Annotated in this window: 40 protein-coding genes and 10 pseudogenes (2 of these 50 cut by a window edge); 41 read left to right on the forward strand and 9 right to left on the reverse strand. The window is 59.7% G+C overall.

Going from position 1 to position 57671, the window contains the following annotated elements; all coding sequences use genetic code 11:
• Both NKI69_RS06225 and NKI69_RS06230 read left to right on the forward strand, forming a co-directional pair.
• Positions 1-1307, forward strand: partial view of an AAA family ATPase gene (locus NKI69_RS06225; RefSeq protein WP_352720475.1) — the 3' portion only. The gene continues 97 nt to the left of window position 1, outside the view; 1307 of the gene's 1404 nt are visible here — the last part of the coding sequence; the start codon falls outside the window, past its left edge; the stop codon is at positions 1305-1307.
• A 2-nt stretch (positions 1308-1309) separates the two neighbouring features.
• Complete coding sequence (locus NKI69_RS06230; RefSeq protein WP_352720477.1) at positions 1310-2197, forward strand: DUF4435 domain-containing protein; 888 nt, start codon at positions 1310-1312, stop codon at positions 2195-2197.
• Between the two features lie 898 nt (positions 2198-3095).
• On the opposite strand, the gene NKI69_RS06235 is transcribed toward NKI69_RS06230, so the two are convergent.
• The 3 genes from NKI69_RS06235 to NKI69_RS06245 form a co-directional block, all read right to left on the reverse strand.
• Positions 3096-4313, reverse strand: a complete 1218-nt coding sequence (locus tag NKI69_RS06235; protein WP_352720727.1) for an MFS transporter — start codon at positions 4311-4313, stop codon at positions 3096-3098.
• Positions 4314-4370: 57 nt separating this feature from the next.
• Positions 4371-5807, reverse strand: a complete 1437-nt coding sequence (gene rpoN / locus NKI69_RS06240) for an RNA polymerase factor sigma-54 (RefSeq protein WP_352720479.1) — start codon at positions 5805-5807, stop codon at positions 4371-4373.
• 68 nt (positions 5808-5875) lie between these two features.
• Positions 5876-6409 (reverse strand): peroxiredoxin, encoded by a 534-nt coding sequence (locus NKI69_RS06245; RefSeq protein ID WP_352720481.1) that lies wholly within the window; start codon positions 6407-6409, stop codon positions 5876-5878.
• A gap of 1617 nt (positions 6410-8026) precedes the next feature.
• On the opposite strand from NKI69_RS06245, the gene NKI69_RS06250 reads away from it, so the two are divergent.
• The 33 genes and pseudogenes from NKI69_RS06250 (at position 8027) to NKI69_RS06410 (ending at position 43096) form a co-directional block, all read left to right on the forward strand.
• The gene (locus tag NKI69_RS06250) at positions 8027-9229 is read left to right on the forward strand and encodes a cytochrome P450 (protein ID WP_352720483.1); all 1203 of its coding nucleotides are present in this window, start codon (positions 8027-8029) and stop codon (positions 9227-9229) included.
• Between the two features lie 91 nt (positions 9230-9320).
• Positions 9321-10610, forward strand: a complete 1290-nt coding sequence (locus NKI69_RS06255) for a cytochrome P450 (protein ID WP_352720729.1) — start codon at positions 9321-9323, stop codon at positions 10608-10610.
• Position 10611: 1 nt separating this feature from the next.
• Positions 10612-10737, forward strand: a pseudogene (locus tag NKI69_RS06260) (ferredoxin); the annotation flags it as partial.
• Between the two features lie 168 nt (positions 10738-10905).
• Positions 10906-11748 carry an SDR family oxidoreductase gene (locus tag NKI69_RS06265; protein ID WP_352720732.1) on the forward strand — a complete coding sequence of 281 codons (843 nt, stop codon included), beginning with the start codon at positions 10906-10908 and terminating at the stop codon, positions 11746-11748.
• On the forward strand, positions 11748-13091 hold the full coding sequence (locus tag NKI69_RS06270) for a cytochrome P450 (RefSeq protein ID WP_352720485.1): 1344 nt from the start codon (positions 11748-11750) through the stop codon (positions 13089-13091). The genes NKI69_RS06265 and NKI69_RS06270 overlap by 1 nt, the downstream gene beginning before the upstream one ends.
• A gap of 143 nt (positions 13092-13234) precedes the next feature.
• Positions 13235-14224, forward strand: a complete 990-nt coding sequence (locus NKI69_RS06275) for a polyprenyl synthetase family protein (protein ID WP_352720487.1) — start codon at positions 13235-13237, stop codon at positions 14222-14224.
• Between the two features lie 176 nt (positions 14225-14400).
• Positions 14401-15918: a hypothetical protein gene (locus NKI69_RS06280; RefSeq protein ID WP_502900154.1), complete on the forward strand. Its 1518-nt coding sequence runs from the start codon at positions 14401-14403 to the stop codon at positions 15916-15918.
• A complete protein-coding gene (locus NKI69_RS06285; RefSeq protein ID WP_352720491.1) occupies positions 15915-16817 on the forward strand; it encodes a terpene synthase family protein in 903 nt (300 codons plus the stop codon). Before NKI69_RS06280 ends, NKI69_RS06285 begins: the two co-directional genes overlap by 4 nt.
• Positions 16818-16845: 28 nt before the next feature.
• A complete protein-coding gene (fni, locus tag NKI69_RS06290) occupies positions 16846-17949 on the forward strand; it encodes a type 2 isopentenyl-diphosphate Delta-isomerase (protein WP_502900155.1) in 1104 nt (367 codons plus the stop codon).
• Between the two features lie 254 nt (positions 17950-18203).
• Positions 18204-18463 (forward strand): annotated as a pseudogene (locus NKI69_RS06295) (transposase); the annotation flags it as partial.
• A 189-nt stretch (positions 18464-18652) separates the two neighbouring features.
• Positions 18653-18835, forward strand: a complete 183-nt coding sequence (locus tag NKI69_RS06300) for a hypothetical protein (RefSeq protein WP_352575244.1) — start codon at positions 18653-18655, stop codon at positions 18833-18835.
• An 86-nt stretch (positions 18836-18921) separates the two neighbouring features.
• A complete protein-coding gene (locus NKI69_RS06305) occupies positions 18922-19509 on the forward strand; it encodes a hypothetical protein (protein ID WP_352446515.1) in 588 nt (195 codons plus the stop codon).
• A 355-nt stretch (positions 19510-19864) separates the two neighbouring features.
• The gene (locus NKI69_RS06310) at positions 19865-20191 is read left to right on the forward strand and encodes a helix-turn-helix domain-containing protein (RefSeq protein WP_352720493.1); all 327 of its coding nucleotides are present in this window, start codon (positions 19865-19867) and stop codon (positions 20189-20191) included.
• Positions 20166-21419 (forward strand): annotated as a pseudogene (locus NKI69_RS06315) (type II toxin-antitoxin system HipA family toxin). The gene NKI69_RS06310 and the pseudogene NKI69_RS06315 overlap by 26 nt, the downstream one beginning before the upstream one ends.
• A gap of 479 nt (positions 21420-21898) precedes the next feature.
• Entirely contained in the window at positions 21899-22792 is an 894-nt protein-coding gene (nifH, locus tag NKI69_RS06320) for a nitrogenase iron protein (RefSeq protein WP_023763052.1), read from the forward strand.
• A gap of 98 nt (positions 22793-22890) precedes the next feature.
• Positions 22891-24393, forward strand: coding sequence for a nitrogenase molybdenum-iron protein alpha chain (nifD, locus tag NKI69_RS06325; RefSeq protein ID WP_352720496.1), 1503 nt, complete (start codon positions 22891-22893; stop codon positions 24391-24393).
• A gap of 126 nt (positions 24394-24519) precedes the next feature.
• The gene (gene nifK / locus NKI69_RS06330) at positions 24520-26061 is read left to right on the forward strand and encodes a nitrogenase molybdenum-iron protein subunit beta (protein ID WP_352720498.1); all 1542 of its coding nucleotides are present in this window, start codon (positions 24520-24522) and stop codon (positions 26059-26061) included.
• 63 nt (positions 26062-26124) lie between these two features.
• On the forward strand, positions 26125-27615 hold the full coding sequence (gene nifE, locus NKI69_RS06335; protein WP_352720500.1) for a nitrogenase iron-molybdenum cofactor biosynthesis protein NifE: 1491 nt from the start codon (positions 26125-26127) through the stop codon (positions 27613-27615).
• 9 nt (positions 27616-27624) lie between these two features.
• Entirely contained in the window at positions 27625-29007 is a 1383-nt protein-coding gene (gene nifN, locus NKI69_RS06340; protein WP_352720502.1) for a nitrogenase iron-molybdenum cofactor biosynthesis protein NifN, read from the forward strand.
• Entirely contained in the window at positions 28973-29425 is a 453-nt protein-coding gene (gene nifX / locus NKI69_RS06345) for a nitrogen fixation protein NifX (protein WP_352720504.1), read from the forward strand. The genes nifN and nifX overlap by 35 nt, the downstream gene beginning before the upstream one ends.
• Positions 29426-29487: 62 nt before the next feature.
• Positions 29488-29967, forward strand: a complete 480-nt coding sequence (locus NKI69_RS06350) for a NifX-associated nitrogen fixation protein (protein ID WP_352607311.1) — start codon at positions 29488-29490, stop codon at positions 29965-29967.
• A 27-nt stretch (positions 29968-29994) separates the two neighbouring features.
• Positions 29995-30780: a response regulator transcription factor gene (locus NKI69_RS06355; protein WP_352545596.1), complete on the forward strand. Its 786-nt coding sequence runs from the start codon at positions 29995-29997 to the stop codon at positions 30778-30780.
• Between the two features lie 378 nt (positions 30781-31158).
• Positions 31159-31761, forward strand: coding sequence for a universal stress protein (locus NKI69_RS06360; protein ID WP_352720506.1), 603 nt, complete (start codon positions 31159-31161; stop codon positions 31759-31761).
• A 1323-nt stretch (positions 31762-33084) separates the two neighbouring features.
• Positions 33085-34251: a TlpA disulfide reductase family protein gene (locus NKI69_RS06365; protein ID WP_502900156.1), complete on the forward strand. Its 1167-nt coding sequence runs from the start codon at positions 33085-33087 to the stop codon at positions 34249-34251.
• Between the two features lie 332 nt (positions 34252-34583).
• Positions 34584-35052: pseudogene (locus tag NKI69_RS06370) on the forward strand (DUF269 domain-containing protein).
• Positions 35053-35077: 25 nt separating this feature from the next.
• Entirely contained in the window at positions 35078-35278 is a 201-nt protein-coding gene (locus NKI69_RS06375) for a CCE_0567 family metalloprotein (RefSeq protein ID WP_352720510.1), read from the forward strand.
• Entirely contained in the window at positions 35275-35589 is a 315-nt protein-coding gene (fdxB, locus tag NKI69_RS06380; RefSeq protein WP_352720512.1) for a ferredoxin III, nif-specific, read from the forward strand. Before NKI69_RS06375 ends, fdxB begins: the two co-directional genes overlap by 4 nt.
• 41 nt (positions 35590-35630) lie before the next feature.
• Positions 35631-35939 carry an exopolysaccharide production repressor protein gene (locus tag NKI69_RS06385; RefSeq protein WP_352720736.1) on the forward strand — a complete coding sequence of 103 codons (309 nt, stop codon included), beginning with the start codon at positions 35631-35633 and terminating at the stop codon, positions 35937-35939.
• Between the two features lie 339 nt (positions 35940-36278).
• Positions 36279-37206, forward strand: a pseudogene (locus tag NKI69_RS06390) (1-aminocyclopropane-1-carboxylate deaminase).
• A 340-nt stretch (positions 37207-37546) separates the two neighbouring features.
• Positions 37547-38392: a radical SAM/SPASM domain-containing protein gene (locus NKI69_RS06395; protein ID WP_352720514.1), complete on the forward strand. Its 846-nt coding sequence runs from the start codon at positions 37547-37549 to the stop codon at positions 38390-38392.
• 917 nt (positions 38393-39309) lie between these two features.
• Positions 39310-40569, forward strand: coding sequence for a diaminobutyrate--2-oxoglutarate transaminase (gene ectB, locus NKI69_RS06400; RefSeq protein ID WP_352720516.1), 1260 nt, complete (start codon positions 39310-39312; stop codon positions 40567-40569).
• Complete coding sequence (locus tag NKI69_RS06405; protein WP_352720518.1) at positions 40559-41401, forward strand: 2OG-Fe(II)-dependent halogenase WelO5 family protein; 843 nt, start codon at positions 40559-40561, stop codon at positions 41399-41401. Before ectB ends, NKI69_RS06405 begins: the two co-directional genes overlap by 11 nt.
• A 960-nt stretch (positions 41402-42361) precedes the next feature.
• Positions 42362-43096, forward strand: a complete 735-nt coding sequence (locus NKI69_RS06410) for a helix-turn-helix transcriptional regulator (RefSeq protein WP_352720520.1) — start codon at positions 42362-42364, stop codon at positions 43094-43096.
• Between the two features lie 73 nt (positions 43097-43169).
• On the opposite strand, the pseudogene NKI69_RS06415 reads toward NKI69_RS06410, so the two are convergent.
• Positions 43170-43598 (reverse strand): annotated as a pseudogene (locus tag NKI69_RS06415) (IS21 family transposase); the annotation flags it as partial.
• Positions 43593-44330 (reverse strand): annotated as a pseudogene (locus NKI69_RS06420) (IS5 family transposase); the annotation flags it as partial. The pseudogenes NKI69_RS06415 and NKI69_RS06420, both read right to left, overlap by 6 nt.
• Before the next feature lie 537 nt (positions 44331-44867).
• Here NKI69_RS06420 and NKI69_RS06425 point away from each other — a divergent pair.
• Together NKI69_RS06425 and NKI69_RS06430 are read left to right on the forward strand one after the other, a co-directional pair.
• Entirely contained in the window at positions 44868-45710 is an 843-nt protein-coding gene (locus tag NKI69_RS06425; RefSeq protein ID WP_352720522.1) for a hypothetical protein, read from the forward strand.
• A 505-nt stretch (positions 45711-46215) separates the two neighbouring features.
• Complete coding sequence (locus NKI69_RS06430) at positions 46216-46944, forward strand: glutamine amidotransferase-related protein (RefSeq protein WP_352720524.1); 729 nt, start codon at positions 46216-46218, stop codon at positions 46942-46944.
• Between the two features lie 234 nt (positions 46945-47178).
• Here NKI69_RS06430 and NKI69_RS06435 read toward each other — a convergent pair.
• Both NKI69_RS06435 and NKI69_RS06440 read right to left on the reverse strand, forming a co-directional pair.
• Positions 47179-47572, reverse strand: a pseudogene (locus NKI69_RS06435) (transposase); the annotation flags it as partial.
• Positions 47573-47977: 405 nt separating this feature from the next.
• Positions 47978-48177, reverse strand: a pseudogene (locus NKI69_RS06440) (IS3 family transposase); the annotation flags it as partial.
• 165 nt (positions 48178-48342) lie between these two features.
• On the opposite strand from NKI69_RS06440, the gene NKI69_RS06445 reads away from it, so the two are divergent.
• The 4 genes and pseudogenes from NKI69_RS06445 (at position 48343) to NKI69_RS06460 (ending at position 56529) form a co-directional block, all read left to right on the forward strand.
• Positions 48343-49581, forward strand: a complete 1239-nt coding sequence (locus NKI69_RS06445; RefSeq protein WP_352720526.1) for an ATP-binding protein — start codon at positions 48343-48345, stop codon at positions 49579-49581.
• Between the two features lie 254 nt (positions 49582-49835).
• Positions 49836-49976 (forward strand): annotated as a pseudogene (locus NKI69_RS06450) (IS4/Tn5 family transposase DNA-binding protein); the annotation flags it as partial.
• Positions 49977-50232: 256 nt separating this feature from the next.
• Positions 50233-50466 carry a hypothetical protein gene (locus tag NKI69_RS06455; RefSeq protein WP_352720760.1) on the forward strand — a complete coding sequence of 78 codons (234 nt, stop codon included), beginning with the start codon at positions 50233-50235 and terminating at the stop codon, positions 50464-50466.
• A 342-nt stretch (positions 50467-50808) separates the two neighbouring features.
• Positions 50809-56529: an alpha/beta fold hydrolase gene (locus NKI69_RS06460; RefSeq protein WP_352720528.1), complete on the forward strand. Its 5721-nt coding sequence runs from the start codon at positions 50809-50811 to the stop codon at positions 56527-56529.
• Between the two features lie 197 nt (positions 56530-56726).
• Here NKI69_RS06460 and NKI69_RS06465 read toward each other — a convergent pair whose 3' ends face one another.
• Both NKI69_RS06465 and NKI69_RS06470 read right to left on the reverse strand, forming a co-directional pair.
• A complete protein-coding gene (locus NKI69_RS06465) occupies positions 56727-57080 on the reverse strand; it encodes a hypothetical protein (protein WP_352720530.1) in 354 nt (117 codons plus the stop codon).
• A 582-nt stretch (positions 57081-57662) separates the two neighbouring features.
• A protein-coding gene (locus tag NKI69_RS06470) for a 3-hydroxyacyl-CoA dehydrogenase NAD-binding domain-containing protein (RefSeq protein WP_352720532.1) crosses the window boundary here: on the reverse strand, positions 57663-57671 show its final stretch. 906 nt of this gene lie beyond the right edge of the window; the window shows 9 of its 915 coding nt (coding positions 907-915); its start codon lies off the right edge, out of view — the gene reads right to left on this strand; its stop codon occupies positions 57663-57665.

The following is a 57671-nucleotide window of genomic DNA, read 5'->3' on the forward strand; positions in this document are numbered from 1 at the left end:
CACTACGATTAAATGAGCATGTCACAGCGATAATAGCCCCAAACGGGACTGGCAAGACGCTCTGTCTTCGAATGATTGCAGGTCTATTTGAGCACAGATGGTCTGTTTTCTATGACACCGATTTTGGCCGTGCTGGATATACATTTTCGGATGGAACGGTTGTAACCATCGAAAAGAGGCCGATACCTGCTGATAGAGACGAAGGGGACGTAGACGCTTCGGTCCATATACGAATCCTTCCTGCTAGGGGTGAGAAGGCCGATTGGTCACCTCGTTTCTCTGACCCCAAGAGGGCCATTCATTTGGACCGCTATCTCCCATTTCTTACGCGTGTAGCGGGAGACAAGTGGAGGCACGATCACTCCGGAGAAATACTTGGACTACCCGAGATCGTTGAAGCCTACGGGGAATCACTACCAGGGGGCATTCGAACAAAGATGTATGGGAAGGTACCCGAGGCACTGCTCGCGCTGACTCGAGAAATCGATTGCCGACTGATCGAAACGCAACGGCTCCTCATTCTGAAAGACGAGCAAAGAGAGGTTTACTATGGCCCGCCACGCAAGGCTCGTTCCACTCTGGCGATCACGCAAAAAGCACAGACGTTGAAAGAAATCATATCGAAGGAGATAAATGCGTACGCAGCTCTTTCGCAATCTCTAGATCGTTCATTTCCGAAGCGTGTCATTGCCAATACAACGCTCCTCTCCGCCGAGGGGCTCGGTGATCAGCTCGACGAGCTCGATACAAAGCGCCGCGAACTAATGGAAGCGGGTATACTCGATACCGAGACCGACGATCCAGTTGAGCTCCCCGAAGGGCCATTGGAAAACGCTATTGCTAGAGTTTTGCAAGTTTATGCAGATGATACCAAGCAAAAGCTTTCTTCTCTCTCGCCACTTTTGGCGAAAATTAAGCTGTTTAAAGAGCTCATTGATCAGAGATTCACGACAAAGGACGTCACTATAAGTAAGCAGAACGGAATTGATGTTTTCTTCAAAGGAAATATTGTTCCGCTAGATAAGCTGTCGTCAGGAGAACAACACCAACTTGTTTTATTCTTCGAGCTGCTTTTCGAGATTAAGAAGAACTCATTGATACTCATAGACGAGCCTGAGCTCTCTCTTCATGTTGCTTGGCAAAAGAAGTTTATTGGCGACCTCATTAACATTATTAAGCTAAATAAGTTTGATGTGGTGTTGGCCACACACTCTCCGCAGCTTATAGGGAGATGGAACGACTTAGTCGTTGAACTCGGCGATGTCTACGAGGGTGAGTACTCCGAAGAAGAAGACGGAGAGAAATAAGCATGCTGTCCATTTCGAAATACATGGATTCGCATGATATCGCGCAGGAAGTAAGAATGGAGAGAGGGGTTCATAAGGGATCATTCCTTATCGTCGAGGGTAATACAGATTTAAAACGTTTTTCGGCATATATTGATGACGCTGAATGTTCAATCGTAAATTCATACACAAGAAGGAAGGCGCTTGGTGCTATACGGCTACTGGACAAGTGGAGCTTGAAAGGAGTGGTGGCCGTAGTCGACGCGGATTTCGACCGGGTCAATCAATCGCTTAAAGAGATGCCGAACATTGCATACTCGGCCACTCACGATTTTGACTTGGATTGGGTCCAGCCGCATATTCTTGAGCGATACCTGCGTGAGGTTGGGGATCCTGCGAAGTGCGGGATGGTAGGAACGTCGACGGAGATAATCACAAGGATTATGGAAGGCTTGAAGCCCGTATCGGTCGCGCGATTGTGGAACATTCGAGGCCAGTTGAAGTTCAAGGTCTCCGGTATCAACGTGGATGATTGCTTTTCAGGGTTCCGTGTAAACATTGAAGGGTATGTAAACCTCTTAACACAACAAGAGCGCATCAGTGATCAGGAAAAGAATGATTTGGTTCAGATGCTCGAAGCGGCAGCCAAGCAGAAATTTGACCTCTTGCAACTCACCAACGGGCATGATTTTCATTGCGCGTTGGGCGCTTGTTTACGGGCCGACCTTGGCGAGAGACGCTCACCACAAGCCTGGGGAAGTGAGGTCGAGTCCCACCTGCGTCTCGCCTTCAGCGACGCGGATTTTCAATGCAGTGAAATCTTCGAAAAGCTTCGTGCTTGGGAGAAGGCGAATGTTCCGTTTCGGGTGATCGACGGACGCTTTCGACCGGCAGAAGTCGCTGGCTTCTAAGAAACGGTAACGGTTCCTCCAGAGAGGTGGCGGCTGCGCTGCCACCTCTTGGGTCGATTGGGATAAGTGAAAGCGAAGCCGGAGCGTTCCTAGCTGTTTCCCCGAATCTTCCGGGTCGTCGATGGGATTCGCGCCCTCGAGGGCCTCGATCCCGCAACAGGCGGAGCGTCACAATGTGGCAGAGAGGTCTCCCGGTAAGCCTGCTGCATTTCTGGCGGTGCTCCTCGACCTGGCGCGCGCAGTATACGCGTCGGCGAGAGCTTCTGTTGGATGAAGAGGCTCGCCGCCGCATGACGCGGCGCATGAAAATTGCACTTGGCGAGTTTCATTGGAGCACCGTCAGCACCGCGCCTGGCGGGGTGGAAAGTAACCGGCCCAGCACGAAAGAAGGGGCGTCCAGACGCGCGCAAGAATATTGTAGTGGTCGAGCGGCGCTCCTTTGTCGGACGGAAAGACATTCACTGCTAGTCTATGTCGCGCGAATTAGTGATGCCATCTGCCTGGTTGGTGCCCGTTTAACAAGCATCGGCCTAGGGCTTCGCGCGGTCGACGATAATCCTGCCGCCGTTGGCACCACTGGCATTTCGCGACCTGTCTGCGCTGTCGTGCGGCATCTTCACCGTGTTCTGGAGGGCATGGCCGGCGCGTAGCTGTCGCTCGCCCAGAATGCCGGGTTGTCGTGAAGGATATACCGCCAGCAAGGGTTCCATCGCGCTGGCAGCGCTCCTCGTCGTCAAATGGAAACCGATGCCGGCGAGGGTTCGCGTGTCTGGGCGGCGAGGGTCGACATGACCCGAAGGTGAAGCCGGCGAGGCGCTTGCCCTTGTCCATGCGTAATCGCGCATTGCGATTGCATCTCTCGCCGCGCTGCACTTCTGAGGCTGTTCTGTCAGGCGGTCTAGGTTTCGCGCTTCGGGCCGAGCAGGAACACTATGAGGGCAGCGACGAACGTGGCAACAGCACTGTAGGCAATGGCACTGGTAACCCCGGCATTGTCCACCAATAGTCCGCCGACGATCGCGCCGGCAGCGATTGCCACTTGGAATACTGTGACCAGCAGCACACCGGCGCTTTGGGCCTGCTCGGGAACGGCCCTCCGTACCATCCACGTCTGCAATCCCACTGGCACCGCGCCGAAGGCAAACCCCCACGCGGCAACAGCAATCGCCGAGGCCAAGGCCGATGCTCCCGCCGTCAGCAGCGAAACAGCGGCTATCGCTATGAGCAGCGGTGCAAGGGCCGCGACTGCCTTGAGACTGTACTCGGCCAGAAGCCCGCCGGCCAAATTGCCGAAGAATCCGCCGATGCCAAAAGCCAGCAATACAAGCGAGATCGTCTCGACATCCAGCGCGGGAATCTTCTCGAGGAAGGCGCGGATATAGGTGATTCCGGCGAAGTGGCCGGAAGCGACCAGCAGGACGACCAAAAGCGCAACCTTGACCATCGGAATCTTAGCCACATCCAGCAGGCTGCGGAAGCTAGCGACTCCAATCGGAGGCAGTCTCGGAATGGTTATGAGTTGCACCAGCAGTGTAGCTGCGCCGCCGACTGCGGCGAGTATGAAGGCGCTTCGCCATCCCCAGATATCGCCGACATAAGCGCCGATTGGAGCTGCGCAAACGGTAGCCACCGAAACGCCGGTGAGGATGATCGACATAGCGCGCGCCAGGAGGTGGCTTGGAACGAGCCGCATCGCCAGTGCTGCCGACATCGACCAGAAGCCTCCGAGCGCTATGCCGAGCACGACGCGTGCAGTCAGGAGAACCGCCAGCGACCACGCGCCGGCCGCCAGAAGGTCGGACAGGATCAGCAGCAGCGTCATCGTCCACATGACGGTCCTGCGGTCCAGGCGCTTTGTGATGATGGCCACCGTCGGCGCCGAGATCGCCCCGACGATAGCGGTCGCCGTCATCGCCTGTCCAGCCGCTCCCTCGGTTATACCGAGATCATGCGCGAGGGGCGTGAGCAGGCTGACAGGCAGAAACTCTGCCGTGACCAGCCCGAAGGTGCCCAAGGAAAGCGAAATCACCGCACCCCATGCGGGACCAGACGGAGGGACGGGTTTTTCTGGGTCGTGCAGAACAGCGTCCATGACGCATGCCGCGGATTGGGTCATGAACGAAGTCTCCACTTTGATGCAATGCAACGTGATGTTGGCTGCCCTGACCCAAATTCAAAAACACAAGCGCATTTCCCGGCGGCGTTGCACGGAGGAGGGGATGTTCATTGCTTCGCGATATTTTGTGACGGTGCGGCGCGCAACATCGATGCCGGTTTCCTTCAGCCGGACAGCGATGTCCTCATCGGAAAGCACGTCGCCGGGAGATTCTGCGGCAATGATCGCTTTGATCCGATGCCGGACTGCTTCGGCGGAGTGCGCATCGCCGCCTTGGCAGGATGGGATCGCGACGGTGAAAAAATACTTCAGTTCAAAGACTCCGCGCGGGGTAAGCATGTACTTGTTCGAGGTCACCCGGCTTACCGTCGACTCGTGCACGCCGATCGCGTCAGCGACGGTTCTAAGATTGAGAGGCCGCAGGTGGGCGACGCCATGTTCCAAAAAGGCATCCTGCTGACGCACGATTTCAGCCGCAACCTTAACAATCGTCTTGGCGCGCTGATCGAGGCTGCGGATTAGCCAGTTCGCGTTTTGCAAGCATTCGTCGAGAAATGCTTGATCTTTCGAATTTTGGGCAGTTTGACGCGTGACTTCGGCATAGTAGGTTTGGTTGATCAGCAGCTTCGGCAGCGTGGCGGGATCAAGTTCGATCTGCCACCCGCCTTGCGGCGAGGGCGTGACCCAGACGTCGGGTATGATTGATTCAGACGCACCGGATTGGAATCTGTTCCCAGGCTTGGGATCGAGCGCCCGAATCTCATGCATCATGTCGAGAAGGTCTTCTTCATCGACGCCGCAATGCTGCTTCAGTGCCTCAAAATCCCGTCGCGCAAGCTTTTCAAGATGGGCAACCAAAGCTGCCATTGCCGGGTCGAGCCGATTTCGCTGGCGCAACTGAATCTCGAGGCATTCTCTGAGACTTCGCGCAAAAACTCCCGGTGGATCAAATTGCTGCAAGGTTCCGAGAACCCGTTCCACAACAGCCTCATTGACATTCAGGCTCTCGGCCAGCTCCAAAAGATTTGCCCGAAGATAGCCAGTGTCTTCCAGATCGGCGGCAAGCTGGCCAGCGATCAGCCGCTCCTGTGGTGTGAACGCAGTGAGGGCGATCTGACGAGCGACATGGTCGTGCAATGTTTCGGCGAGGGTGGCAAACTCGTCGAGGGAAGGGCCATTGCCGGGCGGGTTGTTGGTCGTGTTGCGAAGGGATTTCCATTGCCCGAGCCGTTCAGGCGAACCTGCCCCGGTCGATCCTTCAACGGCGTCTGCCTCAGGGCCGACAGGCTGATCCGCTCCCGAAATCGAAACGTCGTTAAAAGACCCGCCATCGCTTGATGCAGATTCCAAGAGCGGGTTTTTCTCAATTTCCCGCTCGACGAACTGATGCAGTTCAGTATGCGCCAGTTGCAGCAAGCGAATCGACTCAATGAGTTGAGGCGATGCCACCATGGATTGCTTCTGGCGTTGAAGCAGGCTTGCTGATGATTGCATGGTGAGCGCGATAATCCTGTCGAGGAGCCTCTTGGAGCTGCAATGGCACCAGTGAGACGTTTTCTAGGTCAAGCGGCGGCTTTCAGCGTTTCGAGAACGTTTTGCGGGGATGAGACCCCATACGGGTCGGCCTCGCAGTTGTCGGAGAAACCTTCCTCCTCGAACCAGTGCTCCACCACGCCATTGTTGATCAGGGCGGCGTAGCGCCAGGAGCGCATCCCGAAGCCGAGATTGTCCTTGGCGACCAGCATGCCCATTTTGCGTGTGAACTCGCCTGAGCCATCGGGAATGAGCTCGACCTGCTTCAGGCCCAAGGACTTCCCCCACGCATTCATGACGAAGGCGTCGTTGACTGAGACGCAGTAAATCGCGTCAATTCCCTCCTTCTCAAACTCATCATAGAGCTCTTCGAACTGGGGCAATTGGTAGGTCGAGCAGGTCGGCGTGAAGGCGCCAGGCAGCGAGAACAGGATGACCCGCTTGCCGGCAAAGTAATCGTCAGATGTCTTTTCTTGCCAGCGATATGGATTTGGCCCCTGGACTGACTTATCGTGAACTCGCGTGAGAAAGGTGACGAAGGGAACTTTCCTTTGAACTGTCATCAAGTTGCTCCTAAAGAAGACTGCGCTGAATTCTGGCAGAGCCTGGCGCAATACCGGGCAAAGGCTCGTATGCACGGCACGGAATGAGGGCCTCGCGGCTCGCAACCTCCTTTTCCCTCCCGACGTATGGGAACGCCTTAGCGGTGTCTTGGCCACCCGAACGCAATCGATCTGAGCGAGCTGGACACCGTCGAGCCGGTTGCTTTCCGCGGCTATGGCGCCGGAAGCGGGATCCGGTCACTAGCGATCGTGCGTTTGGAAAAAGGATAGCGGCCGGAAGGAGCCAATATCGCAAGCATGTGGGAGTCTGAAATGTCATTTCACGCAGACTCGGGTCACTGGACTGGTTCAGCGTGTTGCCGATATGTGGCAGTGACCCGCCGGCCTTGGCTTTGGTGACCCTTTGACGGGGCCCTTGGGCACCGGTAAACGGCATTTGCGCGACCGGCCCGTGTTGGCGTGCCGGCATCGGACCAGCCATGCGCAAAGCGGCCACCGAGAACGGCCTTCCGGAGGAGACGATGTCCCGATGTTCAGCGGGAACGGGCACCGTCTCCTCAGACCACTGTCTAGAGCTTAGCGCGTCGGGCATGGTGCAAGTCGCTTTCATCGTGATTTGATGGTGCTCTAACCAGGAGCAGCAAGCGGCGTGCCATTTCAAATAGAGGTGCTGTTGGACCGCCCCTTCTTCTCGGAGGCCGTGTCTTAGAAGATCGGGCGCGCGCTATAACCGCCTCGTCAGATAGGCAACAACGATGCTGTATGGTGCGGAATTCGGCGCTTCAGCCCCGGCTGGGCAAAGACGAACCGGAAGCTGACCCGATGCATTACCTGAGGCTGGAGGGCACCCCAGTCATCGCGTAGCGTGTGGCGCTAGCGTTCATGGGTCGCAGGCACGGCTATCCCGAACATGCGCGTGTCGCAGCAACCATGAGCGGCGCTCTTGGGCAAGCGCCTTGGCCCCGTGAGGATCGAATTCCCCAATCGTGTCTGTTTGCCGCCCTCTTATGTTCGAAACTGGACCAGAATGTCGCTAGCCCGACCGAAAGGTTGCCCAGCGCATACTATCCGACACGTCGCCTTTGTTGTCCGCGACACCGGCCTATTTCGCCGAGCTCTTCTCCGGCCTCAGGCTAAGCCGCTAAAAGCCACCACAAATTTTTTTCTTCGGTCGGCCAAATTGGCACGAGTTTTGAAGCGCCTTCTTTGCGGGCCGAGAGCCGCCGACCGACTTTCATTTCGTGGATGACACCGCGATTGATGGAGCGAAGAAAGAAAAGCAAAATGTCAAATCCGCGTCGGATAGCGTCTAACAGCAGGGGGCCTTCGGCGAAACCGCCCTACCAAACAGCGCGTTGGCCTTGTCGACCCTTGCGCAGGAAATCTTGGCTGGCGGCGAGGTTAAAGGCCCACCACACCGACTTTATCCTGACCTGGAAGGTGCAGGATAATGTTCTGCATCTCGCCGCGCGATGTGCCTAGACAGTTTCGCGTTAGCCGATCTTGATAATCGGTCTGCCTCCGGACGACGTCGTCTACATGCCGTCTTAGGTCTTCGCGCCGCAGCGTCCGCCGGTCACCTTCCGCCCTTCCATCTCTACCGAGTGAAGTGCCACCATGCCCGAACAACCTTTGCCGACGCTGCCGATGTGGCGCGTCGATCACATTGAGCCCTCGCCCGAGATGTTGGCGCTGCGGGCCAACGGTCCGATCCACCGAGTGCGCTTCCCGTCCGGGCACGAAGGATGGTGGGTGACAGGCTATGACGAGGCCAAAGCGGTGTTGTCCGACGCGGCGTTCCGGCCCGCGGGAATGCCACCGGCGGCATTCACCCCGGATTCGGTGATTCTCGGCTCGCCAGGATGGCTGGTCTCGCACGAGGGGGGCGAGCATACGCGGTTACGCACGATCGTGGCGCCGGCCTTCAGCAACGGCAGGGTGAAGCTGCTCGCGCAGCAGGTGGAGGCGATCGCCGCACAGTTGTTCGAGACGCTGGCGGCCCAGCCCCAGCCCGCCGATCTGCGGCGCCACCTCTCCTTTCCGCTTCCGGCCATGGTCATTGGCGCGCTAATGGGCGTGCCCTACGAGGATCACGCCTTTTTCGCCGGGCTGTCCGACGAGGTGATGACGCACCAGCATGAAAGCGGCCCGCGAAGCGCGTCGCGCTTGGCCTGGGAAGAACTCCGCGCCTACATTCGCGGCAAGATGCGGGACAAGCGCCAGGATCCGGGCGACAGCGTGCTGACGTATCTGGTCGCGGCGATCGACCAGGGCAAGGCGACCGAGGAAGAGGCGATCGGCCTGGCGGCTGGCATGCTGGTGGCGGGGCACGAGAGCACCGTCGCGCAGCTCGAATTCGGCCTGCTGGCCATGTTCCGCCATCCGCAACAGCGCGAACGCCTGGTCGGCGATCCATCCCTGGTGGACAAGGCGGTGGAGGAAATCCTGCGCATGTACCCGCCGGGCGCCGGCTGGGACGGCATCATGCGCTATCCGAGGACCGACGTGACCATCGCGGGCGTGCATGTTCGCGCGGAGAGCAAGGTGCTGGTCGGCCTGCCGGCGACGTCGTTCGATCCGCGCCATTTCGACGACCCGGAAATCTTCGATATCGGACGTGACGAAAACCCGCACCTGGCGTTCTCCTACGGGCCGCACAACTGCGTCGGCTTGGCGCTGGCCAGGCTGGAACTCAAGGCGGTGTTCGGTTCGATCTTCCAGCGCTTTCCCGCGCTGCGCCTGGCCGTGGCGCCCGAAGAACTGAAGTTGCGCAAGGAGATCATCACTGGTGGGTTCGAGGAGTTCCCGGTGCTCTGGTGATGCTCGGATGCCACCAGGAATCGCGATGTTCTCGAATTGCCGGCGCGCCTGCCGCGCGCCGATCAGATCAGCCAGCCAACAGGTGACCAAGATGGACGTGCAAGAAACCATGGCATCATGCCGGGACGCCTTCGCCGAACTGGCGTCGCCAGCGTGCATTCAGGATCCGTACCCATTCATGCGGTGGTTGCGCGAGCACGATCCGGTGCATCGCGCGGCGTCGGGCCTCTTTCTGTTGAGCCGCCACGTCGACATCTACTGGGCGCTCAAGGCAACGGGCGATGCTTTTCGGGGGCCGGCACCAGGCGAACTGGCGCGCTATTTCCCGCGGGCGGCGACCAGCCTGTCGCTAAGTTTGCTGGCGTCCACTTTAGCGATGAAGGAACCACCAACGCATACGCGTCTGCGCCGGCTGATCTCGCGCGATTTCACCATGGGCCAGATCGAAAACCTGAGGCCGACCATCGCTCGCATTGCCGCAGCGCGCCTGGACGGCATGGCGCCCGCACTGGAGCGCGGGGAGGCAGTGGACCTGCATCAGGAATTCGCGCTGGCCTTGCCCATGCTGGTTTTCGGCGAACTGTTCGGCATGCCCCCGGACGACATTCTCGGGCTCATCACCGGCATCAGCGCCATTCTGGAAGGCCTGAGCCCGCACGCCAGCGATCCCCAACTCGCTGCGGGCGACGCGGCCAGCGCCAGGGTGCAGGCCTACTTCGGCGACCTCATACAGCGCAAGCGCACCGATTCCAGCCACGACATCGTGTCAATGCTGGTCGGCGCACACGACGGCGATGCCGAGATGCTGTCGGATGCGGAATTGATCAGCATGCTGTGGGGCATGCTGCTGGGCGGCTTCGCCACCACTGCCGCGGCCATTGGCCATGCGATCCTGGCGATGCTGGCATATCCCGAACAGCGGCACTGGCTGAAGGGAGATGCCGTGGGGGTGAAGGCATTCGTCGAAGAAGCCCTGCGCTACGACGCGCCCGCCATGTTCAGCTCCATTCCGCGTATCGCCCAGCGCGACATCGAACTGGGCGGCGTGGTGATCCCGAAGAACGCGGACGTGCGCGTGCTGATCGCGGCCGGCAATCGCGACCCGGACGCCTTCGCCGATCCCGACCGCTTCGATCCCGTGCGGTTCTACGGCACCAGTCCTGGCATGTCGATCGACGGAAAGATCATGCTGACCTTCGGCCATGGCATCCACTTCTGCCTTGGTGCGCAACTGGCCCGGGTGCAGTTGGCCGAGAGCCTGCCGCGGATCCAGGCGCGCTTCCCCACCCTGGCATTGGCCGAGCAGCCGACCCGGGAGCCCTCCGCGTTCCTTAGGACGTTCCGCGCGCTGCCGGTGCGGCTGCATGGGCAGGAGGGCTGAGATGCGCGTCGTGGTCGATCAGGATCTGTGCGGAACGACCGGGCAGTGCGTGCTGACGCTGCCGGGCACCTTTCGCCAGCGCGAACCGGACGGCGTGGCCGAAGTGTGCGTGGCGACGGTCCCGCAGGCGCTGCACGCCGCCGTGCGGCTTGCGGCCAACCAGTGCCCGGTCGCCGCCATTCGTGTCATCGAAAGCGACGCTGGCCATGACGAGCGCGCCAGCGCCGACCCTGCGCCTTCTCCGGTGGAGGCCGAGCGGCATGCTGCGAAAGACCAATGCAATTCAGGAGACACGATGGGACGGTTTGATGGCAAGGTGGCCGTGGTGACCGGCGCCGGCGCCGGCATCGGCAAGGCATGCGCTCTCGCCATCGCGCGCGGGGGCGGCAGAGTGGTGGTGGCCGACATTGATGGCTCGGCGGCCATCGCCTGCACCGCGCAGATCGCGGCCGAAGCAGGCCACGCGCTGCCCATAGCCATGGATATCGCTGATGAGCAGGCGGTGGCAGCGCTGTTCGAGACGGCGGAGCGGCACTTCGGGGGGGTCGACCTGCTGGTGAACAATGCGGGCGCCATGCATCTGACCCCGCGCGACCGCGCCATCCTCGACTTGGACCTGGCAGTATGGGACCAGACCATGGCGACCAATCTGCGCGGCACGCTGCTCTGCTGCCGGCAGGCCATCCCACGGATGATCGCCCGCGGCGGTGGCGCGATCGTCAACATGTCGTCGTGCCAGGGGCTCAGCGGTGACAGGGCGCAGACGTCCTACGCCGCGTCGAAGGCGGCGATGAACATGCTGTCGGCCTCGCTCGCCACCCAGTACGGTCACTCTCAGATCCGCTGCAACGCGGTTGCGCCGGGTCTTATCATGACCGAGCGTCTCCTCGCCAAGCTGGACGAGTGCATGCAACGGCATCTGCGCCGCCACCAGCTCCTGCAGCGCGTCGGCCGCCCCGAGGACGTGGCCGCGCTCGTGGCGTTCCTGCTCTCCGACGATGCTGCGTTCATCACCGGCCAGGTCGTGTGCATCGATGGCGGCATGCTGGCGCATGTGCCGACATACGCCGACGGTGGCAACAGCTGCGCCGCGCGCCCTGCCGGCGACACCCAATCGGCGACGGCGGCGCGCTGCTGATGGACATGCTGCTCAACCCACTCAACCGCCGGCACCGGCTGCGATGCGACATCCCGGTCATGCCTGGCGCTTTCCCCCTGGTCGGGCATCTTCCCGCCATTGTCTGCGACCTGCCGCGCCTGCTGCAGCGCGCAGAACGGACGCTGGGCAGCCACTTCTGGCTGGATTTCGGCCCTGCCGGACATCTGATGACCTGTGTGGATCCGGACGCTTTCTCACTGCTCAAGCACAAGGACGTGTCCTCGGCGCTGATCGAAGAGATCGCGCCCGAATTGCTTGGCGGAACGTTGGTTGCGCTGGACGGCGGCGCGCACCGGCAGGCGCGCGATGCCATCAAGGCAGCGTTCTTGCCCAAGGGGCTGACCCAGGCCGGGATCGGCGACCTGTTCGCGCCCGTCATCCGGGCGCGGGTGCAGGCATGGCGCGCCCGCGGCGAGGTAACCATCCTGCGCGAAACCGGCGACCTGATGCTGAAGCTCATCTTCAGCCTCATGGGAATCCCCGCGCAGGACCTGCCGGGATGGCATCGCAAGTACCGGCAATTGCTGCAGTTGATCATCGCGCCACCGGTCGACCTGCCCGGATTGCCTTTGCGGCGTGGCCGCTCCGCCCGCGACTGGATCGACGCGCAGTTGCGCCGGTTCGTCCGCGATGCGCGCGCGCATGCCGCGCGCACCGGGTTGATCAACGACATGGTGAGCGCCTTCGACCGCAGCGACGGTCCGCTCTCCGATGACGTCCTGGTCGCGAATATTCGCTTGCTGCTGCTTGCCGGTCACGACACCACTGCCTCGACGATGGCCTGGATTGTAATCGAGCTGGCGCGGCAGCCTGTGCTGTGGGACGCCCTGGTTGAGGAGGCGCAACGCGTGGGCGCGGTGCCGACCCGGCACGCGGACCTGGCGCAGTGTCCGGTCGCCGAGGCGCTGTTCCGCGAGACACTGCGCCTGCATCCGGCGACCACGCTCCTACCGCGTCGCGCGCTGCAGGAATTGCAACTCGGCCAGCGGCGCATTCCCGCGGGCACCCATCTATGCATCCCGCTGCTGCATTTCTCGACCTCGGCGCTGCTGCACGACGCGCCTGATCAGTTCCGCCTGGCGCGGTGGCTGCAACGCACGGAGCCGATCCGGCCGGTTGACATGCTGCAGTTCGGTACCGGACCACACGTCTGCATCGGCTACCATCTGGTATGGCTGGAAATGGTGCAGTTCTGCATCGCCTTGGCGCTGACCATGCACAATGACGGGGTGCGGCCGCAGTTGCTCAGCGATGTCGAAAAAGGCCGGCGCTACTACCCGACCGCACATCCGTCCATGGCAATCCGCATAGGCTTCTCATGAGCTGGGCACGCCCTGTGTGGCAAGGCAGCGGCGCCGGCGGGGCGCGGCATTGCTGCACTCAGCGCACGCATTGGTGTGACGCCGGCAACACCGTGACGGCTTGCGCTCGCCGTGGCCGTCTCAGCTACAAGGACATCAACAACATGCAGACCGGTTCCACTCCACGCGACCGAATCGGCGTTTCCGCATCCGGCGGATTGGGCGCGCAGGCGCGCGCCGCCTCTGGCGGGCTGCTCCCCGAGATCTGGATGCAGGACGGCGCAAAGCGGGTCGAACAGGCTCTGGGGCGTCTGCTCTGCGCCAAAGACGACGGTAAGACAGAGCTGATGGCGGCCATGCGCTACGCCACCTTGCATGGCGGGAAGCGCACCCGCGCCTTGCTCTGTCTGGCTGCCGGCGCACTGGCGGGCACGCCGGCGCACATGCTCGACGACGTCGGCGCCGCCATCGAGATGATGCACGCCTGTACCCTGGTCCACGACGACCTGCCCGCGATGGATGACGACGTGCTTCGCCGCGGCCTTCCGACCGTGCACGTAAAGTTCGGCGAAGCCACTGCGATCCTGGTCGGCGATGCGCTGCAGGCCCACGCCTTCCTGACCCTGGCGAGCCTGGATGCGCCGGGCGACAACCGTATCGCGCTCGTGCGCGAACTGGCGCAGGCGGTGTCCGCCGAGGGTGCCGCAGGCGGGCAGGCCATGGATCTGTCGTTGGTCGGAAAGCACGCCGGGCTGGACAGGATCCTGGCGATGCACGGGATGAAAACCGGAGCGCTAGTGCGCGCGTCGGTTCGCATGGGCGCGCTATACTCCATCGCGGAGGATGCCGCGCACGCTGCGCTGTATGCTGCGCTCGATCGCTACACCGCCTGTTTTGGCCTGGCTTTGCAGGTGGCCGACGACATTCTCGACGCGACGGCGGATACCGCGACTCTTGGCAAGACCCCCGGCAAGGACGCGGCGGCGCAGAAGCCGACCTGCGCGTCGATCATGGGGCTGCAGGCTGCGCGCCAGTTCGCCCTGTACTTGTTGCACGACGCCGGGGAGGCCATCGCCCCTCTGGGGCCGCGTGCGGAAGGGTTGGCGCAGATGCTGCAGCGGGCCAACCTCTATCTGTCCGCGCCATACGCATGAGCGTGCGCATCCGTAAGGACTCGCCCCTGTGCTGCTGCGATCGGCCGGCGGGCGCTGCATGCTGCACTGTGTCCGTGTCGGCGGCGGCGTGCGCGGCGTCTGCCCGTTTCTGTTCTCGTTAGCCTTCTGCAGAAGGAACATCCCGCGTGAACTTGTCCGAACAGATCCTTTCCGAAATGCGCCACCTGCTGAGCGATATGAGCGACGGCGGCAGTGTCGGTCCGTCCGTCTACGACACGGCGCGAGCTCTGCAGTTCCACGGCAACGTCACCGGTCGGCAGGACGCATACGCGTGGCTCATCGCGCAGCAACAGGCCGATGGCGGATGGGGAAGTGCGGACTTCCCGCTGTTTCGCCATGGGCCCACCTGGGCGGCGTTGCTGGCATTGCAGCGTGCCGATCCTCTTCCTGGCGCTGCCGACGCAGTCCACGCTGCAACCCGGTTCCTCGAGCGCCAGCCCGATCCCTACGCGCATGCGGTGCCGGAAGACGCGCCCATCGGCGCGGAGCTGATCCTGCCGCAGTTGTGCGACGAGGCCGCATCCTTGCTGGGTGGCGTGGCGTTTCCGCGCCACCCGGCGCTGTTGCCGTTGCGGCAAGCATGCCTGGCCAAGCTGGGGGCAGTTGCGACGTTGCCGAGCGGCCATCCATTGCTGCACTCCTGGGAAGCCTGGGGGACGTCGCCGGCCACCGCATGCCCGGACGACGACGGCAGCATTGGCATCAGTCCAGCGGCCACCGCCGCGTGGCGTGCGCACGCCGTGACACAGGGAAGAACGCCGCACGTCGGGCGCACCGACGGGTATCTGCAGGCTGCATCGCGGGCAACGCGCACCGGCATTGAAGGTGTCGTTCCCAACGTCTGGCCGATCAATGTGTTCGAGCCATGCTGGTCGCTGTACACCCTGCATCTGGCCGGTCTGTTCGCGCATCCCGCGCTCGCCGAGGCGGTGCAAGTGATCATCGCGCAACTCGACGCCCGCCTCGGAGTCCGCGGTCTGGGCCCTGCCTTGCACTTCGCGGCCGATGCGGACGACACCGCCGTTGCGTTGTGCGTCCTTCGCCTTGCAGGCCGCGACCCGGCGGCCGACGCGTTGCGCCAGTTCGAAACCGGCGAGCTGTTCGTCACCTTCCCGGGCGAGCGCAATGCCTCGGTGTCGACCAACATCCATGCCCTGCATGCGTTGCGAATCTTGGGAAAACCCGCGGCCGGCGCCAGCGCCTACGTCCAGGCCAATCGCAACGCCCACAGTGTATGGGACAACGAAAAATGGCACGTTTCGTGGCTGTATCCAACCGCGCATGCGGTCGCTGCGCTCGCGCAAGGCAACCCCCACTGGCGCGACGAGCGCGCGCTGGCCGGGCTGCTGCGGACGCAGCGCGACGACGGCGGCTGGGGCGCGGGTCGCGCGTCCACATTCGAGGAAACCGCCTATGCGCTGTTCGCGTTGCGCGTGATGGACGGGAGGGAAGCGCCGGCAGGGCGCCGGCGCATCGCGCAGGCGGTGGCGCGTGCGCTGAAGTGGATGCTCGCCCGCCACGCAGCGCACGCACTGCCCCAGACACCGCTGTGGATCGGCAAGGAACTGTATTGCCCCACTCGGGTGGTGCGCGTGGCCGAACTCGCCGGGTTGTGGCTGGCGCTTTGTTGGGGGCGGCACGTCTCGGCCGAGGGAGCAGGAGCGGGGCCATGATCCAGACCGATCGCGCGCTGCAGCAGGTGCTGGAGTGGGGGCGTTCCCTGACCGGGTTCGCCGACGAGCATGCCATAGAAGCGGTCAGGGGCGGCCAGTACATCCTGCAGCGCATCCAGCCGAGCCTGCGCGACACCAGCGCCCGCACCGGCCGCGATCCGCTGGACGAAACGCTGATCGTGGCGTTCTATCGCGAACTGGCGCTGCTCTTCTGGCTCGACGATTGCAACGACCTTGGCCTGATCGCGCCGGAGCAGCTCGCCGCGGTGGAGCAGGCGCTGGGGCAGGGTGTGCCGTGCGCGCTTCCCGGATTCGAGGGCTGTGCTGTGCTGCGCACTTCGCTCGCCGCGCTCGCCTACGATCGTCGCGACTATGCTCAGCTTCTCCACGATACCCGGTGCTACTGCGCGGCGCTGCGCGCCGGACACGCGCAGGCGGCAGGGGCGCAGCGCTGGTCGTACGCCGAGTACTTGCACAACGGCATCGATTCGATCGCCTACACGAACGTGTTCTGTTGCCTGTCCTTGCTGTGGGGGCTGGACATGGCGACCTTGCGCGCGCGTCCGGCGTTTCGCCAGGTTCTGCGGCTCATCTCCGCGATAGGGCGCTTGCAGAACGACCTGCATGGACGCGAAAAGGATAGATCGGCCGGCGAGGCCGACAACGCGGCGATCCTGCTGCTGCAGCGCTATCCGGCCATGCCTGTGGTGGAGTTCCTCAACGACGAGCTGGCCGGCCACACACGCATGCTGCACCGGGTGATGGCGGAAGAACGCTTTCCCGCGCCGTGGGGACCGTTGATCGAGGCCATGGCGGCCATCCGCGCGCAGTACTACCAGACCTCAAACAGTCGCTACCGCAGCGACGCTGCGGGCGGAGGCCAGCGTGCGCCGGCCTGAACGCGCGGGAGACGGCGGCCTCCGCGCGCTGCCGTCGGTCCGATCCGACGCAACGCCGTCGCCCGATGACGCGGATGGAGCGAGCATCAGCGACACCAACCTGAGCCGGCGCAAGGACGACCACCTGGACATCGTGCTGGATCCGCGAACGGCACGGGCCAGGGCCGCCGGCTGGGAGTACATTCGTTTCGAACACTGCGCATTGCCCGAGTTGGACCTGACGCAGGTCGACCTCAGCGCCTCGCTGCTGGGCAAGACCATGCGCGCGCCTCTGCTGATCAGCTCCATGACCGGCGGCATGCCACGCGCCGAGGCCATTAACCGGCATCTGAGCGAGGCAGCGCAAGCCTTGGGGATCGCCATGTGCGTCGGTTCGCAGCGCGTGAGCCTGCAATCCCGCAACTCCCAGGGGCTGACGCGCGCGCTACGCCGCCTCGCCCCAGACGTTCCCTTGCTGGCCAATATCGGCGCCGCGCAACTGCGCCAGCCCGACGGCCTGGACCTTGCCCGCCGGGCGGTGGATGCACTGGAGGCCGATGGACTCATCGTCCATCTCAATCCGCTGCAGGAAGCGGTACAGCCGGAGGGCGACCGCGACTGGCGCGGCGTCCTGGCGCAGATCGCTCGCGCCGCACGCAGCGTGGGCGTGCCGATCGTGGCCAAGGAAGTGGGGTCGGGCCTGTCCGCCTCGGTGGCCTGTGCGCTCGTCGAGGCGGGCGTGGCGGTGATCGATGTCGCCGGCGCCGGCGGCACCAACTGGGCCGCGGTGGAGGGCGAGCGGGCCCGCGATGCCGCCGACCGCGCAGTGGCAATGGCATTCGCGGATTGGGGGATTGCTACCCCGGCCAGCGTGCAGGCGGTACGTCGGGCGCTGCCAGCGGTGAAGCTGATCGCGTCGGGCGGGATCAGCGACGGCGTCGACGTGGCCAAGGCTATCCGCCTGGGCGCGGACATCGCCGGGCAGGCAGCCGGCGTGCTGCGCGCGGCTACGCAATCCAGCGAGGCCGTTGTCGCGCATTTCGAGATCGTCATCCGCCAGTTGGCCGTCGCCTGCTTCTGCACCGGCTCGGCTGATCTGGCGGAGTTGCGTCAGGCGCGCTTGTTGGCCTCGGCGCATCTGCCCGCCGGTTGATGTCAGCCTCGATCGCACGTGGCGACGGGCGCCTAGTCTCACTGAGTCAGAAAGTCTCGGAAGCGGGGATTCGCGCTGGTCGCGGGCTTGTTCGGGTGCTGCTTTGTGATCAGGGAGGCGCCCCGCCGTAGCCGACTGGGGCATCTGAGAGTGAAGCCGCATTCGACGCCATGTCGCGCTTTGATCGGGGTGATCGGTCACTCCAACCGAGTTGAGCCCCTGAAGGGGCCGGGGGTGCTGGAGGCCGGCTACGCTTGGACCGCATCAACCACTCGGAAAGCTACAGCGACGGCCACGGCAAGCATACCAACATGGTGGAGAGCTATTTCAGCCGCCTTCGCCGCATAGTCGCCGCCAGCACCACCCCGTTTCGCACCGCTATCTCTACCAGTACGCCATCATGCAGCATGGCTGGAAGATCACCCTCGCAATTCCAACGGTGATAACGCATTTAGGCTGCTTGGCGGAGCGATGCAGCATGGAGTGGCGTACGTGGAAACGTTATTGGCAGCGAAACGTGGACAAAAATAATTCGCAAATTCCCGCATTTCGCCAAATTAGCAACCAAATTGCTACGTACGCATTTATGACGCACCAGATTGCACGTTGCATGTTTGCAGAAAATTGACAAATATGTGCGTTGCTTGTATGGCGCGCCCAACTAGCATTTACCCCGATGGGCCAGGGAACGGGAGAACGACGCATGATGATGGAGAAAGGTGTAAAGCCGAAGATCGCTGAAAGATGCGCTCTTCCGCGTGACATTTCAAGATTCAAGAAACTGCACGAAAACGGTCGCGCGGTTATCAAGCCGAATCCTGACAAGACTCTCGGTTATGTGTCTACCGCTGAATTGGTGAATGAAACGGTGAAAACCGCTTCGTAACCCTGATTTCTATTTGCTTTTAGAGGGCGAAGGTTTACCAACCTTCGCCCTCTTGCTGTTTGGGGCGGCTGGGAGTTCGATTTGAAATGATTCCGTTTGATGAGACAAAATTGGATGAATGGCTCTCCGACTACGAGTCGTTCAATTACGCGTTCCGTCAATTTTGCTACGCGAATTTCAAGGTCCATGAGCTCGACGCGCAATTCATTCCCAACGTTATAAAGCAAATTCACGCCCAGTGGGTCAGCGACAACGAAAAGTGGCTGAATGAAGAGACGCCCGAACATACGACTAGGCTATCGCACGTAAAAATTCTCGCCTTGCTTCTTTATAATCTGAACGCGGAACCGTTTCTCGGCAATTTCTTCGATCACGAATATCAGGAAGACGTCCCTTACGCTTTCAAGGGAACCGACGAGGAAAAGGCCGCTGCGCGCCGCGATCTCATAGATGGCCGTGAAGCAATTTTGGCTTTGGACTTCTGCCTTCTGATCATCAACTGGTTTGAGAAGAACCGGATGGATCGCGCGATCCCGTACCGACAGCCGATGACGCCCGACATGCGCCACGATCTTCTCGGGTACCTTTTGAATGGCAGCGTTGACCGCAAGGCCCTTTACCTGATTTTGAAGGCCATGTATCTTCGGCCAAGCAAGGGCGGCTCCGCCAATTAGCAATCCTTCCCTCTTTTAACGCTCTCCGCTGCCTTGGCTTTCCGCTTCCGCGAACCTTCGTGGAATTGACGCCCTGTCTAATCGGCTCGACAAGGAACGCGTCCGTCCCAGCCCTTCGGCCTGAACGACCCGCTGGGCCGTCTCTTTGTTTGACTTGCTGCCTTCCGCCGCGGGCTTCATGATAACCCTGCAAAGCTCTCCGCCGAAGCGGTTGGGTTTGCGCCGCAATGGCCTGATCCGTGACGGGTCGCCCGTGGCTATATGATACGCGAACAGATCATAGAAGTTGTGACTTGCTTGTCGGAGATACCTTTGCGTATCATCGCGCATTCGAAAAGATCGTTTACGTATCATAATGGATTCTCAATCGGAAATTCTTCTCGAAATTGGTGGGCTTTTCAGGCAGGCTAGGCTGGCGGCTGCGATGACGCAGGAGCAGGTCGCTGATTTGGCGGGTATATCCCGTCCCCGATATCGCGACATCGAAAAGGGAGCCGCAGCCGCGCGTGCGACAACGCTCATGAATATCGCTCGAGCGCTCGGTCTGGAAATGATGCTGGTTCCGCAAGCCATGGTTCCGGCTGTTCAGGCTCTATTGCGTCCGCATGATAATGACGATCGACCGGCCTTTGTTTCTCAACCTGACGATGACGATCATGCCTCCAGTCTTTCGCGCACCTAAGACGATCCCGTCGCTGGACGTGCTCTTGAAGGCAGTGAAGATCGGCACAATCGTCAGGACGCCGGGCGATATGCATTCAACTTCGATGAGGCCTACTGCGCGACGGGCGGCTTTCCGGTTGTCAGCCTCTCGTTTCGGGCAGCGACGGGAGTATTGCGGAAAGATCCGAAGCCTGTGCCAAGCGCCTTGCCCGCTTTCTTCGCGAACCTCCTGCCGGAGGAGAAATTGTGCGAGGCGATGGAAAGGCACCACGAAGGCAATGTGCGGCCAGGCAATGATTCCGACCTTTTAGCGGCGCTGGGCGCCGATCTGCCGGGAGCCGTACGGGCGTTGCCCAGTGACGGCGCGATAGCGGGTTTCGCAGGATGCTTCAAAGGATCAGCCCAAGGCACGGTTCTCGCTTGCCGGCGTGCAGATGAAGCTGTCGGTCATGAAGAACATTGGAAAAGGCGGCGGCCTTACCTTGCCGATGGACGACGAGCAGGGCCGGTACATTGCCAAGTTCCCTTCGACGGCCTTCCCGGGCTTTTCCGAGAACGAATTCGCCAACCTGGCGCTGGCAGCAGCAATCGGCATGGACGTTCCTGAATGCGAACTGGTCGAGAAGTCCGATTTTGAGGGCGTTCCCGAAGAATTCAACACGCTGTCTGACGGCAAGGTCCTTCTCGTCAAACGCTTCGACGCGGCGCCGGTGGCGAGAGGATACACATCGAGGATTTCGCTCAGGTCTTCGGTGTCTACCCCTCGTGCAAATATGAGGGGGCTGCTTATCACGACATAGCCTTGGCTCTTGGCGTGGCCGTCTCGCCTACGGCGGCTCTCGAGTTCGTCCGCCGCCTGGCACTGACCGTCATCACCGGCAATGGCGACATGCACCTGAAGAACTGGTCTTTGATCTATCCCGGTAACGGCGACAAGCCGGCGCTTGCACCAATCTACGACCTCCTATCCACCGTGCCATATATTCCCACCGACGCCATGGGGCTGTCGCTTGGAGGAGAGCGCTTCGTTCAAGGCGCTAGCAGCACCGCGATGGAAAGCATTTGCGAACCGTGCACGGCTTCCGGAGCCAGCAGTCCTGAAGGCAGTGGTCGAGACGGTCAAACTCGTCAACGAGTACTGGTGGCATCTGCCTGAGCGCGACGTTGTCGCAGCGAAAGTGCTCGAGCGGATCGACGAACATGTGAAGGCGATGACGCCGATACTGAACTCCTGTGCCGACAAGTGAGCCGAGACCCCTCGAATTGCTGATATAGCGGGACCATCCGCCTGTGGCACCGGATGAGTGGCCGCGGACCGATGGTATGCCAGCGTCGCGCGCAGGATTCTACGCAGTCTCGACGAGGACACGCGAGACGAAGCACGTCAGCTCGCTGGCACAAAAAGTTTCGCAGCTTCCCGCAAGTAGGTTGAGATGCTGTTCGTCCACTTCAACACAACGACGCGGTGCAAACGAATTCGGTGACTGAGGATCGCGATCCGACGCTTTGTGTCGCCAATGTCGCGTCCGCTACACGGGCTGTTCCGACGATCCTTTCTTGGAACTCAAGCTAAACCCCTGAAAAGCAACCATGAAATTATTCTTCGGTTGGATCAGCCAAATTGGCATGAGTCTTGAGATCCTTAGGTGCGAGGCGGCTACAGCTGCCCGACCGGCATTCAAGTCGCGGCAGCCGCGATGAATGGGAACGAAGGAAGGAAAGCTACATGTCAGGTTTGCGTCAGATCGCCTTTTACGGCAAGGGCGGCATCGGCAAGTCCACCACCTCCCAAAATACGCTCGCAGCCCTGGTCGACCTCGGGCAGAGAATCCTCATCGTCGGCTGCGACCCCAAAGCCGACTCCACCCGCCTGATCCTGAACGCGAAGGCGCAGGATACGGTCCTGCATCTCGCGGCAGAGGAAGGTTCGGTGGAAGACCTGGAACTCGCGGACGTGCTCAAGGTCGGCTACAAAGGCATCAAATGCGTGGAGTCGGGCGGACCGGAGCCAGGTGTCGGCTGCGCCGGCCGCGGCGTGATCACCTCGATCAACTTCCTCGAGGAGAACGGCGCCTACGACGATGTCGACTATGTCTCCTACGACGTGCTCGGGGATGTGGTGTGTGGCGGTTTCGCGATGCCGATCCGCGAGAACAAGGCCCAGGAAATCTATATCGTCATGTCCGGCGAGATGATGGCGCTCTATGCCGCCAATAACATCGCCAAGGGCATCCTGAAATACGCCCATTCGGGCGGCGTGCGGCTCGGCGGCCTGATCTGCAACGAGCGCCAAACCGACCGCGAGCTCGACCTCGCCGAGGCGCTTGCTTCCAGGCTCAATTCCAAACTTATCCACTTCGTGCCGCGCGACAACATCGTCCAGCACGCCGAGCTCAGGAAGATGTCTGTCATTCAGTATGCGCCGGACTCCAAGCAGGCCGGGGAATACAGGGCGCTGGCCGAGAAGATTCACGGGAATTCGGGCCAGGGCACCATCCCGACCCCGATCACCATGGAGGAGCTCGAGGACATGCTGCTCGACTTCGGCATCATGAAGACCGACGAGCAGATGCTTGCCGAGCTTCAGGTCAAGGAAGCGGCCAAGACTGCCGCACAGTAGCGACTGCTGCCTACATGAGGCGCCGCCTGACCTGGTGCGCCTTTCAAAGAACGGCGCCTCGTCGGTGAGGCGTCACCCTGAACCTTGAAAGGGGTCCCATGAGCCTGGAATACGAGAATGACGGTGGCCTCCATGCGAGGCTTATCGAGGAAGTGCTGTCGCAATATCCTGACAAGTCGGCGAAGCGCCGCAAAAAGCACCTCAACGTCGCAAAGAGCGCCGACGAGGCTGGCGAGGAAAGCGAGGTCCTTTCCGAATGCGAGGTCAAATCGAACATCAAGTCCATCCCCGGCGTGATGACGATTCGCGGCTGCGCGTATGCCGGCTCGAAAGGCGTGGTGTGGGGTCCAGTCAAGGATATGGTCCATATCTCGCACGGCCCGGTCGGCTGCGGACAATATTCCTGGTCTCAACGCCGAAACTACTACGTCGGCACGACCGGCATCGACACGTTCGTCACCATGCAGTTCACCTCCGATTTCCAGGAGAAGGACATTGTTTTCGGCGGCGACAAGAAGCTCGAACGGATCATCGACGAGATCGAGGAACTGTTTCCGCTGAACAAGGGCATGACTGTGCAATCCGAATGCCCGATCGGCCTGATTGGCGACGACACCGAAGCTGTGTCCCGCAACAAGGCCAAGGAGCACGAAAAGACAATCGTGCCGGTGCGCTGCGAGGGCTTCCGCGGCGTCTCGCAATCCCTCGGCCACCACATCGCCAACGACGCGATCCGAGACTGGGTGTTCGAGAAGAAGGAAGTGGAGTTCGAGGCCGGCCCGTACGATGTCAATGTGGTCGGCGACTACAATATCGGCGGCGACGCTTGGGCTTCGCGCATCCTGCTTGAGGAGATGGGCCTGCGCGTGGTCGGCAACTGGTCGGGCGACGCTACGCTGGCCGAAATAGAGCGGGCGCCAAAGGCGAAGCTAAATCTCATCCATTGCTACAGGTCGATGAACTACATCTGCCGGCACATGGAGGAAAAGTATGGCATCGCCTGGATGGAGTACAATTTCTTCGGCCCCTCCCAGACCGAAGCCTCTCTGCGCAAGATAGCCAAGCACTTCGGGCCGGAAATCGAGGCCAAGGCCGAGGCGGTCATCGCCAAATACCGGCCGCTGGTCGAAGCGGTCATAGCCAAGTATCGGCCGCGCCTCGAAGGCAGGACGGTGATGCTCTATGTCGGCGGGCTGCGCCCCCGTCACGTCGTCACGGCATATGAGGACCTGGGCATGGTGATCGTCGGCACTGGCTACGAATTTGGCCATAACGACGACTATCAGCGCACCGGCCACTACGTGAAGAAGGGCACACTGATCTATGACGACGTGACTGGTTACGAGCTGGAGAAGTTCATCGAGGGGATCCGCCCTGATCTCGTGGGCTCCGGCATCAAAGAAAAATACCCGGTCCAGAAGATGGGCATACCGTTCCGTCAAATGCATTCCTGGGATTATTCCGGCCCGTATCACGGCTACGACGGCTTCGCCATCTTCGCCCGCGACATGGATCTGGCCATCAACAACCCGGTCTGGAACCTCTACGACGCCCCCTGGAAGAAAAAAGCCGAGCCGTCGGCAGCGATCGCAGCTGAATGAAGCCCTGGCCTCCCGTAAGCCGGGAGGCCGTTAAACGCCTGTGGCCCTTTGTCCGCGGGAGACTTGAAACGTTTCGACGTCCCTGTGCCGCCGTATGGCGGGCCAGATGGAAAGAGGTAACCACCCATGCCGCAGTCGGCTGAAAAAGTTCTCGACCACGCGCCCCTGTTCCGCGAGCCGGAATACAGGCAGATGCTCGCCGAGAAGAGGCTGAATTTCGAATGTCCTCACCCGGACCAGATCGTTACCGACCAAGGCGAATTCACCAAGACGTGGGAATATCGCGAAAAGAACCTTGCTCGCGAAGCGCTTGTCGTGAACCCCGCCAAGGCCTGCCAGCCGCTCGGCGCGGTGTTCGCGGCCGCAGGCTTCGAGCGAACCATGTCCTTCGTCCATGGCAGCCAGGGCTGCGTCGCCTATTACCGCTCGCACTTGTCGCGCCATTTCAAGGAGCCTGCTTCGGCGGTTTCCTCCTCGATGACCGAGGACGCGGCAGTGTTCGGCGGCCTGAAGAACCTGGTCGACGGACTCGCCAACACGTATCAACTCTACGACCCGAAGATGATCGCCGTCTCGACCACTTGTATGGCGGAGGTCATTGGCGATGACCTGCACAGCTTCATCGAGAACGCCAAGGACGAAGGCTCGGTCCCGCGCGACTTCGACGTCCCCTTCGCCCATACGCCGGCCTTCGTCGGCAGTCATGTCGATGGCTACGACGTCACGCTCAAGGGGATTTTGGAGCATTTCTGGAAAGGCGAGGAGCGAACGGAAGCCGAGGGGACCATCAACGTCATTCCGGGTTTCGACGGCTTCTGTGTTGGCAACAACCGGGAACTCAAGCGCCTGCTCGATCTGATAGGCGTGTCCTATACTTTCATCCAAGACGCCTCTGACCAGTTCGACACGCCGTCCGACGGCGAATACCGCATGTACGACGGCGGCACGAAGATCGCAGACGTGAGGAAGGCACTCAACGCCGAGGCGACACTTTCGCTACAACATTACAACACCCGAAAAACACTGGAGTATTGCGAGGGGGTAGGGCAGGCGACTGCCTCGTTTCATTACCCGCTCGGAGTCCAGGCGACCGACGACTTCCTGATGGAGGTCTCCGCGATTTCCGGCAAGCAAATCCCCGAGGCAATCCGCCTGGAGCGCGGTCGACTTGTTGACGCCATGGCGGACAGCCAATCCTGGCTGCACGGTAAGAAATACGCCATCTACGGCGATCCGGACTTTGTCTACGCCATGGCCCGCTTCATCATGGAGACGGGCGGCGAGCCGACCCATTGCCTCGCCACCAACGGCACCTCGGCGTGGGAAACGGCGTTGAAGGAGCTGCTTGCATCATCGCCCTTCGGCAACGGTGCTCAAGTCTGGGCGGGCAAGGACCTCTGGGCGATGCGCTCACTGCTCTTCACCGAGCCGGTGGACCTGCTGATCGGCAACTCCTATGGCAAGTATCTGGAGCGCGACACCGGCACGCCGCTGATCCGGCTGACGTTTCCGATCTTCGACCGCCACCATCATCATCGGTTTGCGCTGATGGGCTACCAAGGCGGATTGCGCGTCCTGACGACGATCCTCGACAAGATCTTCGACAAGCTCGATCGCGAGACAAGCGAGACGGGCGTGACGGACTATTCGTATGACCTCACCCGCTAAGCATGGCGGCCGGCTCTTCGGTTAGGCCGGTCGTCTTCCCGAGGGACTTTGGAGACCGACGCAATGTCCTTGCTCAGAGCCAACACTCAGGATGTCTTCAACGAGCCTGCCTGCGAAAAGAACCGCGGCAAGGATGCCAAGGCGCGCAAGGAGGGCTGTTCGAAGCCACTGACCCCCGGGGCGGCGGCCGGCGGCTGTGCCTTTGATGGCGCCAAGATCGTGCTGCAGCCGATCACCGACGTTGCGCATTTGATTCATGCGCCGCTCGCCTGCGAGGGCAATTCCTGGGACAACCGCGGTGCGGCTTCGTCCGGGCCAACGCTGTGGCGCACAAGCTTCACGACCGACCTCACCGAACTCAATGTTGTGATGGGGCAGGGCGAGCGGAAGCTCTTCAAAGCGATCCGCGAGATCAAGGAAGCGTATGGGCCCCCGGCGATCTTCGTCTATTCGACCTGCGTGACGGCGCTGATCGGCGACGACATCGAGGCTGTCTGCAAGCGCGCGGCGGAAAAGTTCGGCTTGGCCGTTGTGCCGGTCAATGCGCCGGGCTTCGTCGGCTCCAAGAATCTCGGCAACAAGCTTGCCGGCGAGGCGTTGCTCGAGCATGTCATCGGCACGGTCGAGCCCGACGACTCCGGCCCTTACGACATCAACATTCTTGGCGAATTCAACCTCTCGGGCGAATTCTGGCTGGTGAAGCCGCTGCTGGATCGGCTCGGGATCCGGGTGCGCGCCTGCATTCCGGGTGACGCACGTTACGTCGACATTGCCGGCGCGCACCGCGCCCGGGCGGCTATGATGGTGTGCTCGACCGCGCTCATCAATCTGGCACGCAAGATGGAAGAGCGCTGGGACATCCCGTTCTTCGAAGGCTCCTTCTACGGCATCACCGATACCTCGGATGCACTCCGGAACATAGCTGAGCTGCTCGTGAAGCAGGGTGCTGATCCGGAGCTCCTCGGCCGCACCGAGGCGTTGATTGCAGAGGAGGAGGCGATCGCTTGGAAGAAGCTAGCCGCCTACCGGCCGAGGCTCGAAGGCAAGCGCGTGCTGCTCAACACCGGCGGCGTGAAGTCCTGGTCGGTCGTCCATGCGCTGATGGAGATCGGGATCGAGATCGTCGGCACCTCTATCAAGAAGTCGACCGTCGAAGACGAGGAGCGGATCAAGAAGATCCTCAAGGACGACAACCATATATTCGAGCAGATGGCAGCGCGCGAGCTTTACGCCATGCTCTCCGAACACAAGGCCGATATCCTGCTATCAGGCGGGCGCACGCAATTCATCGCTCTGAAGGCCAAGACACCCTGGCTCGATATCAACCAGGAGCGCCAACATCCTTACGCCGGCTATGACGGCATGGTGGAACTCGTACGCCAGATCGACCTGGCCATTCAAAACCCCATCTGGTGCCAGGTGCGGGAACCGGCACCATGGGATTGCCAGCCTGCGGTGAGGCAGGAACTTCCGCGCACGAAAAGCGAGACCGCGACCTTGCATGTTGTCCAGGAATTCGCCGGCACGACGGCCGGTGATTTCGGCGAGTGTTGAGGAGAGCCGATGGTCCGCATCCTTCCCCAGACCAAAGCGGCGGCGGTCAATCCGCTGAAGTCATCGCAGCCCTTGGGTGCCGCCTTGGCCTTTCTTGGCGTCGACGGCGCGATGCCGTTGTTCCACGGCAGCCAGGGCTGCACCAGTTTCACGCTCGTGCTCTTCGTGCGGCATTTCAAGGAAGCCATCCCCTTGCAGACAACCGCGATGGACGAGGTGGCGACGATCCTGGGCGGGGCGGACCATCTGGAACAGGCGATCCTCAACCTCAAGGCCCGCACAAGGCCAACACTGATCGGGGTTTGCACGACGGCGCTGGTGGAAACCCGGGGCGACGACTGCGCAGGGGATGTCGCCAATATCAGGCTGAAGCGCATGGAAGAGCTCGCGGGTACGGAGGTGGTGCTAGCCAACACACCGGATTTCGACGGCGCGATCGAAGAGGGCTGGGCCAAGGCTGTCACCGCGATGATCGAAAGGATTACGCGGCCCGGCGAGCAGGCGCGGCAGTCCAACAAGATCGTGATCCTGCCTGGCTGGAACCTCACTGTGGCTGATATCGAGCATTTGCGTGAGATGATTGAAAGCTTTGGACTCAAACCGGTAATTCTGCCGGACATCTCCGGCTCGCTCGACGGTACGGTGCCCGACCGCTGGGTCACGACCACCTATGGCGGCACCAGTGTCGAGGATATCCGTGAGCTTGGCACGGCCGAGCAATGCATCGTCATCGGTGAGCATATGCGCCGCCCGGCCGAGCTGCTGCAGAGGTTGACCGGCGTGCCTTACGTGCTGTTCCGGTCGCTGACTGGACTGAAGGACGCCGACCGGTTCGTCTCGCTGCTGTCCGCAGTTTCGGGCGCGGCAGCGCCGGCTGGGGTGCGCCGTCGCCGGGCGCAGTTGCAGGACGCGTTGCTCGACGGACATTTCCATTTTGGAGGCAAGAAAATTGCGATCGCTGCTGAACCAGACCAACTCTACCAACTCGCGAGCTTCTTCATCGCCATGGGCTCCGAAATCGCGGCGGCGGTCACAACGGCCGCTATGTCGAAAATTCTGGAGGAAGTGCCGGCGCAGTCGGTTCAAATCGGGGATCTCAGCGATTTGGAAGCGCTTGGCGCCGGCGCTGATCTTTTCGTTACTCATTCCCACGGCCGCCAGGCGGCGCAGCGCCTCGGCATTCCGCTCATGCGGGTCGGCTTCCCGATCTTCGACCGGCTCGGGGCCCAGCACAAGCTCACAATCCTGTACCAAGGGACCCGCGACCTGATCTTCGAGGTTGCCAACATTTTCGAAGCCAACGGGCACGCGCCGACGCCTGAGGCACTTGATCCACTCCGTAAGCGAGAAATGCCAGATGAGCTCCGTCCGTCGCCTCTCGCTCGTCACTGACGAGGTTCACGCACCGACGCCGGAACGCCAAGCCGGCGCATTGCGCGTGGCAATGGCCACGCAGGACATGAAGAACATCAACGCCCATTTCGGCTCGGCCAGGCGCTTTGCTGTCTACGACGTGATGCGCGAGGAGTGGAAGCTCGTCGAAGCCGTGGCCTTCGATGACGTTTCCGGCGAGAGCGGGAAGCACCGAACTGAGGGCGATGACCGCATCACCCCGAAGGTGGAGGCGCTGAAGGGCTGTCATCTCCTGTTTTGTCTGGCGATCGGCGGACCTTCGGCAGCCAAACTTGTTTCCGCAAAGATCCATCCGATCAAAGTCCCGCAGCCCCAGACCATCCAAGAGGTGCTGTTGCGCACGCAGATGATGCTCAGGACGTGTCCTCCCCCTTGGCTGCGCAAGGTGCTGGCGTAGGCAGGTGTCGCTGAACAGAAACCCTCCTTCGAGGACGAGGGCTGAATTGAGGAGTAGCCGAAATGTTTGAAGCCGCTGTTAGCCCTGCCGCCACCGAGGACGAGGCGGCCCTTGCCACCCCGTTCGTCAAATGCCTCGTGCGGTTGATCCGTGCCAATGATTCCCACGGGTCATGGGAAGGCAAATCGGACCCCGAGCTGCTGGGCGACTTCATCATCACCAGGCAACAGCGCCGTGCAATTCCAATCATCGGCGATCCCGATCCGGACGTGCTGTGGAGGCTCGATAAGTTCTACACCGCCGTCGGGCTTGCGATTGAGGAGCGCACGGGCCTGATGGCATCGCCGATGATGGAGATGAGCCATGAGGGCTTCGGGCGCGTGCTCTTCACAGCCGGGCGGTTGGTCGTTCTGTCAAAGACCCTGCGCGACGTCCACCGGTTCGGTTTCGAGACGTTCTGGAAGCTCGCCGCGGCCGGTACCAAACTGGCCGGCGATGCCACCGCAGCCATTGAGGCTCATCCCGAGGTGGCGCGGGCGTGATGCAACCGACTTTCGATCGAGGGGATCATGTCAGGTCTTGAGGACATGCGGTGGCCAGCCCTCTCAATTGAGGCGGTCCAGGCCGATATGGTTCTTGGGGTAGCGCTGATGAAGCCAGGGGTACTGATCTGTTCGCAAGATGCGGAGTTGTATCTGTACTACAGCCACATTCTGGGGGTGGATGGCTTCAGGATTGAACTGGCCAGAAGCGTGGAGGAAGCGCTGGCATTAGCCAGTGAACGGGAGCCGCAGGCCGTGGTGCTGGACTGCCAGCCGGCAAGCTCGACAGGGTCTACCATCTGTGCCCAGCTCAAGGCGGAGTTCCGGAACAGAGGCCTGCTGGTTATTGCGCTGATCGCGCCCGGCGCCGAAAACCAGCAGCTCGATCTCTTGAAGGCAGGTATTGACGAGAGCTTTGTGCGGCCCTTCACGCCGGCGATGCTGCTCGACTATCTACGCACGAAGCTGGCGCTACCGAAGCCGGGTTCAAACGGGATCGAAAATGGCAGCTGGCTCTGCTGCGGCAGCCTTGAGATGAAGCTCGATGCCCACCGAGTTCGCGGCAATGGCCACGACATCCACCTCGGACCTCTCGAATTCAACCTGCTGCGGCAATTTCTTGAGGCTCCCGGCAAGGTCTTCAGCCGAGACGAGCTGATCGACGCGGCCTGGCCGGACAATATCCATGTCGGTGAACGCACTGTCGACGTCCATATCAGCCGGATCAGAAAGGCGCTGAAGGCTGCCTCGCCAGGTAGCGTCATTCGTACTGTCAGGTCTGCCGGCTACTCGCTCGAGAAGCTGGACGACTGAATCGCGAACGGATGGTGTGCCACTCTCCGTCTTCGTTGGAAGGCAAGTCTTGCGGCTCGAAACGCGCTACGGGCCGACATCTCAGGGGGAAGCAGTCAGATGGCCTTCAAGAAAATACTCAGTGTGACGGGAGCTGACCATTCCGATCAGGACGTCGCAATAGCTGCTCGCTTGTGCGCCGAGGTCGGCGCGTATCTTTCCGTACTGATTATATCGCCTCCGCCGCTCCTGATGTCGCCTCCGCTTATTGGGTCCCCTCCGCCGTTGGGCGGTGGCATCCCCGAGTGGTCTAGACATCGCGCACACCACATTGCCGCACAGGAACAATTTTCACACGAGATGGCCAACCTGGAAAAGACATGCAGGGAAATTCACAAAGTGCTGAGAGCCACGTGGCGCTGCTATGATGTCGACACCGAACACTGCGACAAGGCTGGCGTCGGTGACGCGGTGCGACAGCGGGCGCTCTGCACCGACCTGACAATCGTCGGCCCCGCACTTCTCAACGAGACTAGTCTCGGACCCCTTGTTATCAACGGCAGCTTGTTCGACACGGGAAAGCCGGTGCTTGTCGTACCGGAGGGCGCTGAGGCGACTCTGTCTCCACGGCGCGTGCTGGTCGGCTGGGATTCGCGAGTCGAGGCGTCCCGTTCGATTCGAGAAGCGCTGCATCTGCTAGCCGGTGCTGAGGAAGTTCGTGTCGCAGTCGTCGATCCGGAGGCGACCTGCACCGGAAACGGCGCCGAGCCGGGAGCCGACATCGCTGCCTATCTCACTCGGCACGGTGCTCGGCTTTGGGTCGACCGGCTGGCGAGCCGCGGCAAACCGGTGGCCAAGGTGCTAGCGCAGCACGCAATCGACACGTCTGCCGACGTGATCGTCATGGGCGCTTATGGCAGCCGCTGGTTGCGCGAGCGGCTCTCCGGTAGCGTGATAAGATGGATAGTTGGCACGCCTTTGCCGCTGTTTTTGGCCCGCTGACGGGTTCTGAAGTAGCACCGATGCTGTTCAAAGCTCTACTCCGCTGGCCACCTACCCTGATACCAAGTCGGAGGAGGTCGCCGCAAACGAGCAGGTTTCGCGAAGCTCATGAGCAACTTGCAAGCGCCGTCGCGAAGAACATTCCCCGGACGCCTCTAACGCGCTCGGTGTCTGCTCGCCGAGACAACCCGTAACGCGCAGACAAACGGCCGGGCAGAAGCCCAGGCATCCTCAATGCGCTCAAAACACCAATACTCGAGCCGGCGTCAGGTCGAGAAAGAGAGTCGTTTCAGCGCGGCAGGCCGCGTTCGGACATACCCGCGTCGTATTGGCGTTATCACGATTTCCTTCACCACTGGCCGGGAAATGCACGGCAACGACCGTGCAGCGGCCAAGGCACCGACCTTCGAGTCCGACGGTCGGGCTCTTGCCGGCCCTCGGCGCGAACGGTGGCATCAATCACGTAGCATCGCCTGGGATGGTAGCCGTCAGCGGCGAGGGCGGCCGCATCTTCGGCGTTTTCAGTCTGCCTTGGCCCATCGCGTGGCGACCTAGCGGCCTTCAGGCCGGCCAATTCCGACAACGCTCACATTCGCACCAGGTGGTCCCTGTAGGGCCTGCACACAGGGACACAGAACAACAAAAGTAGGATCCGGGAGAGTTCACCGGCCCGGCACAGGCCGGCACTCATCCTGGCCCTCTTCCCCACGGTCATCATCGGCGATGACGGTACTCGCGACCCGCAGCCGGACATGACCGGCGCCGTCGTGAAGAACTCCTGCGTCGCCACCAGGAATTCAAGCGCAAAGCGGAAGAGGTAGGGCAGAGGCGATGCTCGGATGGAGCGGCGCCTGCAATCGCAATGGCGTTGCGCTACCACCTGAGCGACCGAAACGACAAGAAGCTCAAGCAAGGCTTGAGGCGGACGATGATGACGAGGCTGGCGGTAGCCAAGCGGTCCTGCATCTGCTCGTCCCTATATGTCGAGACGTCGGTGGCCACGCTTCTGCGCCGACGGGAAGCGGGTGATGCGTGTCCAAGACCCGACAGTGGCGGAAAATATGTCGCGTCCAATACAACCGGCGATCTTGGGCGCCACAGAAATTTTTCAAAGCATGATCAAGCGTTTACAGCACGCTGAGCGCGTTGGCACGGCCTTTGCGAATTGAGATTCAGCAACACTGAGTGAAGGCTGACTGCACGCAGATGCGCAAGACGAACAATGCTCTCCCTTCGTTGAACCCTCGTGCCCCATCTCAAAAGGGGAACAAGCTTGCGCATAAGGTCACGCAACCTTTGGCAACAGCTTTGGAGGGCAAGGTGATGTTGCGGATGGGGTCACCGGCTCCTTCGATCCAAGTGGAGGACTGGCTGCGTGGCGAGCCCCTTGCGGACTTCCAGCCCGGCAAAGTCTATATCGTCGAATTTTGGGCAACTTGGTGCGAACTATCTGCGGCGGAGATGCTCGAGCTGATGCAGCTACAGGAGAAATACAAGGACAGCGGACTTGAGGTCGTCGGGATCGCGGCTGATGAAGACGCTCCAACGGCCGTCGAGGCCCGGACCAAGTTGGACGCGTGGTTGGCCGAAAAGTGCCCGGATCTGAATCATCGGATTGGGTTCGACTTCACAGGCGAAATGAAGAAGCTTTGGAGGGAACCCAGCTTTTCTGTCGGGATTCCGACCGCGTTCGTGGTCGACCGAGACGGCCACATCGCCTTTATCGGTCATCCGAGCCAACTCGATGAGGTTTTGCCGAAAGTGTTCAACGGCAGCTGGCCCACCAGCAACAAAGCGAAAGCCGCCGATCAGCAGCGGATTGCCACAAGCGAACCCCTGGCGCGCGGACAAGCGCTGAAGAAGCCGATCGATGACAGGTTCTGGGCGGCGGTGAAGCTGGAAGATTGGAAGACGGCGCTCTGGGCGATCGAAGAGGGCATCGCCTTGATGCCGGACGACCTCAATTTCCGCCTAGCCCATGCACATGTGTTGCTTCACAAAATACAAGACATGTGGACCGGCTTGCCCGTGATGCGCCAGTTGGTTCGCGACGCGATCGACAAAAATTCCGAGGATTGGATGGTTTCGGCGCTAGACCAACTTTTCCATCCGGCCAATGACCATTCGCGCCTTCCCCCTGCTGAGCGCTTCGCGATGGGCAAGGAGCTGTCCGAACACATCCTGGCGCTGAATCCCCCGCAAGGCGACAGTCCTAAGTTCCGATCCTATCCCGCGGTCGCCCGGTACTATCACGAGAACGGCAACAATGATCGCGCGATCGAGTTGGTCAAACTGGCACTGACGTCGCTGGACCGTCCGGAGCCTGTCCCGGCCGAATTGAAAGAGCAGCATCTGCCGGATTTGCTGCAGGCCCTCGCCAAGTACAGGGGTGCGAAGGCTTGTTGCGGCGGTCTCTTTGCCGCTGCGCAAAACAGTTTCCCGAAGGTGCCAAAGCGCGGTCGGCCGAGGAAGAAAGATAAAAAAGGGTAATTGGTCGAAGTGGCTTACTGGCCAATACGTCCATTTCCCTGGGACCGCAGCAAGGAGGGTCCATGCAGCACTTGGTCGATCGTTTGCAGCAGGATCGAGGCTCAAATCTTCATGACCTGTGGCCGCATTGCGGCGGAAGTGATGTTCGACGCGAGTTCGCGTGGAAGATCTCGCAGTCGAGCAGGTGTTCAAAGTCAGCCACGAGGACATCAATTGCGTGGAATGGGCCGCCCCGAGCCGCGCGTCGGCTGCGCAAGGGTGCCCGAAGTAGGGGTCCCAGAAAACGGACATCGTGCTTCGAGGAAGAGGACTGAAATAAGGAGAAGGGCGAAATGTCTGATGCCGCGGTCAGCCCGGCTGTCAACGCGGACGAGGCGGCCCTTGCCACCCCGTTCGTCAAATGCCTGGTGCGGCTGATCCGTGCTCAGGAGTCCTACTGCTTATGGGAAGGCAAATCGGACGCCACGCTGCTGGCCGACTTCATCGTCACCAGGAAAGCGCCAAGCGATCCGTGGCATGGGCTACCCCGATCCGGACATACTGTGGAGGCTCGATATGTTTTCCACCGCAGTCGGGCTTGCGATTGCGGAGCGTTTCCGTCCGGTGACATCGCCAATCGTGGAGATGAAAACCCTAAGGACTTCGGGCCAGTGCTTTTCACGGTCGGGCAGTTCGTCTTTCTGTCCAGACGTCCATTGGTTCGACTTCGGGACGTTCCGGCAACTCGGGGAGGCCGGTACGAAACTGGTCGACGATGCGACCTCAGCCATTGAAGCCTATCGCGACGTGGCACGGGCGTGAAGACACCGATTTCAAGGAAGGATCTATGTCAAAGCTGGATGAGATGGGAACGAAAGTCCGAAAGCTTCAGCTGCGCGCGGCAGTTGCCAAAATGCAATTGCGACCTTGCAGAGGATCTCCCGGGAAATGGACTGAGATAGAGGAAGTTGCTCAGGAAACGTCGGCGGTTTTTGCCGAGTTGGATGGTGCCAAGAGAGCGCTCGCTGCAATGAAGAAGTTACGATGACGAACACATTTATCACCCGCGACGGCTCCGGATGGGTGCCGGAATATCTCACTGCTATAGACGTCACGACCTGCATCGGCTGCGGCCGCTGTTTCAAAGTCTGCTCTCGCGAGGTCATGCATCTTTACGGCGTCGATGACGCGGGTGAAATCCTCGGCGCCTGCGACGAGGATGACGATTTCGATGGCGAGCTCAATCGCATGATCATGGTCGTCGATCATGCCGGCCGCTGCATTGGCTGCGGAGCCTGCGCCCGCGTCTGCCCGAAGAACTGCCAGACCCATGTTGCGGCCGACCAGGTCGCAGCATGATCTGAGGAGACAAAACCAGGAGAACGGCGTTGCCCTTTAGAATGTTTTGCCGCGTCCTGGGGCTGGTGCTGTGCAGCACCGCACTGACCGTCTACTTCGCTTCTCATTCCATCGGCACAGTAGTGGTCACGACGCTGGCTTGTTCGCTGCTCCTTCAGCTGGCGTATTTCGGTAGCGTGCTCTTTCTGATCTGGCGGTCGGGTTTCGCTCGCGAAGCTGGGCAAAGGGCTGAGCATTTCGGCAGTTGCGAGGACGTTGGATGCCAATCGCCAGACCATTATGAGGTGACGAGTGACTCGGCAGATTCGCTCCAAAATCACATGCTAGCTATATCGCTGCTGCTCCCTTGAGGCGCGGCCGTGACAAGATCAGAGCTCGGATTCCCGCCACTTTCGATGAACCACGAACCTTGGGCGGATCGTTGAAGAATAGGTGTGATTGACATGGGCAGAGGTGACCGCATTCCGGGACGTCTAATGGCGCGAGATGCAGCTATTTGGGTTCCGTAGGCATGAGAGCCGTCGCAGCACGCCGGGATGCGGGCTGCTTCGTCGCCGTGCGAGGCGCTGGAAATGATGATGAGGCTCTTCTCCAACATCTCATAGCGCAGCTGTCGTCAAATCAAACCGCCTCTTGGACTGGCTGGGTGCATAGCTCAATTCAACTCGATCACGTGTTGCTGGAAAAACATGCTGCAAAATTTCGAACGCTATCCGCTCACCTTTGGACCCACGCCCATCGAGAAACTCGACCGCCTCGGCAAGCATCTGGGGGGAAAGGTGGAAATCTACGCCAAACGCGAGGACTGCAACTCCGGTCTCGCGTTCGGCGGAAACAAGCTGCGCAAGCTCGAATACATCATCCCCGACGCGATCGCGTCAAATGCCGATACGCTTGTCTCCATCGGCGGCGTGCAGTCCAATCACACGCGGATGGTCGCCGCGGTCGCCGCCAAGATCGGCATGAAATGTCTCCTGGTTCAGGAGAGCTGGGTACCACATGAGGATGCCGTCTACGACCGGATCGGTAACATTCTCTTGAGCCGCATAATGGGAGCAGAGGTGCACTTGGTCGACGAGGGCTTTGACATCGGCATCCGCCGCAGTTGGGAACAGGCGCTCGATGAAGTCAAATTAAGGGGCGGCAGGCCCTACGCAATACCGGCCGGGGCCTCAGTTCACAAATATGGCGGCCTCGGTTATGTGGGGTTCGCGGAGGAAGTGCGCGCCCAGGAAAAACAGCTTGGGTTTGCCTTCGACTATATCGTCGTTTGCACGGTCACGGGGTCAACACATGCCGGCATGCTCGTCGGATTTGCCAAGGACGGTCGACAGCGCAATGTGGTCGGTATCGATGCCTCCGCCACCCCCGCCCAAACAAAGGCGCAGGTGCTAAGTATTGCCCAACATACAGCGACGCTCGTCGCGCTCGAAACGGAACTCGTCGAGGATGACGTGGTGTTGCTCGAGGAGTACGCGTACCCGTATTATGGCATTGCAAGCGATGATCGACCTCGTCCAGAAAGGCTTCTTTCCAGAGGGATCGAGGGTGCTCTACGCGCATCTCGGCGGCGGGCCGGCCATCAACGGGTACGGCTACACCTTCCGCAACGGCTGACGCTCGACAGATTGCGATTTCGCCGTTCTGCCCGCCGGCGAAGCGCCCAAAGTAGGTGCGAGGGCCGCCCAGCAAACCGATGGAGCCGGGGGTTGATTGCCGCCCAACGCGAAGCTGAGTTCATTTGGAAAATTTTGGCCTATTGATATTTGCCGAGGAAATCGAAATCCGCGGAGAGTATTACTATCGAGATATTAAAAGCCTTGTTGATATACCGGTATCACAAGTGGCATATTTCAATATAAGAGCTAGAATGCGAATATGCTCAGCTGAACTAAATATGTAATGTGTTACTTGAATATCCGTGATTATCAGCCAAAGAAAAGTGGAGGCATATCCGATGATCTTCCAGGAACTTGGCTCTGCCATCCCGAACGGCCGGGTTTTAGAAATAACGACGACCACCGGCTGCATCGTCGGATGTTCTTATTGTCCGCAGGACAAATTCGCCCATCAGCAAAGAGCGGTTTCTCATGTGAAGCATCTTCGTCTTGAAGATTTCAAGCGATGCCTGGCGCGCGTACCAACTTCCGTCGACGTTAGTTTCGCCGGGTACTCCGAGCCTTGGCTCAATCCTGATTGCACCGAAATGGTCGAGCACGCTTACGCCAGAGGCCATGGCATCCGGATTTTCACGACGCTTGTAGGAATGAAGCGGCTTGATTTACACCGCTTGCAAGCGCTGCGCGCAACGGTATTCGTGGTCCATGTTCTTGATGATGGCGCATACATGAATAGCCGTCTTGTCGGAGACAAGTATCTCGCTTTGATGCGTCAAGTGGTCGACACAGACATCGCCTCGATTCGGTTTATAGTCCTGGGCGAGGTCCATCCGGATATCGCCGGGATAATCCCCGCCGAAGCGCTAGTTCGCGCGCGGCCTCTGAGCAGCAGGGGTGGAAGCGTCGATCCGAAGGTCGTCGAACCACGGCAGCCAGTCGTCGGCGCGCTGACATGCGTTGACGGACGGCAGTATCGGAATGTTCTTCTCCCAAACGGTGACGTTACGCTCTGCTGCATGGATTTTGAACGGCGCCACGTATTGGGCAATCTTCTGCGCGACGAATACGCAGATCTTTTTGACGGGCCAGTTTTTAGCCAAATCGTCGACCGCATGAATGGGACGGATGGCTTTCTGCTTTGTAGGACGTGCGAATATGCCCATCCAAAGGCGTCCGCATGCTGACTGGAGGTCGGCAAACCGCCTGAAAGCGCGTGAGCGAATGTCGATCCTCTTGAGACTGCATAAAGGCGGGCCTCGTGTGGACCCGGTCGACGAGTCTAGGCGCCTATTCTTACGCAGCTTCGACAGATCCTGTGGTCGCATCTCCCCGCACACAGTTGTCTGGCAAACTTTTGTTGGCCTAACAGGGGAGAACCGGCTTAGTCTGGTCCCACATACAGACTGTAATGTCCTCCGCCGTCGGCTTCGAGACCTTGATCCTCATTCAGTCATAATTGGTCGAGACGCTTCAGAAGCGGTCCGAAAGCGGCCCCGACATCAAGAACGCCGATTATCGCCCGCTACGCCGCTCGCTCGCTACAGCGCTGTTGAGGGCGCGCTCGCGCCCGGCTTCGCTACTGCCGAGCTACACTACGAGCCGGGGCACGATGTGGCTCGTGTTGCTGCCGAAGCGGCCTGCAACACGTTAGCATGCTGCTGCATGGCAGAAGCGCCTGTCACACATGAGCCGGTGCTAGCGCTGAGCTTGATAGGATTGGCACGGTGTTTCGCCGGGTACAAGCAGGTGCGTCAACTACCAAATGCCGTAGTATCGACGCCTCCCCGAAAACTCTAGAACGGAGCTCGACCAACGCATAGACGAGAGATATCGCCGTGCAGAGCAACGTGACTACGGTAGAGGAGGATTCGAAGTGCGTCAGTGCAGCAGTTGAGCTGCCGCGCGAGTCCGGTCTCCCTTTTGTCACGGACGTTTTTGAGGAGCGTGTCGGCATTGCTAACATGTGCATGGGAAGTGACGACCGTGCAAAGTTCCGCCCGGACCGTTCCGATCTTCAAGTGAAGCTGAAAACATCCGCAACAAACCAAACGCATTTAATCACTGCTCGTTGAAGCGGCGCGACACGCAGAGGGACCCTGAAATGAACACTGAAATTTTTACGGCTCATGAGTCCAACGTTCGTCGCTACGGGCGGTCGTTTCCTACAGTCTTTACGAAGGCCCTTGGGGCGACAATCTGGGACGAGGCCGGTAACCCTTATATCGATTTCCTTGTAGGGTCCGGCGCACTCAACTACGGACACAACCATCCAGACATTATTGCGCCAGCTATCGAATATATGGTTGGCGAGAACATTCTCCTATCCCTAGACATGTATACAGCGGCAAAGCGTGACTTCATTGAAGCGTTTGTGGATTCGATCCTGAAGCCCAGGGGGCTTTCTTACAAGATACAATTTCCTGGGCCGACCGGCACGAATGCTAACGAAGCAGCGCTGGCACTGGCGCGAAAATATACCGGCCGCTCAAGCGTCATGGCCTTCACGAATGCGTTCCATGGTATGTCGCTCGGCTCTCTGGCAGTGTCGGGTTCGGCGTCAACCAGGAAACTGGGCGGCGTCGCGCGCCACGATGTGATCCGTGTCCCCTATGACGGCTACCCTACCCAAGCTTTCGATTCCGCGAATTACATTGACTCCGTATTGGGCGACCCAGGGAGCGGCATAGAAAAGCCAGCCGCAATCATTCTGGAGACCATCCAGGCAGAAGGCGGCATGAACACTGCATCTGCACCTTGGCTGGCAGAAATTCAGCGGATTTGCCGCAAGCACGACGTTGTTTTGATCGTTGACGACATTCAGGCAGGTGCGGGACGAACGGGCGATTTCTTCTCATTTGAATTCGCGAAAATCGAACCCGATATCGTATGCCTTTCGAAATCCCTAAGCGGTTCAGGTAGTCCGTTCTCCATTGTTCTGATTCGCCCGGAGGTGGACATTTGGAATCCCGGAGAACATAGCGGGACTTTCAGAGGCAACAATCTCGCTTTCGTGACAGCAGGAGCCATGTGCAAAATGTGGTCCGATTGCCAGTTTACTGCAGGCATCGAGCGGGCTGCGGTCAAGCTGCAAACGCACCTTGACCACCTCGTTGCGAAATTTCCCACGTGCATCGAACAAAAGCGCGGCCGTGGTCTGATGGCCGGTCTCAAATGCCGTTCACAGGCCGTTGTCGGCCGTGTGCACGACGTCGCATTCGAAAATGGCCTGCTGATCGAATCTTCAGGACCAAATCGCGACGTCATCAAAGTCCTCCCACCGATAACCATCACCGATGACGAACTCGATAAGGGCATCGCCATCCTTGATCACGCACTAAAGGAGCAAGCCAATGAAGGCTAATCAAGTATCCCAAGCCCCGGCCACCTCGCCAGTTGCGATCAGAGAACGAACCGGCTTGATCAGCACTGCGGACATCATCTCAGTCCTGAAAGGTGAGATCACTGCTCTGCACATCAGGCAAGCTTTCAGCACCGAAATAGCCGAGGAGATCACCGCGAACTTCAGTGGCAGTCCCGGTCTCAAGGAGCGTAAGGATGGCGTCCCCGGACAATATGTCGGCGCATCCCACTACCGGAAGGATGCAGCCACCTATTTCGCAGAGGCGGAGACTGCGCGACCGTACGTCGACGCCCTTTTTGAGAATCTGGTTGATCCGGTCCGAGCATTGTTCGACGCGTTGAAGCGCGAGCTTCGCAAACAGGGCATTGAATTGCGGCTGGCCCGTTCGGAGCACGGTCAGGCTAATGTTTGTCGCGCTCTCAGTTGGTCTGGCAGCGGCACATTCTCCTTGGACCCCCACGACGACGTCGCTCAAGTATTATGTGCTGGAAACGATTACGAGCTTTCTGCGGTGGCGCACAACACCGTCGCAGCACTCAACTTCTATCCCAGCATGCCCGAGGAAGGTGGCAATCTGCGGCTCTGGAGCCACAAGCCGACGGTCACCGACCGAAAGTCGCAAGGTGTGGAGACTACGGGCTATCCCTATTCGGCAGCCTATCTCGAAGGCGTTCCTTGTCGCGACTTCCAGCTCAGGGCGGGGGATATCGGCCTGATCGATGGCGGTTTCGTTCACGGGGTCACCGGTCAATCGGGCAACGGAAAGCGTCGCCTGGTGCTGAACAGCTTTTTCGGGTTTGCGCGGCCGGATCTTGTTCTCTGGTGGACCTGAAGTTGGACCTTGTGATCGGATTTGGTGGACGACCTGCCCTGGCACTCCGCCGGGGCGTTGGTGCAAGCTCGGCCTAGCCAGAAAGCTGCCTTCGATGTTGCGCGACCATCAAGCGTAAACGCGGGAGTCAGGCAGCTTTCCGAGGCCGGAGTCCGTCAAGGCGGGGATCTGCTGGACATCGGTCCTGTAGACCCAGAAGTAGCCGTCCCCGGTTCCATGTCGATATAGGCCCTCCAGCAACTCGATCTCCTCACTGAGCAGTTCGGCGGCGAACTTGGATGGTGCCGGGCCAGAGTGATCGCAGCCACGGTCAGCCGCCGGTCAGCCGCCTGCATCTCTGGTTCTTGCTGCCAGCGTGCCTCCATTTTGCGATGGAGGCTTGCAAATCTGTCGACCTCCCCGCGCAACTCGGCAACGTTCCCGCTGGTTGAATACGATCCTTAGCCTCAGCCGAAGCGCCTTGCACTGCTGCCTTTAGTGCGATGGAAGCTCCGGCCGAAGCAGAGAACATCTTCGGAAAAGCCCCGTGAGTATTCTGCAAGATCTGTCTTGCCCGGCTTTCCATGCGCGAGAAGTCGAGAATGAAGCTCCTGCCAGGGATTGCGCGGAAATGCGGTAAGTATCGACAGGAAAAGTATAGAACGACATTAATGAACTAAATTATTCGCTATATTAAAATTCTGCAAAATTAACGAAACGTACTCTTCGTGCAAAGATAACTTATGCAATTTAGTAATGTGGTAGGTTTTTGGCGATTCCCGCCTACCGAGGACCGGGTGCAGCCTCAGCCGTCACGGCCGGAATCCTTGTGCGTCAGTGAAAGCATCCGGCGAAATGGCTGCGGAGCAGAGAACGATGAAACCACCGCCGATCGCTGCCCCCCGATTTCGAGGGCAGGCAACCAGAGTGTCCGACCGATATTCTTGGGCCCCGTCGCTGCATTTCCCGAAGGCGGCTAGAGTGGCGTTTGCCGTCGAGCTCGGCCGGTTTCTCGAACAGAGTGATACCGTTGCTCAATTCGAGAAGTTGTTCGATCTGTTGTCTGGTTTTGCACGTAATTTCGGTTGCCCGTGGATCGCCTATGGCTCCCCGCCCGACCAAAGACGCTTCAGGCCCATCCGACAACATCCGGCCGTCATCCTGACCTATCCTCATCAATGGCAGGAGCGCTGTCTCGAAATGGGTTATGACAGAATAGACCCGATCGTGAAAACGAGTCGAAAGCGGGCAGGCGCCTTCCGATGGAGCGAGGTGTATAAAAACGCAAGCACGACTGAAGACGAGCGTCGCGTTTTCGATGAGGCTGCGAGCTTCGGCTTAATGTCAGGCATTAGCGTTCCCTTGCACGGCCCGGATGGCAGCTTCGCGGTCATGAGTTTTGCTCGACCTTGCGACCGCGAATTTCCAGATAAAGCAATCGGCTGGTTGCAACTTGCCGCGTTACATTTTCATCTGAGGGTGGCGAAGTTCTCCAGTTCGAATGGGGTCGGGGAAGTTCCTGACCTTTCTCCGAGAGAAAAAGAGTGCATTTTATGGACGGCGAAAGGAAAATCGTCGTGGGAAATAGGAATAATTTTGGGAATCTCCGTAGACACTGTCAACTTCCATATAAAAAATGTCATGCGAAAAATGGACGCCGCTAGCAGAACGGTCGCTGCGATAACAGCCGTAAACTTCGGCATCATCGAATTATGAAAAGGGATGAAAGATGCCATCTTAAGCTAAATAGTCTTACTTATAGGCCGTTTGGAAAATCTGACGTCATCAGCGCGCCCCCGCCATAGTCGACCTGAGCCTCCTCGCCGGGAAGGAACTCAACGATCAAGCTGCTCGGGATCGGTGTGTCGTAACGTGCGGACAAATCGCTTGACGCTCTGGTAGCTGGACGGGAAGCCCAATTGATCGATCAAGTCCTGATAAATCGCCTGCGCATTTCGCTTCAGGCGGACTGTTCTTCGATCCACGTCCGATGCGGTTCGCAGGCCGAGCGGGCCACGCTGCTGGTGACCGTCGCTCCCGACACTCCAAAAGCCGGTGGTCGGGTGGAGGAATTTGGTCCTCCGCGCTTGCCGAGCTGTGGCCACTTCCCCGGGGGAATTTGCCCCCACCCCTGCGCTCGGTAACGCCGTATCGTCTTGCGATCGACACCCGTCAATCTTTGAATCTCGCGCTGGCTGGTGTTGCGACCAAGTACGGTCGCGGCGATGCAGACTGCGGCGAGGAAATTAGTTTCGAGGCGATCGTATCTCGTTGCTATCCGGCGGAAATCCTTGAGGCGGCAGAACATGCGCTCAATTGCGTTCCGGTCGCGGTAGAGGAAGGGTGAGAAGCAGTTTTTCCAGATGCGATTGGCTTTAGGCGGGATGTTTGCGAAGGCTCCCCGTTCACTGATCTGGCGGCGGATGGCATTGCTATCGTAGCCGTTGTCGGCATTGACGAGACTGGTTTCTGGCATCTGTCCGAGAAGCACCTCGCCCGCGTTGCAGTCCGCGACCTGGCCGCCCGTGAGCATAAAGGCGACGGGCCGCCACAGGCCGTCGGTCAGGGCGTGGATCTTGGTGGTGCGTCCGCCGCGTGATCGGCCATGGCCTGATTGTCCCCCCTTTATCCCCGGCCGCGCAACGATGCGCTCGCGCGTCCGAGGAATCGATGAGAAGCTGGGCCGGCGGTCCATCAGCACCGGCAAGTGCATGGAAGATATCGCTCCATACGCCCTTGGCCGCCCAGCGCTGGAAGCGGTTATAGAGTGTCTTTCTCGGGCCATACGCTGCTGGCGCATCGACCCAACGACCGCCGCTCTTGATGACATGGATGATGCCGCTGATGACGCGGCGGTCGTCCACCCGTGGCTTGCCGCGCGTGTAGTGGGCAGGTGCGGCTTCAGTCTCGCAAATTGCGCATCCGCCAGCCAGAAATAGGCGCGATTCATCAATGAACTCCATCTCGAGACCGTGAATCACGACAGCCGCATCAATGGAAGCCCTTCATGGGGCCGGGCCTAGCCTTAGCCTAGTACGGTGCTTTGCAGATATGCGTTCAAGACGTTCAACTCCCGTTCCCCTCCCTGTAGGAAAGGGGCGAAAATTGACGTCCTGCCTTACCGGCTACCGCTGTTCGGTAGCGCTGCCGGTGATCAACAGTTGGGGGAGTTTCAAGTGACCATACCCGGGGGATTTTGACCCACGGGGACGAACACATGTCCATTCTGGGATAGCGACGTGCATCGAGATTGCCAGAGTGTCGAGTACGCGACACCGTGATGTCGACTTAGCCTCCCATTGCACTAAGCAGACTTAGCGTCCCGTTGCACTAAGCAATTGAGTTGATGTGCAGAAAAATCGCTTTTAGGCCTCTGCCCAGCCTGGCACGACTTTTGAAACGTCTCTCGTGAGGCGGGAGGAGCTGGCGAGCGATACTAATATGTCGTGGTGAGATTGCGATCACTGAAGCGAAGAAGGAAAGCAGCATGTCAGGTCAGGCATCAAGTGCAGAGCGCAGCAGAATTCAAGGGGCGAAGTACGATTTCACGGCGACCTACAATCGCAGATGGCCGCACGCCTATTTACGGGCGTGTTTGCTCCTGGACTATATGCTTCCAGATCGGGCCAAGCCGATTTTCGAATGGATCTTCGCCGATTATCGACGCGTTCGAAAAAAGACGAAGTTGAAGATAATCGATGTAGGTTGCTCCTATGGTGTCAACGCTGCCTTGCTGCGAACCGATCTCGACCTCGACGATCTGTATGCTGCCTATCTGGATCCCAGCGGATCGCTGTCGCGCCGACAGGACATTGAGCATCGCGCCTTTTTTCGCAAACAGGGCCTCCGCGACGACATCCAGTTCGTCGGCGTGGATCCATCGTTCCGGGCTGTTCGCTATGCGCTGGATCTGGGTCTGTTGGAGGCTGGCGTCACGGCCGATGTGGAAACTCGTGACTTGATGGTAGAGGAACGTAGCGCACTCGCGGATGCGGATATCCTCATCAGCACAGGCTGTGTGGGTTACGCAACCGAGGCAACCTTTGCACGCGTGTATGAGGCGTCGGCGTCGTCACGCCCGTGGGTCGTCGCCTTCGCAATGCACCCCTTCAGGTACGACGACATCGCGGCGGCCTTTCGGGCTTTCTCGTTGGAAACACGGCTCGTAGAACGGTTCAGACAGCGCCAGCGCCGCTTCTCCACATCGACGGAGCGGCAGGCGATCCTGAAGGCTATGGCCAAACTCGGCATGGAGGATCATCTAGAGCGCACGACTGGCTACATCTATGCGTCCTGCTACATCTCCGCACCGCCGGGCGAAACGCTCTGAGCCGTTGGTCGCCGCAGCGCGGCGGTCAGGACGAGATTCCGACTCGAATCCAGGTGAGCGTCGACAGGGGCGGTGTAACACAGTCACCATCTCGATCCGCCGCTTATCCAATCTGCGATCTCGCGCCAGAAGGGGAACCTGAGGGCCTCGCGCAGTGTCATTGCCGTTGCGCAGCTTCGTCGAGCAGGGCTGTCGAGTTGGTCGCGACTCGCAGTCAATATCAGCCGGTCGTTTCGAACCTCGCAGAAGGTCTAAATCTGCCTCCTATTGCGGGGATCTGAAGGATCGTCGGCGCAAGCCAAGTGGCTCATGACCAGATCGAAAAAATGCGTGCGACCTGGATCAGACGTTTCAGGCCACCGAGCTCCTCGACGCGGAAGCCAAGTCGATTGATCCCAGTGTCGACATGCAGGGCGGCTCCGCCAGTCCAGGCTTCACGTTGGCAGAACTCGATCCAAAAACCGAACCTGAAGCTGGATTCTTAGCGTTGGAACGGGAGACTATAGTGGCTCGTGTTGTATTGGTTCGGCATGAAGATGGTCCGGAGGACGACCGGGTCGTTGAATTCTTCCGGGCGCACGGCGTCCTCCCCCAAACGATCAGACCCTTCTTGGGTGAGCGGTTAGACGATGTGGATGCATCGGTCGTCGGCAGCGTGATCTTTGGCGGGAAATTTAACGTCTTCGACGATCACGAGTACCCGTTTCTCAGGGACGAAAAAGAATGGGCCGAGCAATGCCTGAAGCAGAACGTCCCCCTGCTTGGGATCTGCCTTGGCGCCCAAGTCATGGCTACCGTCCTCGGCGCGAAGGTTGGACCTCTTCCTGGCGATCCGGGCGAGTTCGGCTACTATGAAATCGTCGCAACCGAGGTCGGGAAAGCCTATCTCCCGGAACGGCTGCACGTCGCGGAGGCGCACTATCACCAATTCGAGATTCCGGCCGGCGCCGACCTCCTGGCCAAAAGCGAGCTATTTGAGCACCAAGCATTCCGTTACGGCGAGAAGGCCTTTGGATTCCAATTCCATCCCGAGGCAAGTCCCTCCGTATTTCGCCGATGGCAGCAAGACCCGGGAAAATACGTTAGACCAGGCGCCCAGGACCGTGCCAAGCAGGACAGGCTGATGAACATCCATGACGCCGCGCAACATGCTTGGTTCATGGAGTTCCAGGGGCGCTTTTTCGAGCCGGCAGTGGAAGCTGCATTCACCAAACGCCGGTCGTCAGCGGGTTGAAAAAACGGTGGCCTGTAAGCCAACTGAACGGCCGTTCTCAGCTCCGGGGGCTGGCTTGGCGGCCCGTTACCCATCTAGACGTTATGACCGTGGCAAGGGGCAGCCGGCGCTTAGTCTTTGCAGGCTTAAAGCAAACGGGGTTTCATTGAGCTTCACAAGCTCTTGATCGAAGCCGTTTCCGGCGAGGCTCTCCGTCGAGGACAAAGCTATGATAGCTTCGCATAGAACGGAAAGAAGCTTTTGACGCTTGTTGCGCAGATCCTCGCTCGCAGAGGTCCGAACGTACAAGATCGCGCACCGCCTCATGCACCGCGTCCGGAACCCATATTCCCTTCAATTCGCCGGCCGCAGCAGCCGCGCCAGGCTGACCGCGTGACGTCGGTTGGTCTTAATGGGCTCGCCCGAGGGCTTCGGGATCAGGCCGCAATGACATCGCAGCGGTGGCCGAGCTCAACGATCTGCCGATAGAGCCCGTAGCCGGTCGGCCCGGCTTCGGGGCAGAAATGCAGGCGACCGTGCTTTTTCTCCAGCGCACGTAGCGTTCCACCGCCGCCGGGGTCGCCTCGATCTCGCCGACATAGCGGACCTCCCCGTTCCGTCCGCCTTCGGCAATCGCCATGGCATGTCTTTCGACGCATCGACACCGACGTAAAAGACATTATCCTGCTTTGCTCGGGAGTGCCGCGCCTACTCCAAGCAAAGGACGGGCCATGATGATTGAGCCCGTTCAGCTTCTGCGAGACGAGCGGCAAGCTGAGTTGACGAACGGCCACGAGAGATCGCGTCAGGGGTGGCAGGGTTCTCATGTTGCGCCTAACTCGCCGGGGCTCAGATAACCTAGAGTGTCTTGCCTTCGCCGGGGTTGTAGAAGCTAACTGAGTGTCCGAAAACCGGCAGCAGGCCACACATAGACGACGGCCTTACGCTTGAGGACGGCAGTCGGAATCAGATTACCGCTCGCCATCAGCGCAACGGGCCATAGTGATCGCCCGGCTCGCCAACGTACTGGTGGCTGCCGCCGGCGTGGCAAGGGAGGAGGAGAGCTGCGCTCGATATAATCGAACACATCGGCCCTGGCGTCATCCCTCGTCCTGTAGAACTTGCGCGCGTGCGTTCGGTCTTCAGCGACGAGAAGAAGCTCTCCATCGCAGCATTGTCCCAGACGTTGCCTGACCGGCTCATCGAACAGATGATGCCGTGGTCGGTCATCAGCCGCTGGAACTGCTCGCTGGTGTTCAATCATCCGCCGCAACAGAAGCTTCAAATGAATTTACAGAACCTTTGCGACTGCAGATCACTGACCCTGTTACATTCACCCCAATCTGAGGTCCGGCACAGACAAGGCCTATGCTGATATTGCTACGGCCTCAGTGCAGCACGCAATGGAGGTCAACGCAGATGACAAGAAAGGCGCTTATCCTGATTGAAGGCCATCCAAGGGGCAACGGTCTGCTATATGTCCAAGCGGCGCAGCGTCTTGGCCTTCATCCAATTACCATGTCGACTGATCCAGCTCAGTACGATTATCTTGCGGCGGAAAGAAGTGAGGCAATCCGCATTGATACAGACAATCTCGATGCGCTGATCCGCGAGTGTTCCCGGGTAGGAATGACCTATGACATTGCTGGCATTACCGGTTTTTCGGGCAATGATGAGTCGGTCTATGCAACAGTTGGCAAGCTCTGCCGGCATTTCGATCTACCGGGACCGAACCCAGACTCTATCGAACAATGTTACGACAAATTCATTCAACGTCAGCTACTCGCGGAAGCTGGCGTTCCAATTCCCGCATATCGCTTGGCTGCGAATAGGACGGACGTACAAAGCTCTGCCGCGGAGATTGGGCTGCCAGTGATTGTTAAGCCAACCGTAGGCAGCGGCAGCATGGGTGTTCGATTGTGCCGCGACGTCGATGAGTTAGCGGAACAGACGACCTATTTGTTGAGCGGGCAGCACATATGGCGGTCCCCGCCGAGGATACTGGTCGAAGAATTCGCACAAGGCCCTTCTTATTGGGCCGATATAATGGGAGATCAAATCATTGGGATTGGCACCGTTGAGGGCGGCCCTCCACCGCATTTCGTCAGCCGTGCGTGGACCATTCCGGCCCCGCTGAGTGATAATGAGCATGAGCGTATCGCCGATGTTGCGCTGAGCTGTTTGCGAACTCTCGGGCTTGGCTGGGGGCCATGGGGCATTGAATTCCGGTGGACGAAGCGTGGCCCGGTCGTCATTGAAGTCAATCCGCGGCTACATGGTGCGCCGGTCCCCCAACTGCTTCAACTGGCTTACGGTATCGATGTCGTCACGGCGCACATCAAACTTGCTATTGGCGAAGAATGGGATTTGCATAAAAAGCATTCGCACATTGCGGCCGCGCGGTTCCTAGTTGCTGATCGCGATGGCATCCTCGAGTGGACCGCCGACGACACTCGGGAAGCTAATGTACCAGGTGTTGCCGAGATCAAATTTTATCTTGAACCCAAGGCGCGGATCATTAGGAAAGGCGATTACCGAGACAGCCTCGGACATGTCGTTGCCACTTCACCCAGCCTTGCTTGCACTGAAGCGATCCTTCAGCGTGCCGTCGATTCGCTCCATTGGTCGATTACGCCATTTCCGACCGTTGGCGACTAGGCACGATCTGCTATCCCTCGTGCCAGCGCAGACGCTAAAATAAAAATAGGTCGTGTCCCATCATGTTCTCTTGTCTTATGACAAGAGAACCCCATCTGGCCCGGCTAAAGCCACCGACCTTCTTCCCGAACATAACGCCGAAGGTCGTACCCATCCGGCCCGACTTCCGATTACCCACATCGTCGGCGGGCCTATTGCCCCATATGAATCTGCCGTGATTCTGTCCGTGACGCCGAATCACGGAGGCGTCACGGATGCGAGACAAGACCACCAGCAGCGAGAGCGCTTGGCAGGAGGAAGAGCTTTCTGCGGCGGCCCTTCCCGACAAGCGTCTGGCCCGTCGGCTGCGACGGTTGCTGGATCAGATGTCAGCTGCGCCGGGCAAGCCAATCCCGGCGGCCTGCGGCGACTGGGCGGCGGCGAAGGCGGCCTACCGCTTCTTTGATAACCCGCGTGCGACCGAACATAGCTTCTGGCCGGCCATTTCGCCGCGACCGCGGCGGGCATTGCGGCGAGCGAAGGTCCGATCCTTATCCTGCAGGACACGACCGAATTCATCTACAGCCGCGCGCAGCCGGGCAAAATCAGACCATCAACGCCGGGCGCTACAAGGCCGGGCAGCCCAACGTGCTGACTTTGTGCGGGGTGCTGATGCATTCGAGCCTGGCCATCACCCTCACCGGCACACCCCTCGGTCTGACGGCGGTGAAGTTCTGGACACGAACGAAATTCAAGGGAACGCTCGCGCTCAAGCGGCACATCAATCCCACGCGCGTGCCGATCGAGACGAAGGAGAGCTACCGCTGGCTGGAGAACCTGCGCCAGTCCATCGCGCTCGTTGGCGTATGCGACATAACATCGATCGACGGCCCTTCGCTCCCATAAGCCTATGCAAATCCGCCCTGGACCAAGCTGTCAGGCAGTCACGGCACCTAATCAGAATCTCTCCGGTTCGCGCAAACCATGTCACAAATCCGTCAAAGAAATTTATCGACACTTAGCAACGCAAAACCGCTGACAGTGGTAATCCTGCCGCCACTACCGCCATCTCAAGGCGATGGTCGACATCAGAAAGGGCCGCTCTCCAACAACTCCAGTGCGAGTTGCGAGATTATAGTGCACTTGGCCTTTTCACGCTCGGGCACCCGACGGACTGTACGAATAAATAAATAGTATTTGGGGATAAAGATGGTAATTACATACGAACTATTTGTGGAGTAGTTTGAGATGGAACAAATTACTGATAAAGCCAACGCGCTTCTTAGAGTTTTGAAGAGCTCACTTGAGGCGTCGTATAGGATAATCTGTTTCCCGCACGGGGGCGGGGGCGTCCAGTCGTTCCGTAATTGGCCGGACTATCTCCCCGACGACGTTGAACTTATTTGCCTGGATCTTCCCGGGCGCGGGAAACGATCAGCGGAGCCCGCCATTCGCAGCATGGACGTATTGGTACCCATGGTCATCGAGGCGCTCCAGGCATACAGCGATAGGCCTTTTGTTTTCTTCGGTCATAGCGCAGGTGCCCTTGTGGCTTACGAGGCCGCCCGCTCCCTGGAAAAGGCCGGTCGGCCATCTCCCTTCCATGTTGTCGTGTCTGCTCATCCGTCGGCGGATCTGCCGGCGGATGAGCCGCCGATGTATAGATACGCGGATGACAAGTTAACCGATGTGGTCCGGAGCCTAGGTCTGGTGCCCAAAGAGGCGCTGGCAAACGAGGAACTCCTTCGTAAATTCATCTTGCCTCCGATGCGGGCCGACTTCGAACTCGCGGAGACCTACGGCCGAAACTTACCGACACCTATCAAGGCGGCGATCACCGCAATGGGAGGGGCTCAAGACGAAACGGTCAATGCCAATGATCTCGACAAATGGCGTCGGCTCACGACGTCACGGTTCGCCCGGATTATGTTTGAAGGCGATCACTTTTACACGCATTCTATGACAGAGGAGGTGGTGCCTAGCCTCCTGCGCGAGGTTGGCGAGGTGAAGCGACAACTTCCGGCGTCCATCCAACACGGCGAGGTCTTCCCCTATAGTAATCTAACGCTGCATGAGCAATTCTGCAAACAGGCGGCTCTGACACCGAACAGTCCTGCCATCGTTTCAGAGGCTGCGACCATCACATATCGTGAACTCGACGAACTGATCGAGATTCTATCCAGGCACCTCCTCGGATATGGTCAGAGCCGAGGTTCGCGCGTGGGTATCCTGATGGATACCTCGCTTGAATACGTCGTCGCGTTGTTCGGTATTCTTAAGACAGGGGCCGCCTACGTCGTGCTTGACAAAGCGCAGCCCATGGTTGCGCTACGGCGGATACTTGAGAAGGCGAGTGTTGAAATCGTTGTCACCAACAACCGTTTCGCAGACAAGCTTCCGCCTGACTGGTCTGGTATTGCGCTGTCGCTCGACGAGGGTTGGGATGCACAACTCGGCAAGGCCAGTCCGGCCAATCCCCAAGCGGTGGACCTCGATGCGCCGGCCCAGATTGGATTTTCTTCTGGCACGACTGGCGAACCAAAAGGGGTCCTCTGCCCCCACCGAAGCCTCGTATGTGCCAACCAATGGCGCTATCATGCGCTGCCGTACGCGCCTGGTGAGCGTGAGGCGGTCAATCTCTTCGGGGACATAACGCGGCCGATCCTCGCCGGGATTCCAGCCTATCTGGTCCCTGACGACGTCATCTACGATCCGCACCAGCTGGTCGAGTACCTGGAACGAAATCGAATTTCCAGAATATTGCTAACGCCTTCACTGCTGGACGTGATTATCAGCAGCGGCTTCCTCGACCTCCCCTCCCGCCTTCCGGATCTCAGATTGATCTACCTATCAGGCGAGGTACTAACAGCAGCGTTGCTTGCGCGTGTAAAGGACGCGCTGCCGCACATCAGAATCATCAATTACTACGGGGCAGTAGAGGCAAGTGATGTCGCGCATATTGACTTGAGCGACATGGATCCGACGGCAATACAAAGGGTCGCACCGGTCGGTCCGCCCCAGCACAATGTCAGTGCCTATATTCTCGGGGAGCAACGCGACCCCGTACCACGGGGCTTCCTAGGCGAGGTCTTCGTCGGCGGCGATGTCTTGGCTCATGGATATCTCAGCAGCCCGGAGATGACACGCGAAAGGTTCTTTCCCGACCCGTTTCGCGCAAATGGCACGATGTTCCGCACTGGCGATCTTGGCCGCATGCTGCCAGGTGGCCACTTGGAAATTATCGGGCGCTGCGCTTTCATGGTGAAGATCCGAGGTTACAGCGTCGTCCCCGGGTCTGTAGAAGCTGCCTTGCTTCGCTATTCCGGGGTCTGCTCCGCCGCCGTATTGCCTGAGCTCGATCCGACGACAGGCCAGCCGGACCGATTGGTCGCCTATGTGGTCCTGCGAGATGGTTGCAAAGGCTGGGAGGCACCTTTGCGAGCGCATTTGAAGTCCGAGTTACCGCATTATGCGATACCCGCGCATTTCGTGGCGGTAGGGGAATTGCCCATTGCGGCTAACGGGAAACTTGATCGGTCGCGCCTTCGCGGGCTCGCGCAAGAGGCGTGCGCTCTGGTGACCGGTGTCGACGAGGTCGAATCGGCACTTCGCACAGCCTGGCGCGACCTTCTCCATGCCGAAGCTGCCGATCCGGGCGACAACTTTTTCGACTGCGGCGGACACTCCCTTCTGGCTGCCCGCCTCTGCACGCAGCTTCGTGAGAGTCTGAAGGTAGAGCTCCGGGTAGTGGAGGTCTTCCTCAACCCGACGTTCAAAGAGCTGGAGGCTCTTCTTCGCAGTCGCGGCGGCGGGCAGGGACGTCCCATCAATCGAGAGTTCCCCAAAATACCGCCAGTATCGGCGGGGAGAGCGCGTGTTGGGGCGGCCAACGAGGGACGCGGCCCCGGGATGGACATTGCGGTGATTGGTATGGCTGCACGCTTTCCCGGCGCGGAGACCGTCGAGGCGCTCTGGGAAAACCTCTGCCAAGGGGTCTCTTCGATCGCCCCTCTCTCCGAGCAGGAACTGCAAGCCCGGGGCATTCCGGCCGACATCCTGAGGCGCTCCGATTATGTGCGCGTTGGCGCCCATCTCGACGATGTGGACCTTTTCGATCCAGACTTCTGGAATCTGTCGAAACGTGAGGCGACTCTGATGGACCCGCAGCATCGCCTATTCCTCGAATGCTGTTGGAAGGCCCTTGAGTCGGCCGGATATGCGCCAAGCCAGCATGAAGGCCGGACCGGAGTGTTCGCAGGTTCTTCTTCCCCACTCTATTTACAGCACCATTTGAAGGGCGACCTCAGCGATCCCACCAACGCGCCACTTGCTTTCCTGATGGAGCTCGGCAACGAGAAGGACTACCTTGCCTCGCGCGTGTCCTACATGCTGAACCTCAACGGCCCAAGCATTGCGGTACAAACATCATGTTCAACTGGGCTAGTGGCGATCGCAGTCGCCGCTCAGTCGGTAGCGGCCGGCTATTGCGACATGGCGCTGGCAGGTGCAGCGAGCATCACCTTCCCTCAAGCGGGGTACCAGTACGTCAAGGATTTCATTAATTCTTCGGACGGTGTGTGCCGAACCTTTGACGCCGATGCGAATGGCACGGTGCTTGGAGACGGGGTAGGGGTCGTCGTTCTCAAGCGCCTCGAAGATGCGCTTGCGGCGGGTGATCCGATCCGCGCAGTGGTAAAAGGATGTGCCATTAACAACGACGGGCGCGCCAAATCGTCCTTTTCGGCGCCTAGCGCGCGAGGCCAGACCGCTGTTGTGCGCCAGGCACTTGCCACCGCGGCACTCGGCCCTGACGACGTGGAATACATCGAAACCCATGGGACTGGGACCAAGATCGGCGACCCGATCGAGGTCCGCGCATTGGCAGAGGCTTTCGCGGGTCAAGAGGAAACCGGCAAAGCCTGTGCGCTCGGGTCAATTAAACCGAACATCGGTCATGCCAACATCGCCGCAGGGGTCGCGGGCTTCATCAAGGCAGTTCTGACCCTAGAGCATGGGGCAATCCCTCCGACCATCAACATTAATCGGTTGAACGAAGATTTGGGCCTGGAAGGCACGCCCTTCTTCGTCAACGAGAAGCTTCGACCCTGGCCCCGTCCGCAGGGGCATCCTCGAACTGCGGGAGTCACCGGCCTTGGTATCGGCGGCACCAACTGTCACGTTGTGCTGCAGGAATGGGACAGTGCCGCAACGGCTTGGCCCGGCTCCGTCGCGCGGGGCTCGCATGCCCTATGCCTGTCCGCAAAATCCCCTTCGGCGTTAAGTCGGGCCTGCCGGAATCTAGCCACGTTCCTGCGGCGCAACCGCCATATCGATCTGGGTGACGTCGCGCATACGCTCCGCGTAGGGAGATGCCAGTTCGATCATCGAACCGTCGTTGTGGCGCGCAACTTGGACATGGCTATCGCGCGGTTAGAGAACGAGGCGGATGGTACGGCTGATCGGGTTCTATCCTCTCCGTCCATCGGGTTCATGTTGCCGGGCTCCGGAGTGCAGCACCCGCGGATGTTCAAGGACCTCTTTGATCACGTGCCAGACTTCCGGAAGGCCTTCTTGGCGTGTGTCGCCGCTAGTCGCCCGGTCATGGATCGTGATCTCGAGACGGTCATGTTTGGGCACGACGACACATACGCGACTGCTTCGTTCGAAGAGATAAGTGTCATGATTTTCTCCGTGCAATACGCCCTGGCGCGTTTGCTAGAACTGTTTGGAGTGCGGGCCGATTATCTCGTCGGACACACAATGAGCGAATATGTTGTGGCCACCCTGGCGGGCATTCTAAAGGTAGAGGATGCTGTTGGGCTGACGGTCGTTCGGAGCCGCGCGATGGTGAATCTTGATATCGACGGTGCTATGCTTGCGGCCAAGTGCAGCCCTTACGACGCTGAGCGTATCCTAACAGAGGACGATTGGAGTGATAGAGCAAGAGCTGGCGAGCTCAGCCTCGGCGTCGTGAACTCAAATGCCAGCGTCGTATTCACCGGCAAGCGGGAACTTCTCGAAGGATTTCAGGAAAAACTCGAACAGCTACAGATTCCCAACCACCTCCTTAATACAGGTGGCGTGCCCTGCCATTCTCAACTGACGAAACCAGCGTCCGACATCATCGACCCGCAGGTTCGCGCCCTCGAACAGTGTCTGCCGAATGTGGCCATTGCTCTGAACTCAGGAGCTCTGCATGAAGCGAAAATACCCTTGCCGGGCACTTACTTGAGCAGGCAAGCGATCGAGACTCTCCGATTTGATAGGGCTCTCAAGCCCGTGGTCGCGGCTGGTGTAGCTGCACTCGTTGACCTCGGGCCTTCACGAAATCTGGCGCGTCTAGCACTGGAAGCGATCAACTCAGACGACTGTAAGACCCGAATTCCATCGATCGTCCCAGCCGCGCGCGACGAGAACGATGAAGAATCCACTGACCGCCATGTCCTTCTGGAATGCCTTGGGGCACTCTGGGCCGCGGGTGTTGTGGTGGATTGGAAACGGGCCAGTGATCAATTGGAACCGTTCGGCACTCGCCGTCGCATTTCCCTTCCAGCGTACTCATTCGACGGTCACCGATGCTGGCCGAACGATCAGCCTGCGAGCCGGACGGTTCCGCGGCAGTCCGGGGAACGAGAACAGCAAAGGGGGGAAGTGTCCACGACACCAGACGAGCAGCCACAAGAAGAGAGAAGATCTATATCGAAAGAAGAAGTCGAAACAGGAAGCGATAACATGTCGAATAACGCTGACACGAGGAGAATTTTTCTTGATCAGGTCAAGGAAGTTATAGGTTCTGACGAAATAAGTTTAGACGATAACTTCTTTGATGTTGGGGGAGATAGCCTAATAGCCGCAGAACTCCAAGCTCATCTGGATCAAAGTGACCGTTGGAGGTCGCCGCAACTGGATGAGATAATTGAGGCGGCGACGTTCGGCGACCTGTATGGCCGAATATGCTGTACCGCATAGCGTCTCAGACCCTCACCGAGCTTCGGAACTCGGGCACGAACAAACACTCCCGAGCCTTTGCTCAACTTGCCGGGGGAGACGCAGAAGCAGATCGCGCAGAGCCTCGCGCGACTTCTCTTGCGGATGCGGTCGACGAGCGTGCCGACAGCGGCGGATCGGCATGTTGAGTGCATCGAATAGACCGGACGAGTGCGTCACTACTGCATCGCGGAAAGCTCGCTTACATTTACGTCCGCCAGTCCTCCGTGAACCAGGTGCGGCATCATCAGGAAAGCACGGAGTTGCAGTGCCGTCTTGTCGATCGCGCGGTCGCTCTCGGCTGGCCGCATGAACGCTTGCGCGTCATTGAGGAAGATTTTGGCAAATCCGGAGCCGGGACCTTTGCTCCCCGCATTTGTGTGGCAGGAGCAAATCGGATGAGGCAGGTCAGCATGGCGACGCGGGATGAGCTGGTGAGCGCGGTAACGGAGCGCTACGCCCGAAGCGACCGGCCAGGGAATTCGCACATTCTCGATGAGTTCGTGGCGGTGAGCGGCTTTCACCGCAAGCATGCGATGCGCTTATTGCGCAACGGACCGCAGGGTGGGCCGTTCGGGGCCGCGGCCGGAGCGGCGGCTTTATCACGAAACGGTTGGTGAAGTGCGGGTGTCGGAAAAGTCGGACAGGCGAGGAAGCCGGCGGCCCTGCGTCGGCATGAAATAGGACAACAGATAAACGAAGAGGAACATACAGACAGTGATTTACCCGAGAGGGTGATCGTTCCCGTTGGGACGATGGGCAAGGCGATCTCGTGGCAGGCTAGATCCTGGATAGATTCTCCCAAGGTTGCTCAACAGATTGAGACGCCTCGCTCTCCTGCCCCCCATCATGCGGCGGCCCGGCGCCGACCGCGAAGAGAAGCGAGGGACCAACGGGGCGACATCGTCCGGAAAAGACAGGAAAAGCTTGACCTCACCGACCCCAATCAGAGAAGCCTGCTACCTAGCTTAAATAACTCCGATCCATCCCCTTCCGCCCGATCCGGGCCCTCCCCGATAACGGCCTGGAAAGTCATAATACAAGACTACGCCCTATCAGAATGCTGTGCCCTATACGCATATTGGTGCGTATAGCGATTCAAGGCGGTCTGAACCTCAGATATT

Source organism: Mesorhizobium sp. M0491 (assembly GCF_040321265.1).
Classification (GTDB): Bacteria; Pseudomonadota; Alphaproteobacteria; order Rhizobiales; family Rhizobiaceae; genus Mesorhizobium.

Bases quoted from the DNA above. Each gene is read 5' to 3' on its own strand.
- NKI69_RS06455 (WP_352720760.1), top strand. From the start codon at position 50,233: ATGCATTCGAGCCTGGCCATCACCCTCACCGGCACACCCCTCGGTCTG.
- fdxB (WP_352720512.1), top strand. From the start codon at position 35,275: ATGACGAACACATTTATCACCCGCGACGGCTCCGGATGGGTGCCGGAA.
- NKI69_RS06365 (WP_502900156.1), top strand. From the start codon at position 33,085: ATGTTGCGGATGGGGTCACCGGCTCCTTCGATCCAAGTGGAGGACTGG.
- NKI69_RS06460 (WP_352720528.1), top strand. From the start codon at position 50,809: ATGGAACAAATTACTGATAAAGCCAACGCGCTTCTTAGAGTTTTGAAG.
- NKI69_RS06250 (WP_352720483.1), top strand. From the start codon at position 8,027: ATGCCCGAACAACCTTTGCCGACGCTGCCGATGTGGCGCGTCGATCAC.
- NKI69_RS06235 (WP_352720727.1), bottom strand. From the start codon at position 4,313: ATGACCCAATCCGCGGCATGCGTCATGGACGCTGTTCTGCACGACCCA.
- NKI69_RS06425 (WP_352720522.1), top strand. From the start codon at position 44,868: ATGTCAGGTCAGGCATCAAGTGCAGAGCGCAGCAGAATTCAAGGGGCG.
- NKI69_RS06280 (WP_502900154.1), top strand. From the start codon at position 14,401: ATGCGCCACCTGCTGAGCGATATGAGCGACGGCGGCAGTGTCGGTCCG.
- NKI69_RS06310 (WP_352720493.1), top strand. From the start codon at position 19,865: ATGGATTCTCAATCGGAAATTCTTCTCGAAATTGGTGGGCTTTTCAGG.
- ectB (WP_352720516.1), top strand. From the start codon at position 39,310: ATGAACACTGAAATTTTTACGGCTCATGAGTCCAACGTTCGTCGCTAC.
- NKI69_RS06385 (WP_352720736.1), top strand. From the start codon at position 35,631: ATGTTTTGCCGCGTCCTGGGGCTGGTGCTGTGCAGCACCGCACTGACC.
- NKI69_RS06465 (WP_352720530.1), bottom strand. From the start codon at position 57,080: ATGCTTGCGGTGAAAGCCGCTCACCGCCACGAACTCATCGAGAATGTG.
- NKI69_RS06265 (WP_352720732.1), top strand. From the start codon at position 10,906: ATGGGACGGTTTGATGGCAAGGTGGCCGTGGTGACCGGCGCCGGCGCC.
- NKI69_RS06445 (WP_352720526.1), top strand. From the start codon at position 48,343: ATGACAAGAAAGGCGCTTATCCTGATTGAAGGCCATCCAAGGGGCAAC.
- NKI69_RS06230 (WP_352720477.1), top strand. From the start codon at position 1,310: ATGCTGTCCATTTCGAAATACATGGATTCGCATGATATCGCGCAGGAA.
- NKI69_RS06375 (WP_352720510.1), top strand. From the start codon at position 35,078: ATGTCAAAGCTGGATGAGATGGGAACGAAAGTCCGAAAGCTTCAGCTG.
- NKI69_RS06350 (WP_352607311.1), top strand. From the start codon at position 29,488: ATGTTTGAAGCCGCTGTTAGCCCTGCCGCCACCGAGGACGAGGCGGCC.
- NKI69_RS06245 (WP_352720481.1), bottom strand. From the start codon at position 6,409: ATGACAGTTCAAAGGAAAGTTCCCTTCGTCACCTTTCTCACGCGAGTT.
- NKI69_RS06305 (WP_352446515.1), top strand. From the start codon at position 18,922: ATGATTCCGTTTGATGAGACAAAATTGGATGAATGGCTCTCCGACTAC.
- nifE (WP_352720500.1), top strand. From the start codon at position 26,125: ATGTCCTTGCTCAGAGCCAACACTCAGGATGTCTTCAACGAGCCTGCC.
- NKI69_RS06395 (WP_352720514.1), top strand. From the start codon at position 37,547: ATGATCTTCCAGGAACTTGGCTCTGCCATCCCGAACGGCCGGGTTTTA.
- NKI69_RS06285 (WP_352720491.1), top strand. From the start codon at position 15,915: ATGATCCAGACCGATCGCGCGCTGCAGCAGGTGCTGGAGTGGGGGCGT.
- NKI69_RS06300 (WP_352575244.1), top strand. From the start codon at position 18,653: ATGATGATGGAGAAAGGTGTAAAGCCGAAGATCGCTGAAAGATGCGCT.
- nifN (WP_352720502.1), top strand. From the start codon at position 27,625: ATGGTCCGCATCCTTCCCCAGACCAAAGCGGCGGCGGTCAATCCGCTG.
- rpoN (WP_352720479.1), bottom strand. From the start codon at position 5,807: ATGCAATCATCAGCAAGCCTGCTTCAACGCCAGAAGCAATCCATGGTG.
- nifX (WP_352720504.1), top strand. From the start codon at position 28,973: ATGAGCTCCGTCCGTCGCCTCTCGCTCGTCACTGACGAGGTTCACGCA.
- NKI69_RS06275 (WP_352720487.1), top strand. From the start codon at position 13,235: ATGCAGACCGGTTCCACTCCACGCGACCGAATCGGCGTTTCCGCATCC.
- nifK (WP_352720498.1), top strand. From the start codon at position 24,520: ATGCCGCAGTCGGCTGAAAAAGTTCTCGACCACGCGCCCCTGTTCCGC.
- NKI69_RS06405 (WP_352720518.1), top strand. From the start codon at position 40,559: ATGAAGGCTAATCAAGTATCCCAAGCCCCGGCCACCTCGCCAGTTGCG.
- NKI69_RS06270 (WP_352720485.1), top strand. From the start codon at position 11,748: ATGGACATGCTGCTCAACCCACTCAACCGCCGGCACCGGCTGCGATGC.
- nifD (WP_352720496.1), top strand. From the start codon at position 22,891: ATGAGCCTGGAATACGAGAATGACGGTGGCCTCCATGCGAGGCTTATC.
- nifH (WP_023763052.1), top strand. From the start codon at position 21,899: ATGTCAGGTTTGCGTCAGATCGCCTTTTACGGCAAGGGCGGCATCGGC.
- NKI69_RS06355 (WP_352545596.1), top strand. From the start codon at position 29,995: ATGTCAGGTCTTGAGGACATGCGGTGGCCAGCCCTCTCAATTGAGGCG.
- NKI69_RS06255 (WP_352720729.1), top strand. From the start codon at position 9,321: ATGGACGTGCAAGAAACCATGGCATCATGCCGGGACGCCTTCGCCGAA.